This window comes from Stenotrophomonas sp. YJH_SMC_25 (assembly GCF_059369595.1).
The window spans coordinates 504,600-560,032 of record NZ_JCAFSV010000001.1 but is presented as its reverse complement, the minus strand read 5'-3'; the positions used below and the strand labels follow the sequence as shown (position 1 = coordinate 560,032).

53 protein-coding genes (2 of these 53 cut by a window edge) are annotated in these 55,433 nt (G+C 67.2%); 29 read left to right on the top strand and 24 right to left on the bottom strand.

The window, feature by feature from the left end:
- From AC5P7E_RS02660 to AC5P7E_RS02650, 3 genes are all read right to left on the bottom strand, one after another.
- On the bottom strand, positions 1-913 hold the 5' portion of the coding sequence (locus tag AC5P7E_RS02660) for a phosphoethanolamine transferase (protein ID WP_114619100.1). It extends 737 nt beyond the left edge of the window; only the first 913 of its 1,650 coding nucleotides appear in the window; it begins with the start codon at positions 911-913; the stop codon falls past the left edge of the window.
- Entirely contained in the window at positions 910-1,662 is a 753-nt protein-coding gene (locus AC5P7E_RS02655; RefSeq protein WP_062607895.1) for a phosphatase PAP2 family protein, read from the bottom strand. Before AC5P7E_RS02655 ends, AC5P7E_RS02660 begins: the two co-directional genes overlap by 4 nt.
- A gap of 111 nt (positions 1,663-1,773) precedes the next feature.
- On the bottom strand, positions 1,774-3,477 hold the full coding sequence (locus tag AC5P7E_RS02650; RefSeq protein ID WP_114619101.1) for an ArnT family glycosyltransferase: 1,704 nt from the start codon (positions 3,475-3,477) through the stop codon (positions 1,774-1,776).
- 131 nt (positions 3,478-3,608) lie between these two features.
- Between AC5P7E_RS02650 and AC5P7E_RS02645 the strand changes: the two genes are divergently transcribed.
- Positions 3,609-4,322 (top strand): response regulator transcription factor, encoded by a 714-nt coding sequence (locus AC5P7E_RS02645; RefSeq protein WP_005410617.1) that lies wholly within the window; start codon positions 3,609-3,611, stop codon positions 4,320-4,322.
- A complete protein-coding gene (locus tag AC5P7E_RS02640) occupies positions 4,309-5,595 on the top strand; it encodes a sensor histidine kinase (RefSeq protein ID WP_005410616.1) in 1,287 nt (428 codons plus the stop codon). Before AC5P7E_RS02645 ends, AC5P7E_RS02640 begins: the two co-directional genes overlap by 14 nt.
- 86 nt (positions 5,596-5,681) lie before the next feature.
- Here the strand turns inward: AC5P7E_RS02640 and AC5P7E_RS02635 are convergent, their stop codons facing one another.
- Complete coding sequence (locus tag AC5P7E_RS02635) at positions 5,682-6,071, bottom strand: VOC family protein (RefSeq protein ID WP_114619102.1); 390 nt, start codon at positions 6,069-6,071, stop codon at positions 5,682-5,684.
- 127 nt (positions 6,072-6,198) lie between these two features.
- Between AC5P7E_RS02635 and AC5P7E_RS02630 the strand changes: the two genes are divergently transcribed.
- Positions 6,199-7,449, top strand: a complete 1,251-nt coding sequence (locus AC5P7E_RS02630) for a DUF819 family protein (protein ID WP_005410614.1) — start codon at positions 6,199-6,201, stop codon at positions 7,447-7,449.
- Between the two features lie 351 nt (positions 7,450-7,800).
- Here AC5P7E_RS02630 and AC5P7E_RS02625 read toward each other — a convergent pair whose 3' ends face one another.
- Both AC5P7E_RS02625 and AC5P7E_RS02620 read right to left on the bottom strand, forming a co-directional pair.
- Positions 7,801-8,025 (bottom strand): YbdD/YjiX family protein, encoded by a 225-nt coding sequence (locus AC5P7E_RS02625; protein WP_005410613.1) that lies wholly within the window; start codon positions 8,023-8,025, stop codon positions 7,801-7,803.
- Complete coding sequence (locus AC5P7E_RS02620) at positions 8,025-10,106, bottom strand: carbon starvation CstA family protein (RefSeq protein WP_005410612.1); 2,082 nt, start codon at positions 10,104-10,106, stop codon at positions 8,025-8,027. The genes AC5P7E_RS02625 and AC5P7E_RS02620 overlap by 1 nt, the downstream gene beginning before the upstream one ends.
- A 215-nt stretch (positions 10,107-10,321) precedes the next feature.
- Here AC5P7E_RS02620 and AC5P7E_RS02615 point away from each other — a divergent pair, with 215 nt between their 5' ends.
- On the top strand, positions 10,322-11,173 hold the full coding sequence (locus AC5P7E_RS02615; protein WP_005410611.1) for a pirin family protein: 852 nt from the start codon (positions 10,322-10,324) through the stop codon (positions 11,171-11,173).
- Between the two features lie 128 nt (positions 11,174-11,301).
- Here AC5P7E_RS02615 and AC5P7E_RS02610 read toward each other — a convergent pair whose 3' ends face one another.
- From AC5P7E_RS02610 to AC5P7E_RS02595, 4 genes are all read right to left on the bottom strand, one after another.
- Positions 11,302-11,760 (bottom strand): hypothetical protein, encoded by a 459-nt coding sequence (locus tag AC5P7E_RS02610; protein WP_005410610.1) that lies wholly within the window; start codon positions 11,758-11,760, stop codon positions 11,302-11,304.
- Between the two features lie 195 nt (positions 11,761-11,955).
- On the bottom strand, positions 11,956-12,675 hold the full coding sequence (gene aqpZ, locus AC5P7E_RS02605; protein ID WP_005414195.1) for an aquaporin Z: 720 nt from the start codon (positions 12,673-12,675) through the stop codon (positions 11,956-11,958).
- Positions 12,676-12,796: 121 nt separating this feature from the next.
- Entirely contained in the window at positions 12,797-13,660 is an 864-nt protein-coding gene (locus AC5P7E_RS02600) for a pirin family protein (protein WP_114618708.1), read from the bottom strand.
- A gap of 497 nt (positions 13,661-14,157) precedes the next feature.
- On the bottom strand, positions 14,158-16,221 hold the full coding sequence (locus AC5P7E_RS02595; protein ID WP_012480976.1) for a 3-hydroxyacyl-CoA dehydrogenase NAD-binding domain-containing protein: 2,064 nt from the start codon (positions 16,219-16,221) through the stop codon (positions 14,158-14,160).
- A gap of 235 nt (positions 16,222-16,456) precedes the next feature.
- Between AC5P7E_RS02595 and rpoE the strand changes: the two genes are divergently transcribed.
- The 9 genes from rpoE to recO all read left to right on the top strand — a co-directional run bounded on the left by rpoE (position 16,457) and on the right by recO (position 25,125).
- On the top strand, positions 16,457-17,077 hold the full coding sequence (gene rpoE / locus AC5P7E_RS02590) for an RNA polymerase sigma factor RpoE (RefSeq protein WP_005414197.1): 621 nt from the start codon (positions 16,457-16,459) through the stop codon (positions 17,075-17,077).
- The gene (locus AC5P7E_RS02585) at positions 17,074-17,955 is read left to right on the top strand and encodes a sigma-E factor negative regulatory protein (RefSeq protein ID WP_065183431.1); all 882 of its coding nucleotides are present in this window, start codon (positions 17,074-17,076) and stop codon (positions 17,953-17,955) included. Before rpoE ends, AC5P7E_RS02585 begins: the two co-directional genes overlap by 4 nt.
- A 74-nt stretch (positions 17,956-18,029) precedes the next feature.
- A complete protein-coding gene (locus tag AC5P7E_RS02580; RefSeq protein WP_005410604.1) occupies positions 18,030-19,565 on the top strand; it encodes a DegQ family serine endoprotease in 1,536 nt (511 codons plus the stop codon).
- A gap of 180 nt (positions 19,566-19,745) precedes the next feature.
- On the top strand, positions 19,746-21,539 hold the full coding sequence (gene lepA / locus AC5P7E_RS02575; protein WP_005410603.1) for a translation elongation factor 4: 1,794 nt from the start codon (positions 19,746-19,748) through the stop codon (positions 21,537-21,539).
- 54 nt (positions 21,540-21,593) lie between these two features.
- The gene (gene lepB / locus AC5P7E_RS02570) at positions 21,594-22,388 is read left to right on the top strand and encodes a signal peptidase I (RefSeq protein WP_005410602.1); all 795 of its coding nucleotides are present in this window, start codon (positions 21,594-21,596) and stop codon (positions 22,386-22,388) included.
- A 52-nt stretch (positions 22,389-22,440) separates the two neighbouring features.
- The gene (locus AC5P7E_RS02565) at positions 22,441-22,824 is read left to right on the top strand and encodes a DUF4845 domain-containing protein (RefSeq protein ID WP_005410601.1); all 384 of its coding nucleotides are present in this window, start codon (positions 22,441-22,443) and stop codon (positions 22,822-22,824) included.
- Positions 22,814-23,494: a ribonuclease III gene (gene rnc / locus AC5P7E_RS02560; protein ID WP_005410600.1), complete on the top strand. Its 681-nt coding sequence runs from the start codon at positions 22,814-22,816 to the stop codon at positions 23,492-23,494. The genes AC5P7E_RS02565 and rnc overlap by 11 nt, the downstream gene beginning before the upstream one ends.
- Positions 23,491-24,387 carry a GTPase Era gene (gene era, locus AC5P7E_RS02555; protein WP_005410599.1) on the top strand — a complete coding sequence of 299 codons (897 nt, stop codon included), beginning with the start codon at positions 23,491-23,493 and terminating at the stop codon, positions 24,385-24,387. Before rnc ends, era begins: the two co-directional genes overlap by 4 nt.
- Before the next feature lie 18 nt (positions 24,388-24,405).
- Entirely contained in the window at positions 24,406-25,125 is a 720-nt protein-coding gene (recO, locus tag AC5P7E_RS02550) for a DNA repair protein RecO (RefSeq protein ID WP_005410598.1), read from the top strand.
- Positions 25,126-25,804: 679 nt separating this feature from the next.
- Here recO and AC5P7E_RS02545 read toward each other — a convergent pair.
- Positions 25,805-26,533, bottom strand: a complete 729-nt coding sequence (locus AC5P7E_RS02545; RefSeq protein WP_005410597.1) for a response regulator — start codon at positions 26,531-26,533, stop codon at positions 25,805-25,807.
- Positions 26,534-26,660: 127 nt separating this feature from the next.
- Between AC5P7E_RS02545 and rlmD the strand changes: the two genes are divergently transcribed.
- From rlmD to AC5P7E_RS02500, 9 genes are all read left to right on the top strand, one after another.
- A complete protein-coding gene (gene rlmD, locus AC5P7E_RS02540) occupies positions 26,661-27,995 on the top strand; it encodes a 23S rRNA (uracil(1939)-C(5))-methyltransferase RlmD (protein WP_111198234.1) in 1,335 nt (444 codons plus the stop codon).
- 34 nt (positions 27,996-28,029) lie between these two features.
- Positions 28,030-28,515: a CYTH domain-containing protein gene (locus AC5P7E_RS02535; protein ID WP_005414202.1), complete on the top strand. Its 486-nt coding sequence runs from the start codon at positions 28,030-28,032 to the stop codon at positions 28,513-28,515.
- Between the two features lie 113 nt (positions 28,516-28,628).
- Positions 28,629-29,324 (top strand): DsbA family oxidoreductase, encoded by a 696-nt coding sequence (locus AC5P7E_RS02530; RefSeq protein WP_005414203.1) that lies wholly within the window; start codon positions 28,629-28,631, stop codon positions 29,322-29,324.
- Positions 29,325-29,427: 103 nt separating this feature from the next.
- Complete coding sequence (gene nagZ, locus AC5P7E_RS02525) at positions 29,428-30,435, top strand: beta-N-acetylhexosaminidase (protein WP_005410593.1); 1,008 nt, start codon at positions 29,428-29,430, stop codon at positions 30,433-30,435.
- Positions 30,435-30,989: a hypoxanthine-guanine phosphoribosyltransferase gene (locus AC5P7E_RS02520; protein ID WP_005410592.1), complete on the top strand. Its 555-nt coding sequence runs from the start codon at positions 30,435-30,437 to the stop codon at positions 30,987-30,989. Before nagZ ends, AC5P7E_RS02520 begins: the two co-directional genes overlap by 1 nt.
- A gap of 82 nt (positions 30,990-31,071) precedes the next feature.
- Positions 31,072-31,818, top strand: coding sequence for an S-methyl-5'-thioinosine phosphorylase (locus tag AC5P7E_RS02515; RefSeq protein WP_005410591.1), 747 nt, complete (start codon positions 31,072-31,074; stop codon positions 31,816-31,818).
- Between the two features lie 88 nt (positions 31,819-31,906).
- Positions 31,907-32,113 (top strand): cold-shock protein, encoded by a 207-nt coding sequence (locus AC5P7E_RS02510; protein WP_005410590.1) that lies wholly within the window; start codon positions 31,907-31,909, stop codon positions 32,111-32,113.
- 103 nt (positions 32,114-32,216) lie between these two features.
- Positions 32,217-33,485, top strand: a complete 1,269-nt coding sequence (locus AC5P7E_RS02505; protein ID WP_114618709.1) for an FAD-dependent oxidoreductase — start codon at positions 32,217-32,219, stop codon at positions 33,483-33,485.
- A gap of 180 nt (positions 33,486-33,665) precedes the next feature.
- Entirely contained in the window at positions 33,666-33,935 is a 270-nt protein-coding gene (locus AC5P7E_RS02500; protein WP_024958257.1) for a hypothetical protein, read from the top strand.
- 1 nt (position 33,936) lies between these two features.
- Here AC5P7E_RS02500 and pdeM read toward each other — a convergent pair whose 3' ends face one another.
- From pdeM to AC5P7E_RS02480, 4 genes are read right to left on the bottom strand one after another with little or no spacing between them, the layout of a single operon-like run.
- A complete protein-coding gene (gene pdeM, locus AC5P7E_RS02495; protein ID WP_114618678.1) occupies positions 33,937-34,578 on the bottom strand; it encodes a ligase-associated DNA damage response endonuclease PdeM in 642 nt (213 codons plus the stop codon).
- A complete protein-coding gene (locus tag AC5P7E_RS02490; RefSeq protein ID WP_114618679.1) occupies positions 34,568-37,027 on the bottom strand; it encodes a ligase-associated DNA damage response DEXH box helicase in 2,460 nt (819 codons plus the stop codon). The genes pdeM and AC5P7E_RS02490 overlap by 11 nt, the downstream gene beginning before the upstream one ends.
- Complete coding sequence (locus tag AC5P7E_RS02485; protein WP_099484530.1) at positions 37,024-38,631, bottom strand: ATP-dependent DNA ligase; 1,608 nt, start codon at positions 38,629-38,631, stop codon at positions 37,024-37,026. Before AC5P7E_RS02485 ends, AC5P7E_RS02490 begins: the two co-directional genes overlap by 4 nt.
- Positions 38,628-39,626 carry a ligase-associated DNA damage response exonuclease gene (locus tag AC5P7E_RS02480; protein WP_005414211.1) on the bottom strand — a complete coding sequence of 333 codons (999 nt, stop codon included), beginning with the start codon at positions 39,624-39,626 and terminating at the stop codon, positions 38,628-38,630. Before AC5P7E_RS02480 ends, AC5P7E_RS02485 begins: the two co-directional genes overlap by 4 nt.
- A 113-nt stretch (positions 39,627-39,739) precedes the next feature.
- On the opposite strand from AC5P7E_RS02480, the gene AC5P7E_RS02475 reads away from it, so the two are divergent.
- Positions 39,740-41,377: an acyl-CoA dehydrogenase family protein gene (locus AC5P7E_RS02475; protein WP_329761724.1), complete on the top strand. Its 1,638-nt coding sequence runs from the start codon at positions 39,740-39,742 to the stop codon at positions 41,375-41,377.
- A 236-nt stretch (positions 41,378-41,613) separates the two neighbouring features.
- On the opposite strand, the gene AC5P7E_RS02470 is transcribed toward AC5P7E_RS02475, so the two are convergent.
- The 3 genes from AC5P7E_RS02470 to AC5P7E_RS02460 form a co-directional block, all read right to left on the bottom strand.
- Complete coding sequence (locus AC5P7E_RS02470; RefSeq protein ID WP_005410582.1) at positions 41,614-42,024, bottom strand: hypothetical protein; 411 nt, start codon at positions 42,022-42,024, stop codon at positions 41,614-41,616.
- Between the two features lie 157 nt (positions 42,025-42,181).
- Entirely contained in the window at positions 42,182-42,523 is a 342-nt protein-coding gene (locus AC5P7E_RS02465; RefSeq protein ID WP_005410581.1) for a hypothetical protein, read from the bottom strand.
- A 124-nt stretch (positions 42,524-42,647) separates the two neighbouring features.
- Positions 42,648-43,823, bottom strand: coding sequence for a thiolase family protein (locus AC5P7E_RS02460; protein ID WP_005410580.1), 1,176 nt, complete (start codon positions 43,821-43,823; stop codon positions 42,648-42,650).
- Positions 43,824-44,006: 183 nt separating this feature from the next.
- On the opposite strand from AC5P7E_RS02460, the gene AC5P7E_RS02455 reads away from it, so the two are divergent.
- The gene (locus AC5P7E_RS02455; RefSeq protein WP_111118438.1) at positions 44,007-46,853 is read left to right on the top strand and encodes an autotransporter serine protease; all 2,847 of its coding nucleotides are present in this window, start codon (positions 44,007-44,009) and stop codon (positions 46,851-46,853) included.
- A gap of 45 nt (positions 46,854-46,898) precedes the next feature.
- On the opposite strand, the gene AC5P7E_RS02450 is transcribed toward AC5P7E_RS02455, so the two are convergent.
- Entirely contained in the window at positions 46,899-47,996 is a 1,098-nt protein-coding gene (locus AC5P7E_RS02450; protein WP_005410578.1) for a Glu/Leu/Phe/Val dehydrogenase dimerization domain-containing protein, read from the bottom strand.
- A 279-nt stretch (positions 47,997-48,275) separates the two neighbouring features.
- On the opposite strand from AC5P7E_RS02450, the gene AC5P7E_RS02445 reads away from it, so the two are divergent.
- Positions 48,276-49,352 (top strand): HDOD domain-containing protein, encoded by a 1,077-nt coding sequence (locus AC5P7E_RS02445; protein ID WP_111118437.1) that lies wholly within the window; start codon positions 48,276-48,278, stop codon positions 49,350-49,352.
- 3 nt (positions 49,353-49,355) lie between these two features.
- Here the strand turns inward: AC5P7E_RS02445 and AC5P7E_RS02440 are convergent, their stop codons facing one another.
- The 3 genes from AC5P7E_RS02440 to AC5P7E_RS02430 all read right to left on the bottom strand — a co-directional run bounded on the left by AC5P7E_RS02440 (position 49,356) and on the right by AC5P7E_RS02430 (position 52,325).
- Positions 49,356-50,948 carry a phospholipase D family protein gene (locus AC5P7E_RS02440; RefSeq protein WP_111118436.1) on the bottom strand — a complete coding sequence of 531 codons (1,593 nt, stop codon included), beginning with the start codon at positions 50,946-50,948 and terminating at the stop codon, positions 49,356-49,358.
- 130 nt (positions 50,949-51,078) lie between these two features.
- Complete coding sequence (locus AC5P7E_RS02435; RefSeq protein WP_049396640.1) at positions 51,079-51,777, bottom strand: RNA pseudouridine synthase; 699 nt, start codon at positions 51,775-51,777, stop codon at positions 51,079-51,081.
- Between the two features lie 47 nt (positions 51,778-51,824).
- Positions 51,825-52,325: a M48 metallopeptidase family protein gene (locus AC5P7E_RS02430; protein WP_005414217.1), complete on the bottom strand. Its 501-nt coding sequence runs from the start codon at positions 52,323-52,325 to the stop codon at positions 51,825-51,827.
- Between the two features lie 62 nt (positions 52,326-52,387).
- Between AC5P7E_RS02430 and AC5P7E_RS02425 the strand changes: the two genes are divergently transcribed.
- Positions 52,388-52,945: a DUF2058 domain-containing protein gene (locus AC5P7E_RS02425; protein WP_005414218.1), complete on the top strand. Its 558-nt coding sequence runs from the start codon at positions 52,388-52,390 to the stop codon at positions 52,943-52,945.
- 170 nt (positions 52,946-53,115) lie between these two features.
- On the top strand, positions 53,116-53,382 hold the full coding sequence (locus tag AC5P7E_RS02420) for a DksA/TraR family C4-type zinc finger protein (protein WP_005414219.1): 267 nt from the start codon (positions 53,116-53,118) through the stop codon (positions 53,380-53,382).
- A 511-nt stretch (positions 53,383-53,893) separates the two neighbouring features.
- Here AC5P7E_RS02420 and AC5P7E_RS02415 read toward each other — a convergent pair.
- Together AC5P7E_RS02415 and AC5P7E_RS02410 are read right to left on the bottom strand one after the other, a co-directional pair.
- Complete coding sequence (locus AC5P7E_RS02415) at positions 53,894-54,487, bottom strand: mechanosensitive ion channel family protein (protein ID WP_005410571.1); 594 nt, start codon at positions 54,485-54,487, stop codon at positions 53,894-53,896.
- Positions 54,488-54,523: 36 nt separating this feature from the next.
- Entirely contained in the window at positions 54,524-54,703 is a 180-nt protein-coding gene (locus AC5P7E_RS02410; RefSeq protein WP_024958248.1) for a hypothetical protein, read from the bottom strand.
- A 126-nt stretch (positions 54,704-54,829) separates the two neighbouring features.
- Between AC5P7E_RS02410 and AC5P7E_RS02405 the strand changes: the two genes are divergently transcribed.
- Together AC5P7E_RS02405 and AC5P7E_RS02400 are read left to right on the top strand one after the other, a co-directional pair.
- Complete coding sequence (locus tag AC5P7E_RS02405; protein ID WP_005414221.1) at positions 54,830-55,408, top strand: RNA polymerase sigma factor; 579 nt, start codon at positions 54,830-54,832, stop codon at positions 55,406-55,408.
- Positions 55,405-55,433 carry the beginning of a hypothetical protein gene (locus AC5P7E_RS02400; protein WP_111117954.1) on the top strand. It continues 505 nt past the right edge of the window, so the window shows 29 of its 534 coding nt (coding positions 1-29); the start codon lies at positions 55,405-55,407; the stop codon falls past the right edge of the window. Before AC5P7E_RS02405 ends, AC5P7E_RS02400 begins: the two co-directional genes overlap by 4 nt.

The window sequence follows — 55,433 nt, the reverse complement described above, 5'->3', positions numbered from 1 at the left end:
AGTCGTGGCGTCCCCACGGCGAGAACAGGCACGGCAGCGATACTTCGGTGCTGGTGCCGCAGGAGTGCATGTCGGGGAAGTTGATCACCGGTGCCTGGGCCAACTCCGGGGTGGTGCTGCGGCCACCGTTGAGCCCCCAGTTCTGCGCGCGCACGGTTTCGCCCATGACGATCACCAGCAGGCGCGGCTTGCTGACCGGGGCGCGTGGCGTGGCCTTGGCGTCGGTGCCGATCGGCAGCTTCGGCGCGCGCTGCACCGGGTTGTCGCCACGCAGCGCGCGCGGCATACCGAGCAGCACGTTGGCCGGGGTGGCGAGATAGCGTACTTCGCGCTGGTTGCGCATCAGCGCCGAGACATCCTGGAACGAGATCAGCGCACCGCCAACTGCGGTCGTCGCCGCCACGACCAGGAAGCCGAGTCGCCACAGCAGGCTGCGGCCCCAACTGCGTCGGCGCAGCTGCACGCGCCACAGCACCACCATCGGCAGCACGGCCAGCAGCAGCAGCGGCCACAGCAGCGATACGGTCATCAGCTCGCGGCTCTCCTTGGGGTCGGTCGCCAGCACGTTGCGCAGCATGTCCGCATCCAGATAGATGTGGTACCGGCTCATGTAGTGCGCAGCGAACGCCGTCACCAGCAGCAACAGGCTGATTACCACTTTGGCATTCCAGCGCCAGACCAGGATGCCCAGCAGCACGCCGTGCGCACCCAGCAGCAACAGCAGCAGTGAAAGCGCGTAACGCAGGCTGCCTGGATGGCTGGCCATCGCGCTGTGCCAGAACAGGCCGTTGCCGGCCACCGCGAAGAACAGGCTGGTCAGCGCGATCAGTGCTTCCGTGGAGAGCTGCGGCCGCCAGTTGCGAAGACCCGCAAGGGCGGGGAGGCGGGCGGGGCGTTGGACCGATGCACTCATGCGTTTGCCTCCTGGCGGTGGGGACGGTCCAGCTGACGGTGGATCAGAACATACAGGCCCAACGAAAGCAGCCAACATATCAACGCGGTGGCAATGTCATGCGAAAGGAAATGGGCGCCCCGCAACTGCTGGCTGATCCCGAACACCAGGCCGGCGCCGAGGCCGATCCAGAGCCCGGTCCAGCGCCAGGACGGCCGCCACAGCAACGCGAAGAAGTACAGGCAGAGCCACGCATAGCCTGCGCTGGCGTGGCCTGCCGGAAAGCAGGCCTGTGCCGGCATGCCTTCCGGGCGCAGGGTGAACAGACCGATGAAAGGCTGGTGGCCACCGTAGCGCAGCAGGTCCCACGGGCATTCCATCGGCACCAGCGACTTCAGCAGGGAGATCACGCCGGTGCCCAGTGCCATGGCAATCACGACATAAAGCAGCGCCCATTGCAGGGTGCGATCGCGACCCCTACGCCAGTGGTGGAAGCACAGCAGGGTCACGACCAGCGCTGCCGCCGTGCTCAACCATTTGCCGGCCTTGTGCACGACGCTGCGGGTGATCCAGGCGTCCTGCAGCGCCCAGTGGCTGCCTTCAAGACGGAACAGGTGATCGGCCACCCATTGATCACCGCCGAAGTCCATCAGCAGCGTAAACAATGGCAGACCGATTGCGACAGGCAGCCAGAGGTGAGTTACGGCAAATCGAGACGCCAGTGGTGATGTCGCAAGCGGCGCTACCGAATCAAGGGGACGGACGGGCATGCTGGGAAGGGGCGGTTCGGGAATCCGCAGTCATGCTCGTCACCTGGATGTCGGAGAAGGGTCGGATGCTCGTTCGTGCCGGGTTAATGTTCGTCCGGCACGTGTCAACGTTCAGTCTTCTTCGGCGGTCGATCCTGTCCGCTCGGCGTGGCACTCCGGGTTCCATGCGGTACCGGGAAGCAGTTGCCAACGATTCCTGTTGGCAACACCGATGTCGATCACTTTGGCCGGATCCACGCAGGGGCTCATCGCATCGTCCAGCACCAGCAGCCAGCGCTTGTCCGGCGCCTCAGCGAGCCAAGGGCCGGCGTCATGCCATTGCTCTGCCCAGGGCCGCTTGAAGCCGAATTCGCGTACCGGGCGGTCGGCCTGCAGCAGGTTCTGCTCGCGCCAGGCCACCAGTGCCAGTTCGGCATCCGGTCCGATCCGCGCGCCGACCCGGCGCATCAGCGCTGACGCCGATGCATAGGGATCCAGCGCCGGGATCAGTACCAGGCCGTAGAGCATCCACAGCATGCCGTGGGTCAGCAGCACCAGCGTCGCCGCGCGGCGCACCCGCAGCCACACGATCAGCGTGGCCAGCGCGATGGCGAACGTCAGCAGGCCATCGCCCAGCACCGGCAGCAGGGTATCGGGCATGGCGCGGCGTTCCAGCTGGGCCACCGCCCAAGCGTGTTCGGTCAGCAGCATCACGCCCAGCGTGCCAGTGGCCAGCATCAGCACCGCGCTGTAGCCGAACAGGTAGCGGCGAACGCACAGGCGGCGCAGCAGGCCGGGCAGCAGCGGGGCTACGGCCAGCGCCATCGCCGGCAACATCGGCAGCAGGTATACCTCGCGCTTGCCCGGGCTGGCGCTGAAGAACACCAGCACCAGCACGGCCCAGCCCAGCAGCAGCCACTGGCGGCGGTCGCCACGGCGGATACGGCGCCACCAGGGCTTGAACAGCATCGGCAGCAGCAGGCTGCCCGGCAGCCACAGGGTAAGGATCACCTGCAGGTAATACCAGGCGGGCTGCCGGTGGTGCCACGCATTGGCATAACGGGTGCCGGTCTGCTTGAACAGCAGCTCGTGCGCATAAGCCTGCAGTTCGGCACTGGGCGTGTGCAGCAGGGCCCAGCCCAGCGGCGCCAGCCACACCCCGACACCCAGCAGGAAGGCCGGGATCAGCCACAGCAGGGTTGCCGGATGCGGACCCTCCACCGTGCGTCCGCGGCGGCGCTGGTACAGCCACCAGCCGAACCAGGGCAGCACCATCAGCAGCGGCAGGAAACCCACGCCCTTGGTCACCGTGCCGACGCCTGCGGCGAAGCCGGCCAGCCACAGGGCAGGCAGGTTGCGGCGTTCACACAGATGACGCATCAGGCCCCAGAGGGCCACGGTGGTCATGCCCACCAGCACCATGTCGATCTGCGCGCGCTTGGCCATCAGCCCGAACTGCAGGGTGCAGAACAGCGCAGCGAGGGCGTAGATGGAATGTCGTGGCGACCACAGCCGCCGCGCCAGGTCCGACACCAGCCACAGGCTGAGCAGGGCGCCCAGCAACGACGGCAGCAGGAAGGACCACTGCCAGCTGCCGACGATCTCGTAGGCGGCGGCCTGCAGCCACATGAAGACGGGTGGCTTCTCCGCATACAGTTCCACGCCACGGTGCGGCAGCAGCCATTGCCCGCTCTCGACCATGGTCCGGGCCGCCAGCACGAAGCGCGGCTCGTCCGGCGGCTGCGGCTGCCGAAGGCCGATCCCCGCTGCCAGCGCAGCAATGATCAGCAGCCACAACAGGGGCAGGCGCCAACGGCGGGGCAGGGCTACGGGCACGGCAGGCTCCGGGAGCAAAACGGCCATTCTGAGGTGGCGGGGGTGGAAAAAGCGTCAGAGCGGCGCCGGGGCGACCGCATTCCGACATGTGCGGCGCTACCATGGTACGAACTTCCGTGGGTGTTTCGTGCATGCGTCTGTTGGTGATCGAGGACAACCGCCAGCTGGTGGCCAACCTGTTCGACTATTTCGAGTCGCGCGGGCACGTGCTCGACGTGGCGCCGGATGGCATCACCGGACTGCACCTGGCCGGGAGCCATCCGTATGACGCCGTCATCCTGGACTGGATGCTGCCGCGCATGGAGGGCCCGGAGGTGCTGCGCCGGCTGCGCGCCGAGCATGCATCGGAAGTGCCGGTGATCATGCTGACCGCGCGTGACGAGCTGCCGGACAAGATTGCCGGCTTCCGCGCCGGTGCCGACGACTACCTGACCAAGCCGTTCGCACTCCCGGAGCTGGAGGTGCGGCTGGAAGCGCTGCTGCTGCGTGCGCAGGGCCGCAACCCGCGCAAGCGCCTGCAGGTGGGCGATCTGGTGCTGGATCTGGCCACCCTGGAAGCCCAGCGCGGCACCCAGGTGCTGCACCTGTACCCGGCCTGCCGCAAGCTGCTGGAAGTGCTCATGCGCGCCAGCCCCGGCGCGGTGACCCGCCAGCAGCTGGAATTCGCTCTGTGGGGCGACGAACCGCCGGATGGCGACCTGCTGCGTTCGCATGTCTACGAGCTGCGCCGCAGTGTGGACGGACCGTTCGCCGAGAAACTGATCCATACCCTGCCGCGGGTGGGTTACCGCTTGGCCGTGACCACGCCCAGCGATGCCGGCAAGGATGATGATGAAGGCGAGTAAGCCGGGGCCGTTGTACCGGCGCGTGGTGTGGTGGTTGCTGGGCTATCTGGCGCTGCTGTCGATCGCGGTGTTCAGCGTCGGCAATTACGTGCATGAACATGCGGAGCACGCTGCCTGGCGCGCGCTGCTCAATTCCGAACTGGACAGCATCGTCGAGCACACCGAGCACGAGCCGCACTATCGCTGGCAGGACTCGGACACGCTCAGCCTGTTCCGCTTCGATGAAGGCAACATGCCGGAAAGCGTGCGCATGCTGCACCCGGGGCTGCATGACGGGGTGCCGATCAACGGGCGGCAGACTGCGGTGATGGTGCGTGACACCGGCTCGATGGGGCGGGTGGCGCTGGCGCTGGACATTTCCGACTTCCATGACCTGGAACAGTTCGCCACGCGCTGGGTGATGCTGGCCGGGGTGATCATGATCTTCGTCACCGTGCTGATGGCGTCGTTCGGCATGGAACGCATGGTGCGCCCGTTGAGCCTGCTGGCGCAGCACATCGCCGCGCTGCGGCCGGGTGTCCAGGGCCAGCGCATCGAGGTCGACCCGCGCGGCAGCTCCGAGCTGCACACCATTGCCGATGCACTGAACGACTATCTGGACCGCAACGAGCAGTTTGTCGAACGCGAGCGGGTGTTCATCAGCACCGCCAGCCACGAGCTGCGTACGCCGATTGCGGTGATGACCGGTGCCGCAGAGCTGGCACTGGAACAGCCGGGCCTGCCCGAGCGCGCGCGCCAGCAGATGCAACGCGTGCTGCGCACCGCGCAGAGCGTGGAGCAGCTGATCGAACTGCTGCTGGTGCTGGCGCGTGACCCGGCGCGCCTGGCCGCGCGCGCCGAGCGCATCGCCCTGGACCAGCTGCTGCCGGAAATCGTCGACGACCATCGCCACCTGCTCGGTGACAAGGACCTGAGCATCGGCATCCAGGCGGCCCCGGTGGATATTGTCGCGCCGCTGGCCGTCGTGCAGGCCGCGATCGGCAACCTGCTGCGCAATGCCATCGAGAACAGTGGGCGTGGCCACATTGAGTTGCGCCTGAGCTCGTCGGCGGTGCTGACCCTGCAGGACCCGGGACATGGCATGAGCCCGGAGGAGATTGCGGCGATCCACGCGCGGATGGCCCGCGGCGAGCGCGCCGACCGTGGCGGCGGCATCGGCCTGGACCTGATCGCCCGGCTCTGCGAGCACCTTGGCTGGACCCTGCAGCTGCAGCCCTGCGAGCCGCGTGGCACGCGCGCCACGCTCGATTTCAGCGCTTCACGTCCGGCCTGAACCGGCCGTCCTGGTAGATGCCAACCTTGGTTGGCATGCTGCCCGTCGACCAAGGTCGACGCCTGCCCACGCAATGTCCGTTCGCATTATCGGCCGTTCGGCCGCGCCACATGCTGGTCGATCAGGATCACATTGCCGTCGGGATCGGCCAACTGCAGGTAGCCGGTGCCCCGCCCATGAGGGTCGGTACGCACCGCCAGTTCAATGCCCTTCGCATCCAGTTCCGCCTGCAGTTCACGTACATCCTGGAAGTGGGGCAGTTCCTGCTTGTGCTGGTCCCAGCCCGGGTTGAAGGTGAGCAGGTTGCCCTCGAACATGCCCTGGAACAGGCCGATGATGACGCCGTTGTTGCGCATCACCAGCCAGTTCTGCGCCGGCTCGCCACCGGTCACCGAGAAGCCCAGTGCTTCGTAGAAGCTGCGGGAGGCCGCCAGGTCCCTGACCGAGAGGCTGACGGAGAAGGCGCCGAGCTGCATGGAAGTGGCTCCGGGAAAGGGCAGCCGGCACTGCAGCATGACCCGGCGTGAAGACAATGTTAATCTCGGGGGGCGCCGCTTCATGCGGCGCTTTTTTTTCCCGCTCTTTCGATCGACAGAGGATCCCATGCCGACCGAACCCGCTACTGCCCTGATCAGCAACGACATCGTTGGCCTGGGCCTGATTGCCGCCACCCTGGCCCTGATCTTCTGGGCTGCCAGTGGCCCGACCCCGTTGTTGAAGAAGATCTTCGCCTGGGTGCCGGCGCTGCTGCTGTGCTACTTCGTCCCCGCCATCTACAACACCGCCGGTGTCATCGACGGCCACAACACCTCGCTGTACAACCCGGTCGCGCGTGACGTGCTGCTGCCGGCCGCGCTGGTCCTGCTGACCCTGTCGATCGACCTCAAGGGTATTGCCAAGCTCGGCCCGAAACTGCTGATCGTGTTCTGCGCCGGTACCGCCGGCATCATGCTCGGCGCCATCGTCTCGTTCCAGCTGATGAAGCTGATCCACCCCGAAACCGTGGCCGGTGATACCTGGGCCGGCATGGCGGCGCTGGCCGGCAGCTGGATCGGCGGCGGCGCCAACATGGTGGCCATGCGCGAAGTGTTCGGCACCGATGCCACCACCTTCGGCCAGTTCGCGGTGGTCGACGTGGCCTGCGCCAGCCTGTGGATGGCCATCCTGCTGTTCCTGGCCAACCGCGCGCAGCAGATCGATACCCGCAACGGTGCCGATACCCGTGCCATCGACGAGATGAAGGCGCGCATCAGTGCCTACGAGGCGCAGAACGCGCGCATTCCCAGCATGACCGACCTGATGGTGATCGTCGGCGTGGCACTGGGCGGCGTCGGCCTGGCCCATGCCATCGCCGCGCCGCTGGCGGGCTGGTTCAAGGCCAATGTCAGCTGGGCCAGCCAGTTCAGCCTGGACAGCCAGTTCGTGTGGGTGATCCTGCTGTCCACAGCGATGGGCCTGGGCCTGAGCTTCACCCGTGCGCGCCGGCTGGAAGCTGCGGGCGCTTCGCGGCTGGGCACGGTGTTCCTGTACTTCCTGATCGCCTGCATCGGCATGCAGATGAACCTGCTGTCGCTGCTGGACCGGCCGTGGCTGTTCCTGCTCGGCGCGATCTGGATGGCCACGCATGTGCTGGTGCTGTGGGTGGTGGCCAAGCTGCTGCGCGCGCCGCTGTTCTTCTTCGCGATCGGTTCGCAGGGCAACATCGGCGCAGCCGCTTCGGCCCCCGTGGTGGCTGCGGCGTTCCATCCGACGCTGGCTCCGGTGGGCGTGCTGCTGGGCACGGTGGGCTACGCCACCGGCACCGGGCTGGCGTATGTCACTGGCCTGATCCTGAAGTGGATGGCCAACGGCTGAGTCCGGGCCGCCCCGGCGTCATGCCTGCGTAGATCCACGCCATGCGTGGATGCATTTCATGGGCCTCCATGAACATGGAAGGGGTCAGATCCGTTTCCCGGAGGAAACGGATCTGACCCCTGATGCATCTCGCCGTCACCGGAAATCTGTCGAAGGTGGGGTGGTGTCGGATGGCGGGGTGTCCGCGGCATGGATGCCGCGGCCAAGCCCCCAGGGATGGGTTTACGGCGTCCCCGCCATCCGACACCACCCCGCCAAGCACACAGAAACCCAGAGCCGACGCCTCAGCTGTTGCCGTTGCTCCGGCCTCTGCGGGCGCCGGGCTGCAAGCCCGGCACCCACCCTGGAACCTCAACAGCAGCGACCACCGTTGCGTCCGCCGTAGCGCGCTTCCTGGCGCTCGCGGAAGAACGTCTTGTAATCCATCGGCTCCTGGTCCGGATGTTTTTCCAGCATGTGCCGGACGTAGTTGTCGTAATCAGGAATGCCACAGCACAGTCGGGCGGTCTGCACCAGGCGCCGCCAGATGCGGCGGTGTGCCTGGTACTGGCCGGCGGGAACCAGTTGCGTGCTCATCACAGATCCACCATTTCATGTGGCTTCAGCGCCACGTACGGGGTCTCGCGGTCGCTGCGCTGCGGATTGCGGCGGGCCGCCAGGATGGTCTTGATCGAATACACCAGCACTGCGCCCACCACCAGCAGGAACAGCGCGGTCAGGCCGGTGTTGACGTAGGCGTTGACCACGATCTGCTTCATCTGCGCCACCGATTTGGCCGGTGCCGTGATGGTGTCGCTGGCGAGGGCGGCCTGGAACTTGTGTGCCTGGGCCAGGAAGCCCTGCGCCGGATTGCTGTCGAAGATCTTGATGAAGCCGGCGTAGGTGGTGCAGATCAGCAGCCAGATGGCCGGCACGGCCGTCACCCACGCATAGCGGTCACGCTTCATCTTGAACAGCACCACCGTGCCCAGCATCAGTGCGATACCCGCCAGCATCTGGTTGGAGATGCCGAACAGCGGCCACAGCGTCTGGATGCCACCGAACGGATCGACCACGCCGGTGTAGAGCAGGTAGCCCCACAGCGCCACGCAACCGGCGGTACCGATGATGTTGGCGGTCCACGATTCGGTCTTCTTCAGGGCCGGCACGAAATTGCCCAGCAGGTCCTGCAGCATGAAGCGACCGGCACGGGTGCCAGCGTCGACTGCCGTGAGGATGAACAACGCTTCGAACAGGATCGCGAAGTGGTACCAGAACGCCATCATCGCGTCGCTGCCACTGGGAATCGCTTCGTGCAGGATCTGCGCGATGCCCACCGCCAGTGTCGGTGCGCCACCTGCGCGATGCAGGATGGTCGGTTCACCAATGGCCGCTGCGGTCGCGGTCAGCTGCTCGGGCGTGATGGTGAAGCCCCAGGTGTTGGTGATGTAGTGCGCCGCCGACGCAGCATCGGCGCCGATCACCGCCGCCGGGCTGTTCATCGCGAAGTAGATGCCCGGATCGATGATCGAGGCTGCGACCAGCGCCATCACCGCCACGAACGATTCCATCAGCATGCCGCCGTAGCCGATGTAGCGCATGTGCGCCTCATTGGCCAGCAGCTTCGGCGTGGTGCCGGAGGAAATCAACGCGTGGAAGCCGGAGACCGCACCGCAGGCGATGGTGATGAACAGGAACGGGAACATGCCGCCCTTCCATACCGGGCCATCACCACTGGCAGCGAACTGGGTCAGCGCCGGCATCTTCAGTTCCGGCATCACAATCAGGATGCCGACGGCCAGTGCGATGATGGTGCCGATCTTGAGGAAGGTCGACAGGTAATCGCGGGGGGCCAGCAGCAGCCACACCGGCAGCACCGAGGCGACGAAGCCGTAACCGATCAGCATCCAGGTGATCTGGGTGCCGGTGAAGGTGAAGGCCGGGCCCCAGACCGGATCGGCGGCGACCTTGCCGCCGTACCAGATCGCGGCCAGCAGCAGGATCAGGCCGACCACCGAAATCTCGCCGATCCTGCCGGGGCGGATGTAGCGCATGTACACGCCCATCAGGATCGCGATGGGCATCGTCGCGATCACCGTGAACATGCCCCACGGGCTTTCGGCCAGCGCCTTGACCACCACCATCGCCAGCACCGCCAGGATGATGATCATGATCAGGAACGCACCGAACAGCGCGATGGTGCCGGGCACCTGGCCCATCTCTTCCCGCACAAGATCGCCCAGGGAGCGGCCGTTGCGGCGGCTGGACAGGAACAGGACCATGAAGTCCTGCACCGCGCCGGCCAGCACCACGCCCACCACCAGCCACAGCAGGCCGGGCAGGTAGCCCATCTGTGCGGCCAGCACCGGTCCCACCAGCGGGCCGGCACCGGCAATGGCGGCGAAATGGTGACCGAACAGCACGTGCTTGTTGGTCGGCACGTAGTCCAGGCCATCGTTGTTGATCACCGCCGGGGTGGCCCGGGTCGGATCCAGCTGCATCACCTTGTTGGCGATGAACAGGCTGTAGAAGCGGTAGGCCACCAGGTACAGCGAAACGGCGGCGACGACGATCCACAGGGCATTGATGTGTTCGCCGCGGCGCAAGGCCACGGTGCCCAGACAGAAGGCGCCGAGCAGGGCGAGTACCGCCCAGCCTATTTTGGAAAACCCTTTCATGAGGTGCTCTCTCCCGGAAAGACAGTCAAAGAGTCCCGCGTGCCCTCGGCAGGGTCAATTGGCACAGGACGAATCGGCGGTAGTACTTTGGTCGTACGCTTGTTGTGCTGACATGCAGCGAACATCAGGGATGGAACAATCGGTTGCGGCGCCGTCCATTGGCGTGCGGCCATGTGGCGTCCATCTTCAGTGGCATCCATCCAACAGGAGTCGCCATGAGCTTTCCCGAACCGGTCCGCGTACTGCGGACCATCCGTGGCATGCCCACCTCCGACGGTGCCGGCGTGCGCCTGACCCGCGTCATCGGCGGCCCGACGCTGCCTGACCTGGACCCGTTCCTGCTGCTCGATGAATTCGGCACCGACCGTGCCGAGGACTACATCGCCGGCTTCCCGGAGCATCCGCATCGCGGTTTCGAGACCGTCACCTACATGCTCGACGGGCGCATGCGGCATCGCGACAACCACGGCAACGAGGGCCTGCTTACCCCGGGCAGCGTGCAGTGGATGACCGCAGGCCGTGGCCTGGTGCATTCGGAAATGCCCGAGCAGGAAAGCGGTCAGATGCGCGGCTTCCAGCTGTGGGTGAACCTGCCGGCGAAAGAGAAGATGACCGAGCCGAAGTACCAGGAGTTCGCGCCCGAGCGCATTCCCGTGGTGCAGCCGGACGCCGGCGTGGAAGTGAAGGTGATCGCCGGCAACGTGGATGGCACGCAGGGCCCGATCGTGCAGCCGGCCACCGATCCGCTGTACCTGGACATCACGCTGGCCCCGGATCGCGCCTGGACCTATGCCTTGCCGGAAGGGCACAACGCCTTCGCGTATGTGTTCGAAGGTGCGGTGACGGTGGGTGAGCAGGACGCGGCGCGCGACGTCGCCCGCCAGGAACTGGCGGTGCTGGGCGGTGGCGAGCAGCTGCATCTGTCGGCCGGCAGCGAGGGTGCGCGGCTGATCCTGGTGGCTGGTCGTCCGTTGCGGGAACCGGTGATGCGCCATGGCCCGTTCGTGATGAACACGCGGCAGGAACTGATGCAGGCCTTCGTCGATTTCCAGGAAGGCAAGTTCTGAGGCGGTGCCGGCCGCTGGCTGGCAACTGCCAGCGGTCACGGCGGATCGAGGTGCCGGCCAGCGGCCGGCACTACCGTCAGGTCGGCTCGCATTGCGGGGATGCTGCAAGGCAGTCATCCCCGCCATCGTCAGTTCCCGGCAGCCACGGCCGACGGGGTCAGGCTCATCCCCTGCGCCAGCTGTTGCAGCGAACCCAGTTCCTGCGCGCTGTCCGGATACAGCGAAATCTGCGCGTAACGCCCTTTGTCGAGCTTGACCACGCTGATGCGGCGCTCGGCATAACCGGGCGGCTGCTGGCCTCCCAGATCGGGCTGGTACCAGTACAGTGATTCACCGCCGAAGCTGCCCTTTTCGTGGCGCAGCGAGCGGTTCAATGGAAGGTTGGGATCGCGTGCACTGAGCATCAGGCTCAGTACCTCGCGGCCATCGCTGGTGCTGGCACGGCAGACCAGGAAATCGGCCTGTGCCTGCTGTTGCCACTGCAGGCCGCTGTTGGCCGGCAATGAAGGACATTCGGTGGGAGCCTGCGCGGCGGCCTGGGCCGCAGCGAAAAGCAGGCTCGACAACACTACAGGCGCGAACTTCATGCATCCCCCAAGGTGGTGTGTCGTGGCTCCGTCGGATGGACCGGCGGCCTTGGCATCCCATCCCCGGATGCCCCGCCGGCCGGCATGTGCACGGACGGTCAACTCAACCTTAACGGAACGTGAGCGATCGCACAAATTGCGGTTACAAGCGTAACCATTGCGGCCGAAGGTCGGCCGCAATGGTCCGCACAGGCCTCAGCGGTCGTTGCCGAGCCACTTGTAGATAATGCCGCCGATCGCACCGCCCAGCAGCGGGGCGACCCAGAACAGCCACAGCTGGCTGACCGCCCCGCTGCCGGCGAAGAAGGCCACGGCGGTGGAGCGGGCCGGGTTCACCGAGGTGTTGGTGACCGGGATGCTGATCAGATGGATCAGGGTCAGCGACAGGCCGATCGCCAGCGGCGCGAAGCCAGCCGGTGCCTTGCCGTGGGTGGCGCCCATGATCACGATCAGGAACACGGCGGTCAGCACCACTTCGCACAGGAAGGCCGCCGCCACGCTGTAACCGCCGGGCGACAGCGCACCATAGCCATTGCTGGCGAACGCACCGGCCTGGCTGCCGTCGATGGCGAAGCCGCTGGCCCCCGAGGCGATCTGCAGCAGGATGAAGCCGGCCAACAGGCCACCAGCCACCTGGGCGATGATGTACGGCACCAGGTCCTTGGTCGGGAAGCGGCCACCGGCCCACAGGCCGACGCTGACCGCCGGATTGAAGTGCGCGCCGGAGATATGGCCGAACGCATAGGCGCCGGTCACCACGGTCAGGCCGAAGGCGAGCGCCACGCCGAGGAACCCGATACCCAGCGGATTGCTGTCACCGCCGAACTTGGCGGCCAGCACCGCACTGCCGCAGCCACCCAGAACCAGCCAGAACGTGCCGAGGAATTCGGCGGACAAGCGTTTACCCATGCTCATGTGTTGCACTCCTTTGACGGTCGAAAGTGTGATTTATGTCACATTTCAATGATCAGCGGGTGACTGTAGCGTCAACGCCGGGTGCAGGCATACACCTTCGGATGTGTGCAACACGCGATGTTCAGTACTGCGGCAGCGGGATGAATTCCTTGTCGTCGCCCGGAATGGTGCCGAAGCGGCCGGCCTCCCAATCGTGCTTGGCCTGCTCGATGCGTTCCTTCGAGCTGGACACGAAGTTCCACCACAGGTGACGCGGGCCATCCAGCGGCTCGCCACCGAACAGCATCGCCTTCACCAGCGTCTTCGCGCGCAGGCGGCCACGTGCGCCGGCTTCGGGAATCACCAGATGCTGTGCAGGGATGTCCACGCCATCCAGCTGTGCGTCGCCTTCGAGGATGTACAGCGCGCGCTCGCGGTGGCCGTCGTCGATATCGATTTCCGCATCCGGGTCGAGATCGATTGCCACGTTGAGGGTGTCGGCGAACACCTTCACCGGCGATTCCTCGCCATAGGCGCGGCCGGCGATGACGCGCAGCCAGGCACCGTTGCGGCGCTGCTCGGGCAGGGTGGCCGCGGCGTGGTGGTAGAACGCCGGCTCGATCTCTTCATGTGACTTCGGCAGCGCCACCCAGGTCTGCATGCCGTGGATCGGGTTGTCGTGATCGCGGTCCGGCTGCGGCGTGCGCTCGGAATGGGCGATGCCGCGGCCAGCGGTCATCCAGTTGACGTCTCCGGGTCGGATCACCTGGTCCGAACCGAGTGTGTCGCGATGGCCGATGGCGCCCGACCACAGGTAGGTGACCGTGGCCAGGCCGATATGCGGATGCGGGCGCACGTCGATGGCGGTGCCGGGGTGCATGAGCGCCGGGCCCATCTGGTCGACGAACACGAACGAGCCGATGCTGCGCGCCTGCAGGGTGGGGACGGCGCGACGGACTTCGAGTCCGCCGATGTCGTGCACGCGCGGGGCGATGATGGTGGTCATGCGGGCGTTCTCGCTGGCAGGGATCAGGTGATCAGCATCGCATGCGGCTGTGACGGGCACATGCCCCGTATGGGTAACAGGGTGTTCCAGCCAACGGCGCAGCCCCTCGTGGCTGTGGGGGGGCGCTGAAGGCGGAAGCAAGATCAAAAGCCGCGCTTGGCCGGGCGGGTGGGTTGCGCAGGGGACGCTGCAAGTACGTCCATGTAAGCTCGATCGCCGCATCCATGCGGCTCACGCCCCTGCGCCACCCACCCGCCCGACCTCTGACAGTTTCCGTGTGCTGTCCAGCCACGGAGAAAAAAAAGAAAATCAAAGTCAAAATCAAACGCCGGTCGCTTCGCTCCTGGTGTCGACCAAGGTCGACACCCACCAGTTCGTAATGATCCGCCCCGCCCAACAAACAGAAAAGCCAGAGCCGCTTTGGCTCTGGCTTCTGAGGTTGCCGGCCAGCGGCCGGCACTACCGCGGGTGCCGGGCCGCAGGCCCGGCCGATAAACTCAAACCACTGGTTCGCGCAGGGTGGGGTTGTCCCAGCCCGGGCGCGGGGCGAAACGGTCGCCGTGACGCTGCTGCAGTGCCTTCAGCCGCTCGACGATCGCATCGGCACCGACCGCACGGATGTGCTGGATCGGACCACCGCGGAACGGGGCAAAGCCGGTACCGAAGATCACGCCGGCATCCAGCAGGTCCGCATCGGCCACAACGCCTTCGTGCAGGCACGCCACCGCCTCGTTCAACAGCGGCAGGATCAGGCGGTCCTCAAGATCGGCCGGGGCCTGGTAATCGCTGGCCACGTCCGGCTTCTTCGGCTTGCCGTTTTCCCAGGTGTAGATGCCCTGGCCGTCCTTCTTGCCGCGCTTGTCCGGCTCCACCGTCTGCAAGGCCGCTGGAATCTGCAGGCCCAGGAACGGCGCCAGTTCGCGGCCGACGCCGGCGGCCACGTCCAGGCCGACGGTGTCGATCAGTTCGATCGGGCCCATCGGCATGCCGAACTTCACCGCGGCCCTGTCGATCACCGGGCCCGGAATGCCTTCGGCATACGCGGTGGCGGCTTCCAGCATGTACGGGAACAGCACGCGGTTGACCAGGAAGCCCGGGCTGCCGGCCACCGGTACCGGGAACTTGCCCAGCGCCTTGCAGAACGCGGCCAGGCGGCGCTCGGTCTCCGGCGCCATGCCGTCGTGGTGGATGATCTCCACCAGTGGCATCTGCGCCACCGGGTTGAAGTAGTGCAGGCCAGCGAACTGCGCCGGGCGCTGGATGTGGTCGCGCAGTTCCACCAGCGGAATCGACGAGGTGTTGGTGGTCAGCAGCGCGTCCAGCTTCATCTTCGGTTCCAGCGTCTGGTACAGCGCACGCTTGGCTTCCGGGTTCTCGATGATCGCTTCGATCACCAGGTCGGCCTCGGCCACGCCGTTGCCTTCCAGGTCGGCACGCAGGCGCGCGGCCACGGCGGGGCGCTTGCTCTCGTCGCGCACCTTCTTGGCGAACAGCGCCTGCGCGCGCTCCATGGCGGGGTCGATGAAGCGCTGCTCGCGGTCCTGGAGAGTCACTTCAAAGCCCTTGTAGGCGGCCCAGGCGGCGATGTCACCGCCCATCACGCCGGCGCCGACCACGTGCACGTGGCGGATGCCGGAATCACCACCACCGAGGCCCTTCAGGCGTTCGGTCAGGAAGAAAATGCGGATCAGGTTGCGCGCGGTCGGGGTGCTGGCCAGCTTCACCACCGCGCGGCGCTCGGCGTCCAGACGCGCCTGGATCGGCTTGCCGCCACTGCGCTGCCAGGTGCTGATCAGCGTGTAGGGCGCCGGATACTGGTCCTTCTTGGCCTTGCGTGCGACCTGCTTGACCATCTGCGGTGCCAGCAGCGTGCGTGCCAGCCAGGTGTTGGTGGCCCAGGCCGTTGCGCGCTGCTTGAATGGGCGCGTGGTGCCGGACAGCGCCAGCGCCACGGCGGTGTCGAGCACCACGGCCGGTGCCACCACCTTGTCGACCAGCCCGATGCCACGCGCGGCCGAGGCCGACAGCGTACGGCCGGTCAGCATCATGTCCATTGCCGCGGGTGCGCCGACCAGCTGCGGCAGGCGCGCGCTGCCGCCCCAGCCCGGGAAGATGCCCAGCTGGGTTTCCGGCAGGCCGATGCGGGTGCTGCTGTCATTGGAGGCCACGCGATAGCGGCAGGCCAGCGCCAGCTCGGTGCCGCCGCCCAGGCAATGGCCGTGGATGGCCGCCACGGTGGGGCAGGGCAGCTCGGCCAGCTTCTGGTAGGTAGCCTGGCCGCGGCGGATGGCATCGTTGACGGTGCCGCGACGGTCGAACTCCTGGAACTCCTTCAGGTCCGCCCCGGCAATGAAGCCGGCTTTCTTCAGCGACTGGATCACCACGCCCTTGGGCGGGTCCAATGCAATGCGCTCAAGCAGGTCACCCAGCTCCAGCAGCACATCCTGCGACATGGCATTGACGCTGCTGTCCTGGCGATCCAGGGAGAGGACCACCACGCCGTCGTCGCGGATCTCGGGGTGCCAGTGGCTGAAGCGGAGACCATCGAAGCCTGAGAGCATGGACGTTCCATCCGGTTGTGTATGGAGAAGCGGCTATGATCCAGAGGTTGTTTCCCCCGCGTCAAATCCCAATAGCAGGGGAGTGGCGACCCCGGATCCATGGCCGTGGACCGGAACGCTAACGGAACGGTGGTTAAAAGCTGGTGCGGCGCCGGGTGATCGGCGACTGAACTTTTCCCGGGATTGGCAGTCTCATTGCCCGACGTCGGTTGGGCTGACAGGAGTGCGGCCCCTCATGGCCGAGGTTGATACACCACAGGAGCTGGATCTGGAACTGGTCCGGCGCGTGCAGCACGGCGAGAGCGCCGCGTTCGATGTCCTGGTGCGCAAGTACCAGCATCGCGTGGTGGCCCTTGTCGGCCGCTACATCGCCGACTGGAGCGAATGTCAGGACGTCGCCCAGGACACTTTCATCCGCGCCTATCGCGCGATCGGAAGTTTCCGTGGCGACGCCCAGTTCTCAACCTGGTTGCATCGAATCGCCGTGAATACCGCCAAAAACTACCTGGCTTCACACAATCGACGGCCACCGACCGATGACATCGACATCGGCGATGCCGAACAGTTCGACAGTGGTACGCGCCTGCGCGACACCGACACGCCCGAACGCGAGTTGATGCGCCAGGAGCTGGAACAGACGGTGATGAAGGCCGTCAACGCGCTGCCGGAAGAGCTCCGGTCGGCGATCACCCTGCGCGAGGTGGAAGGCCTGAGCTACGAGGAAATCGCGCAGAAAATGGGGTGCCCGATCGGCACCGTGCGTTCACGGATCTTCCGGGCGCGCGAGGCGATCGACACCGAACTCCGGCCGCTGTTGGACATCGGCAGCGCCACCCGTGAGAAGAGCCGCGTATGACCAGTAACCCGTTCAACGAATCGCAGAACCATCAATCGCCCGCCGGGCAGCGCCTGGACCAGCGCCATCGCGAGCAGCTGTCGGCCCTGGTCGATGGCGAGCTGGGCGCCGATGAAGCGCGCTTCCTGCTGCGGCGGATGGAGCATGACCCCGAACTGGCCGGCTGCCAGGAGCGCTGGCAGCTGCTGGGCGACGTGATGCGTGGGCAGGCGTCGGCACTGGCCCCGGCCGGGTTCAGTTCCGCCGTGGCTGCTGCCATCGCCGCCGAGCCTGCGCCGCAGGCCGAGCCGCGCCGTCAGGTGCGTCGCAGTGGCTGGCGGGCCTGGGGCGGTGGTGCCGCACTGGCCGCTTCAGTGGCAGCGGTGGCGCTGTTCATGGGCGGTGAGAAGCTGAAGGAAGCCACCCCGGGCGAGCCGTTGGCACCTCAGGTGATCGCCAGCCAGGCGGAGCTGCCGACCGTGCCGACCGATCCTGCCCCGGTTACCGAAGCCTCTGCAGACACGGCCGCGATGGCTGTGACGGCGGCTCCCGCCCTGGCGATGGCCACTGCCGGTCGCCGCCAGGACACCCGCCGCGCCAGTGCCACCCGCAGCCAGCAGGCCGCGCGTGCCGCCCAGCGTGAGGACGTGCCGCAACGCGCGGTGGCTGCTGCGCAGGCGCCGCTGACCCCGACCGTACCCGCCAATGGCAGCCGCAACATGCCGTTTGGCGAGGTCGGTGGGCTGCAGGCGCGGCCGTGGCCGCGTTCCAGCCTGGCGCCTGCCGCCGGCGGCGCGCTCAATGCCAGCTTCCCGGCCCATACCGGTGGCGCCGCCTTCTACCCGTTCGAGCCGCGCCTGCAGGACGACCTGCCGGTGCCGCCGCGCCCGCGCGACTGAGCCGGGCGCTTTCACGCCCCGCCGTCAGCGGGGCCCGTATTCCTCTTTCCATCCGATCCGGAGGTTGCCGTCCGATGACTCCCCGACTCCGCACGCAGGCCATGGGCCTGTTGGCCCTGACCCTGCCGCTGGTGGCCTGCGCGCAGGCACCGGCTCCGGCCGCCCCGACCCAGGCTGCTCCAGCCACCGCGCCAAGGGCACCGGCACAGCCGCTGGTTACCGGCCTGCCCGATTTCACCAACCTTGTTGAACAGGTCGGGCCGGGTGTGGTCAACGTCGACACCACCATCGTCCGCACCAACCGCCAGGCTTCGCGGGGCCCGATGGGCGGTGACGACGACATGCCGGAATTCTTCCGTCGCTTCTTCGGCCCGGACTTCCCGATGCCGGGGCAGGGCCCGGGCGGCCCGGACGGTGGCCCCAGCATCAAGGGCCGCGGCATGGGCTCGGGCTTCATCATTTCGCCCGATGGCTATGTGCTGACCAACTACCACGTGGTGGCCGATGCCAGCGACGTGAAGGTCAAGCTGGGCGACAGCCGTGAGTTCAACGCCAAGGTGGTGGGCAGCGACCAGCAGTACGACGTGGCGCTGCTGAAGATCGATGGCAAGAACCTGCCGACCGTGCGCGTGGGTGATTCCAATACGCTGAAGCCCGGCCAGTGGGTTGTCGCGATCGGCTCGCCGTTCGGGCTCGACCATTCGGTCACCGCCGGTATCGTCAGTGCACTGGGGCGTAGCACGGGTGGCGCCGACCAGCGCTACGTGCCGTTCATCCAGACCGACGTGGCGATCAACCAGGGCAACTCCGGCGGTCCGTTGCTGAACACCCGCGGCGAAGTGGTCGGCATCAACTCGCAGATCTTCTCCGCCTCCGGCGGCTACATGGGCATCAGCTTCGCGATCCCGATCGACCTGGCGATGAGCGCGGTCGAGCAGATCAAGAAGAGTGGCAAGGTCACCCGTGGCCAGCTGGGTGCGGTGGTCGAGCCGATCGATGCGCTGAAGGCGCAGGGCCTGGGCCTGCCCGACAGCCGTGGCGCGCTGGTCAACCAGATCGTCGCCGGCAGTGCCGCAGAGAAGGCCGGTGTGCAGATCGGCGATGTGGTGCGTTCGGTCAACGGCAGCCCGGTCAACAGCTGGTCCGACCTGCCGCCGCTGATCGGTGCGATGGCACCGGGCAGCCGGGTCACGCTGGGGGTGATCCGCGACGGCAAGCCGCGCGACCTCAGCGCCACGCTCACGGCGCTGAGCGAAGACGGTCAGGGCAATGCCCGTGCGGCGTCTGCCGCCAGGCCCGATGCGGCACCGCAGGCCGGCGCCAATGCCCTGCTGGGCCTGGACGTGAGCGACCTGACCGCACCGCAGCGCAAGCAGTTCGGCCTGGATGGCAACGAAGGCGTGCGTATCACCGGAGTCAAGGGCCAGGCGGCGCGTGATGCCGGCCTGTCCCCGGGCATGGTGATCCTGCAGGTCGGCCGTACCCCGGTCGGCAGCGTGGAGAGCCTGAACCGGGCGCTGTCCAGCTACAAGAAGGACGACGTGGTGATGCTGCTGGTGCGCACCGGCAACGGCAACAGCGCCTTCGTGGCGGTCAAGGCCGGCCAGTAAGGCCTGCCGGGGCCGCTTCGGCGGCCCCTGTGTCTCCCCTGAAGCCCCGCCCTGGCGGGGCTTCGGCCTTTCCGGGCGGGCCCCGAGCAGTCCGCTTTCGCGGTGGGGCGCCGGGCATGCGATAATCGACCGTTACCCTGACGACGCCGCGCGCCGCCGCCACCTATGTCTTCTGATTCGATGCGGAACATCCGCAACTTCTCCATCATCGCCCATGTCGACCACGGCAAGTCCACGCTGGCCGACCGCATCATCCAGCTCTGTGGTGGCCTGCAGGCCCGCGAGATGGAAGCGCAGGTGCTCGACTCCAACCCGATCGAGCGCGAGCGCGGCATCACGATCAAGGCGCAGTCGGTGTCGTTGCCGTACCTGGCCAAGGACGGGCAGACCTACCATCTGAACTTCATCGACACGCCCGGCCACGTCGACTTCTCCTATGAAGTCAGTCGCTCGCTGGCCGCCTGCGAAGGCGCGCTGCTGGTGGTCGATGCGGCCCAGGGCGTGGAAGCGCAGTCGGTGGCCAACTGCTACACCGCGGTGGAGCAGGGCCTGGAAGTGGTGCCGGTGATCAACAAGATCGACCTGCCGACTGCCGACATCGAGCGCGCCAAGGCCGAGATCGAGGCCGTGATCGGCATCGACGCCTCCGACGCCGTGCCGGTCAGTGCCAAGACCGGCCTGAACGTGCAGGACGTGCTGGAAGCGATCGTGCATCGCATCCCGCCGCCGACACCGCGCGACACCGAGAAGCTGCAGGCGCTGATCATCGACTCCTGGTTCGACAACTACCTGGGCGTGGTCTCGCTGGTACGCGTGATGCAGGGCGAGATCAAGGCCGGTGACAAGCTGCAGGTGATGTCCACCGGCCGCAACCACCAGGTCGACAACGTCGGCGTGTTCACGCCGAAGCGGAAAGTGCTGCCTGCGCTGCGTGCCGGTGAAGTGGGCTGGGTCACCGCCAGCATCAAGGACGTGCACGGTGCGCCGGTCGGCGACACCCTGACCCTGGCCGGCGACCCGGCACCGAAGCCGCTGCCGGGCTTCCAGGAAATGCAGCCGCGCGTGTTCGCCGGTCTGTTCCCGGTCGATGCCGAAGATTACCCGGACCTGCGCGAAGCGCTGGACAAGCTGCGCCTGAACGATGCCGCGCTGCGTTTCGAGCCGGAAAGCTCCGAGGCGATGGGCTTCGGCTTCCGCTGCGGCTTCCTGGGCATGCTGCACATGGAAATCGTGCAGGAACGCCTGGAGCGCGAGTACAACCTGGACCTGATCAGCACCGCGCCGACGGTGGTGTATGAAGTCCTGAAGACCGATGGCTCGATCATCAACATGGACAACCCGGCCAAGCTGCCGCCGGTGAACCAGGTCGAGGAGATCCGCGAGCCGATCATCCGTGCCAACGTGCTCACTCCCGAGGAGTACATCGGCAACATCATCAAGCTGTGCGAAGAAAAGCGCGGCAGCCAGATCGGCATCAACTACCTGGGCAGCCAGGTGCAGATCAGCTATGAGCTGCCGATGGCCGAGGTGGTGCTGGACTTCTTCGACAAGCTGAAGTCGGTCAGCCGTGGCTACGCCTCGCTGGACTACCACTTCGTCCGCTTCGACGCCGGCCCCTTCGTGCGCGTGGACGTGCTGATCAACGGCGACAAGGTCGACGCACTGTCGCTGATCGTGCACCGCAGCCATGCCGACCGTCGTGGCCGTGAGCTGTGCGAGAAGATGAAGGACCTGATTCCGCGCCAGATGTTCGACGTCGCCATCCAGGCTGCGGTCGGCTCGCAGATCATCGCCCGTACCACGGTCAAGGCCATGCGCAAGAACGTGCTGGCCAAGTGCTATGGTGGCGACGTTTCGCGCAAGAAGAAGCTTCTGGAAAAGCAGAAGGAAGGCAAGAAGCGCATGAAGCAGGTCGGCCGCGTGGAGATCCCGCAGGAAGCGTTCCTGGCCGTGCTGCAGATGGACAACAAGTAATCCCGCACCGGCCCTGCGGGGCCGGTCGTCCGGTGACGTTGCAAAGGACCCTGAATGAAACTGTTTGAGATCCTCCTGGTCGTGCTGACCCTGGCCTCGGGCCTGATCCTGCTTGCGGACAAGCTGTACCTCGCCAAGCGTCGCGCCCAGCGCGCCGGCCTGCTCGATTCCGAGCCGGTGCTGGTGGATTACTCGCGTGCGTTCTTCCCGGTGCTGGCGATCGTGCTGATCGTGCGCAGCTTCATTGCCGAACCGTACAAGATCCCGTCCAGCTCGATGATGCCGAACCTGCTGATCGGCGATTTCATCCTGGTCAACAAGTTCTCCTACGGCCTGCGCCTGCCGATCAGCAACACCAGGATCGTGCCGTTCGGCGAGCCCTCGCGTGGCGACGTGGTGGTATTCCACTTCCCCGGCCACAGCGACAACGACCCGGCCAAGGGCGAGAACTTCATCAAGCGCGTGATCGGCGTGCCGGGTGACACCGTGGTCTTCGAAGGCGACGGCGTGATCCTCAATGGCGAGCCGCTGAAGTACGACAACAAGGGCATCTACGCCGGCCACAAGGGTCAGGGCGAAGGCGCCAACCTGCTGGTCGAGCACCTGCCGGGCCGCACCCACACCGTGCTGGAGACCGACTACCCGCGCGGCCAGGGCCAGTGGACGGTGCCGGCCGGCAAGTACCTGGTGATGGGCGACAACCGCGACAACAGCGACGACGGCCGTTTCTGGGGCCTGCTGCCGGAGGAGAACCTGCGCGGCAAGGCCTTCCTGATCTGGCTGAACTGCCAGGGCTGGTTCTGCAAGGATGGCTTCGAGCCGTCGCGGATCGGCTCGAGCATCAACTGATCGGGCATCAACTGAGTACCTTCACATCCAACGCGTATCTGGGGAGAACGCAATGAAGACGATGAACACGCAGCGCGGCATGACCCTGACCTCGTTCCTGACGGTCCTGATCGTGGTCGGTTTCTTCCTCTACATCGGCATGAAGCTGTTCCCGATGTACCAGGAGTACTACGCCGTGCGCTCGGCGATGAAGAGCCTGGCCAACGAGCCGGGCGTGGGCAGCATGGAGCCGTCGCGGATCCAGGACCTGTTCTTCAAGCGCCTGTACATCAACTACTCGGACAATGTGAAGCCGGCCAACGTGAAGTTCGACCGTCGCGACAATGGCTGGACCCTCAAGGTCAACTACGAAGTGCGTCGCCAGCTGATCGGCAACCTCGATGTGGTTGGCAAATTCGATTCTTCCCAGGACCTGACACGAAGCGGTGCCCAGTAAATTCATCCAACGTGGCGACCTGATCGGTCATGCCTTCAGCGACCCGGCCCTGCTCAAGCAGGCGCTGACACATCGCAGTGCCGGTGCGCCGCACAACGAGCGCCTGGAGTTCCTCGGCGACAGCATCGTCAACATGATGGCGGCCGAGGCGTTGTACCGACGCTGGCCCAAGGCTGACGAAGGGGCGATGACCCGTGCCCGTGCCGAGCTGGTGCGCGAAGGTGCGTTGGCGGTGATCGCGCGCACCCTGCAGTTGGGCGAGCGGCTGACCCTGGGCCCGGGCGAAATGAAGTCCGGCGGTCATCGCCGCGACTCGATCCTGGCCGACGCAGTGGAAGCCGTGGTGGCTGCGATCTACCTGGATGCCGGCTTCGAGGCCTGCCGGGCGGTGGTACTGCCCTGGTTCAGCGCTTCGATCGAGGCGCTGCCGGCCTCCGGCCGTCCCGAGAAGGACCCCAAGACCCGCCTGCAGGAATGGCTGCAGGCCCGACAGAAGGCGTTGCCGCAGTATGAACTGGTGTCAGAATCCGGTGACGACCATGCCAAGCACTTCCGGGTACGCTGCAATGTAGCCGACCCGGCCGCCAGCACCGAGGGCGAAGGCGCCTCGCGGCGGCTTGCCGAACAACAGGCGGCTGCGGCCGTCCTAGAACAACTGGATTCCAAGTGAGCGAACAAACTCCTCATCATTGCGGCAGCGTGGCCGTCATCGGCCGCCCGAACGTGGGCAAGTCGACCCTGACCAATGCCCTGGTCGGTGCGAAGGTCAGCATCGTTTCCAACCGTCCGCAGACCACGCGCCATCGCCTGCTGGGCATCGCCACCTACCCGGAAGGCCAGCTGGTGCTGGTTGATACCCCCGGCCTGCACAAGGTGCAGAAGCGGGCGATGAACCGGGTGATGAACCGTGCCGCGCGCGGCTCGCTGGAGGGCGTCGATGCCGGCCTGCTGGTGATCGAGGCCGGTCGCTGGGATGAAGAAGACAGCCTGGCCTTCAATGTGCTGCGCGATGCCGGCATTCCGGTGGTGCTGGTGGTCAACAAGATCGATCGCCTGAAGGAAAAGGGCGCGCTGCTGCCGTTCCTGCAGCAGGTGACCGAAGGCCGTGATTTCGCTGCCGTGCATCCGATCTCGGCGCAGAAGCGCAATGGCCTGGAAGCGTTGGTGCGCGACGTGCTGAAGCTGCTTCCGGAAGCGCCGCCGATGTTCGGCGAGGACGAGATCACCGACCGCAGCCAGCGTTTCCTGGCCGGCGAGCTGGTACGCGAGCAGCTGATGCGCCAGCTCGGCGAAGAGCTGCCGTACGCCACCACCGTTGAGATCGAGCGCTTCACCGAGGACGGCAACCTGCTGCGCATCGGCGCGGTGATCTGGGTCGAGCGCGAAGGCCAGAAGGCCATCGTGATCGGCAAGGGCGGCGCCCGCCTCAAGGAGATCGGCGCCAAGTCCCGCCTGCAGATGGAGCGTCTGTTCGGGGCCAAGGTGTTCCTTGAGACTTGGGTGCGCGTGCGTGAAGGCTGGTCCGATGACGAGGCCGCGCTGAAGGCCTTCGGTTACGAGTAAGCCGTTGCGGTCGCTTCGATGATGATCGAGGACGACACCGGCTTCGTGCTGCATGCGCGGGCCTACCGCGAGACCAGCCTGCTGGTCGAGGTGTTGAGCGCGCAGCATGGCCGCGTTGGCCTGCTCGCGCGTGGTGTGTCAACCGCGAAGGGCCAGGTGCTGCGCGCTGCCCTGCAGCCATTGCAGTGGATCCGCTTCAGCGCCCAGCAGCGCGGTGAACTGGCCCAGTTGCGCGGCGCTGAAGCGCTGGATGCGGCCCCGCGCCTGGTCGGCCAGGCGATGCTGGCCGGCTTCTATCTGAGTGAACTGACCCTGCGCCTGGCACCTCGCCAGGATCCGTTGCCTGAGTTGTATCTGGCCTATGGCGAAGCGCGCGCACGGCTGGCGGTCGGTGCCGGCCTGGCCTGGACGCTGCGTCGTTTCGAGCGCGAGCTGCTGACCGCGCTGGGCCTGGGTTTCGAACTGGACAGTGCCAGCGACGGCCAGCCGATCGACCCGGCCGCGCGCTACGAGCTGGACCCACAGGAAGGCGCGCAGCGCCTGCTCAGTGAGCGCGGTGGGGAACGCCGGGCGGCGGCCACTGGCTCGGCGCTGCTGGCGTTGGCGGCCGACGAAGAGCCCGCTGCCGCCGACCTGGCCAGCCTGCGCCTGCCGATGCGGCGGGTGCTGGCCCATCACCTCGGGCCACGCGGCCTGAAGTCCTGGGAAATGCTCGAGCAGCTCGCGCCCCGCAGGTAGGGGGTGTTCGGCAGGGCTTGCAGCCCTGCACCTGCCGAGGCCAAAGCGACAGCAACAGCAACAGCATGCATTCCGTGGGATGGCGGGATGGGTCCGGTTGAGGGGGGCGCTGCAAGTCCCCCTCCGGGGTCCGGCCCAGCCGCTGGCGGCTGTGCGTTCGGGCGCTTGCGAAGCAGTGCTTCGCAAGCAAAGCGCCCTCACCCATGTAAGCTCAGTCGCCGCTTGCTCGTGTGCGCTGTCCTGCGCACACGGCAAGACCGGGGTTGGGCGTCCTGCCCAACCCGCCCGAGGCATGCCTCGGGCCCATGCGGCTCACGCCTCCGCAACCGGACTCACCCCGCCTTCGACAGATTCTTGCGAGCTGTCGGAATGGCATGGGGTCGGATCCGTTTTCCACAGGAAAACGGATCCGACCCCAGATTGATTTGGATATCTGACAGAAATTCATCCACGCATGGCGTGGATCTACCCGATCGCGGAAAACTGTCAGAGGTGGGGCGGAGTCGGAGGGCGGGGTGTCAGCCGCATGGATGCGGCTGCCAAGCCCCCATGGACGGGTTTACGGCGTCCCCGCACTCCGATACCGCCCCGCCAACCTACGGAATGCCAGCTTTTGCTTTTGCTGTTGCCTTGGCCTGAAGCCTCTGCGGGTGCAGGGCGCAGCCCTGCCGACCAACCCTCAATGCAGCAGGGCCGCTACCGCGTCGCGGAACCCCGCCTGGGCCTGCCCGGACTCGGGCGCATGATGCAGCTGCCGCACCGCCCGTCCCAGCCGTGCCGCGCCGACAAACCCACAGCTCGCCTGCAACCGGTGCAGCTGGCTGCGCAGCTGGCGCTCGTCGTGCTGGTCCACCGCCTGCTCGACCGCGTCGCGTACGCCCGGCAACTCGGCCAGGAACAGCTCGCGCAGCGCGATCAAGTGGTTGCGCTGGCCATTGAGCGCGGCCAGTGCCGCGGTCTCGTCCCAGTCCTGCACCTGCAGCTCGACCGCTGCCGGAGCCGGGGCAACGGAGATCCCCGCCGGGCTGTTCACCAGTGCCCGGCGCACGGCCTTCAGCAACTGGTCGCGGCCCAGCGGCTTGACCAGCGTGTCGCTGAAGCCAGCTTCGCGCAGGCGGGCATGGATGGAGGTGTCGCCATCGGCGGTATGCGCCAACGCCGGGGTATCGGGGTGCGAACGGCGCAGTTCACGCAGCAGCTGCGCGCCGTTGCCGTCCGGCAGGTTGACGTCGATCAGCCACAGGTCATGCGCGCCGGGCTCGGCGCTGGCCAGCGCACTGGCCAATGAATCTGCGGTGTCCACGTCCGCCGGTAACGTTTCCAACGCCGCTTTGAAAAAACCGCGGCTGATGATGTCGTCCTCGACAAGCAGGAAGCGGGGCCGGCTGGCCCGCGGGGTCATCTGCATCAGGGCTGCCTCCATGTCAGCTGCTGCAATCATCAAGCACGGCGGCGGCGGGCGCAAGCGGGTCCGGACCCTGCCAGTCAGGATCTGCGACAATGTGCCCCCATTTTTGCCCGCAGCCTGTTGCCACGTGGCCCGATCCCGCTCCCGCATCGACCGTACCCCGTTCCAGACCGAGATCCTCGACCTCAGCCATGATGGTCGCGGCGTCGCCCGCCGTGAAGGCGAGGGCGGCAAGGTCACCTTCGTCAGCGGCGCCCTGCCGGGCGAGGTGGTCATGGCCGAACAGACCGCCCGCAGCCGCCATTTCGACGAGGCACGCACGGTGGAAGTGCTGCAGGCCTCGCCCCAGCGCGTGACCCCGAAGTGCCCGCATTTCGGTACCTGCGCCGGATGCGTGCTGCAGCACCTGGGCGAAGACCAGCAGATCGTCGCCAAGCAGCGCGTGCTGATGGACAACCTGGAGCGGATCGGCCATGTGAAGCCGGGCAAGGTGCTGGCGCCGCTGGTCGGCGAGAGCTGGGGTTATCGCCGCAAGGGCCGCTTCTCGGTGCGCCGGGTCGAGAAGAAGGACAAGACCCTGGTCGGTTTCCGTGAACAGGACCCGCGTTTCGTCGCCGACCTCAGCCAGTGCCTGACCGTGATCCCCGAGATCGGTACCAAGGTCGAGGCGCTGTCGACCTTCATCGAATCGCTCGATGGCAAGCGCGACATCCCGCAGATCGAGTTCATCGCCGGCGATCAGGCGGTGGTGCTGACCGTACGTCACCTGCAGCCGCTCAGCGATGCCGACCGCGCCGCCTGGGCCGCCTTTGGCCAGCAGCATGGTTTCGTGATCTACCTGCAGTCCGGCGGCGTGGACACCGTGCAGCCGCTGGACGGGCAGGGCGTGCCGCTGTCGTTCCGGTTGGCGCCTTGGGACGTGGAACTGGCGTTCCGCCCGCTGGACTTCATCCAGGTCAACGCCAAGCTCAACGAAAAGATGATCGCCCACGCCCTGGACCTGCTTGAGCCGGGCGAGGACGAACGCGTGCTTGACCTGTTCTGCGGCCTGGGCAACTTCACCCTGCCGCTGGCCCGCCGCGTGCGCGAAGTGGTGGGTGTGGAAGGCGATGCCGGCCTGGTCGCGCGTGCCCGTGAGAATGCCGTGCGCAACGGGCTGGCCAACGCCCAGTTCTTCAGCGCCGACCTGACCCAGGACCAGCGCAGCACGCCGTGGATGCGCCAGGGCTTCGACAAGCTGCTGCTGGACCCGCCGCGTTCGGGCGCCATCGAAGTGCTGCAGCAGCTGCCGCTGAAGCAGTTCAAGCGCATCGTCTACGTCAGCTGCCACCCGGGCTCGCTGGCGCGCGATGCCGGCTATCTGGTCAACGAACAGGGCTTCACCCTGGTCAGCGCCGGTGCCATGGACATGTTCCCGCACACCGCGCACGTGGAGAGCATCGCGGTGTTCGAGAAGCGCTGAGCGGCTGTCATCACCCATGGCGCATAATCGCGCCATGGGCATTGAAATCGAACGCAAATTCCTGGTCATCAACGATGGCTGGCGATCCGCTGCGCACCGGGTGATCCCGATGGCGCAGGGCTACATCAACGACATGGGCGCGCTGGATCGCGGTACCCAGAACGCCTCGGTGCGCGTGCGTATCGAGGGCGACCATGCTGCGCTAAACCTGAAGTCGCGCACCATCGGCCACACCCGGCAGGAATTCGATTACCCGATTCCGGTGGAGGACGCGCGCGCGCTGCTGGCGCTGTGCGTGGGTGGCCTGATCGACAAGCGCCGCCATCTGGTCGAGCACGCCGGCCTGACCTGGGAAGTGGACGAGTTCCTCGGCGACAACGCCGGCCTGGTGGTGGCCGAGGTGGAACTGGACAGCGCCGACCAGGCCATCCAGCTGCCGGACTGGGCCGGCGCGGAAGTCACCGACGACGCCCGCTACTACAACGTCGCGCTCGCCAGTCATCCCTATTCACAGTGGTGAAACCCTGAAAAGAGGACGGAGGGGATTAAGTCGTCCTTACCCCGCCTGTGCGGAAAGCGACTTAATCCCCTCCGTCCCCTTTTTTCGGCGGGGGCGGGCCCCATGTCGGGGGGATGAGAATCGACATCTACTCCGACGTGGTCTGTCCCTGGTGCTGGATCGGCAAGCATCGTTTCCAGCAGGGCGTGCAGTTGCTGGGCGCCGATGCGCCTGAACTCGATATCCACTGGCAGCCGTTCCAGCTGGACCCGGACGCGGACGACACCCCGGTGCCGCTGCGCGAGGCTTATGTACGCAAGTTCGGTGGCGTCGAGCGCACCGAGCAGATCCTCGGCCAGACCCAGACCACGGCGCGTGCGGAAGGCCTGCCGATGGACTTCAGCCGGGGCCAGGTGCGGGTGACCACGCTGCCGGCACATCGGGTGCTGTGGCTGGCCGGCCAGCACGGCGTGCAGGACGCGGTCGGGGAGGCGCTGTTCCGCGCCCACTTCGAGCTTGGCCAGAACCTGGCGGACAGCGCGGTGCTGATCAAGGCCGGTGTGGCGGGCGGCCTGGACGGCGGCGAAATCGCGCAGATGCTGGCCTCCGACCGCGGCCTGGCCGAGGTCGAGGCCAAGCTGGCGGAGGCGCATGCGCTGGGCATCTCCTCGGTGCCGACCTTCGTCATCGATGGAAAGTGGGCCATTTCCGGGGCGCAGCCCCCCGAGGCCTTCGCCAACGCCCTGCGCCAGATTGCCGCCGAACAGGGCGCCCCGGCCACCCCGGCTGGCGACGACGAGGCCTGCGGCCCGGACGGCTGCAAGGTCTGAGCAGATCGGGGTCAGAGCCCCTTTTTCTGACCACTGCGCCTGTCGGCCGGTTCTGCGACAATGCGGCACTGCGCCATGCGGGCGCGCGTTGTGGAGATCGACCATGCTGCTGATCGGCGTTGCCGGCACCGAACTGACCGCCCAGGAACGTGACTGGCTGCAGCACGATGCCGTGGCCGGGGTGGTGCTGTTCAAGCGCAACTTCGCCTCCCGCCAGCAGGTGACCGATCTGAGCGCGGCGATCCGCGCCGCCGCGCCGCGCCCGCAGCTGATCTGCGTGGACCAGGAAGGCGGTCGCGTACAGCGTTTCCGCGAGGGTTACAGCGATCTGCCGCCACTGCAGGACATTGGTGCCCTGTATGCCACCGACCCGCAGCAGGCCTTGGCATTGGCCGAACGGCACGCCTGGCTGATGGCCAGCGAAGTACGCGCCAGCGGCCTGGACCTGAGCTTCGCGCCGGTGGTCGACCTTGGCCGTGGCAACCGTGCCATCGGCAACCGCGCCTTCAGTGAAGACCCGCAGGTGGTGGCCGCGTTCACCGCCGCCTACGTGCGTGGCATGCACTCGGTCGGCATGGCCGCCACGCTCAAGCATTTCCCCGGCCACGGCACCGTGCTGGAAGACACCCACGTCGATACCGCGATCGATCCGCGCGCGCTGGACGAGCTGCGTGCGCAGGACCTGGTGCCGTTCCAGGCCGGCATCGCCGCCGGTGCCGATGCGGTGATGATGGCGCACGTGATCTACCCGCAGATTGCGCCTGAACCGGCAGGTTACTCGCCGCGCTGGATCCAGGACATCCTGCGCGGCGAGCTCGGCTTCCGTGGCGTGGTGTTCTCCGACGACATCGGCATGGCCGCCTCGCACAGCGCCGGCGGCGTGCCGGCGCGCGTGCACGCCCATCTGGACGCCGGCTGCGACGTGGTGCTGGTCTGCCACCCGGAGCTGGTCGATGAAGCCCTGCACGCGGTGCAGGGGCGCTCCCTCAATACCGCTGCGCTGCTGGGCCTGATCGGCCGCGGCGCGCTCGGCTGGGACGGCCTGCTGGCCGATGCCCGCCATGGCGACACCCAATCCCGTCTGCTTGAAACCCTTGGAAGAACCGTCTGATGCCCAACCTCACCATTTCCCAGGCCCTGGCCCAGGCTGACCTGCTGGTCGACCGCCCCACCATCGACAAGGCCATCGCTGGTATCGCCGACGCCATCGCGCGCGATTACAAGGGCGAGGTGCCGCTGTTCCTGTCCATCATGCACGGTGCGCTGCCGTTCGCCGGCCAGCTGGCGCTGGAACTGGGCGCGCGCGGCCAGGACGTGCAGTTTGATTACCTGCACGCCACCCGTTACCGCGGTGAAACCACCGGCGGCGACCTGGTCTGGAAGCACAAGCCGGCCACCTCGCTGTTCGGCCGCCGCGTGCTGCTGGTCGACGACATCCTTGACGAAGGCTACACCCTGCAGGGCGTGCGCACCTGGTGCCTGGAACAGGGCGCAACCGACGTGCGCATCGCCGCGATGACGGTGAAGAAGCACGACCGCGCGCTGCCGGACGTGACCGCCGACTACGCCGGCATCGAACTGCCGGACCGCTACGTGTTCGGCTTCGGCATGGACGTCAACGAAACCCTGCGCTGCGTGCCGGCCATCTACGCGATGAAGGAATAACGGCGCAGCCGCCCGCGGCGCGTCTTCTTCTGCCGCCGGCATCCTCGGGTGCCGGCGTTCGTCTTTTCATGGAGTGCTTCGAATGCAACAGATCGCCCTGGCCGTGATCGGCGGTACCGGTGTCTACAACCTGGCCAAGCTTGACGACGTGCAGACCCACGAGGTCGACACCCGCTTCGGCCGTCCGTCGGGCCCGGTGCGCGTGGGCACGCTGCTCGGCCATCGCGTGGCGTTCCTGGCGCGCCATGGTGAAGGCCACTCGCTGCCGCCGCACAAGATCAACTACCGCGCCAACCTGGCCGCGCTGCAGCAGCTGGGCGCGCAGCGCGTGTTGGCGTTGAACACGGTCGGTGGCATCACCGAGAACTTCGGCCCGCGCGTGCTGGCCTGCCCGGACCAGATCATCGACTACACCTGGGGCCGCATCAGCACCATCTGTGAAGAAGAGGGCACCGATGTGGTCCACGTCGATTTCGGCCACCCGTACACGCCGATGCTGCGCAGCAAGATCCTGGCGGCGGCCAAAGTGACCGGCGTCACGGTCCATGACGGTGGCTGCTACGGCGCAACGCAGGGCCCGCGCCTGGAGACCATCGCTGAAATCGCCCGCATGCGCCGCGACGGCTGCGACCTGGTGGGCATGACCGGCATGCCGGAAGCCGCGCTGGCACGCGAACTGGGGCTGGATTACGCCTGCCTGGCGATCATCGCCAACTGGGCTGCCGGCTGTGGTGATGGCGAGGAGATTACGATGGCCGAAGTGCTGGCCAACGTACAGGCGGCCAGCAACGGACTTCCGGAACTGGTGGGCGAATTGGCGCGGGGGTGATTGTCTTCCCCGAGCAAGCTTTGCATACTCAGCTTGTGCGCGGGTTCAGCGTACACCACCCATTCATTGCATAAGGTCTCGCATCACCATGCCGAACGGTACCGTCAAGTGGTTCAACGACGCCAAGGGATTTGGCTTCATCTCGCCGGAGGATGGCAGCGCCGACGTGTTCGCGCACTTCTCCGCCATCAACTCCAAGGGCTTCCGCAGCCTGCAGGAAGGCCAGCGCGTCACCTATGACGTGACCCAGGGCCCGAAGGGTGCCCAGGCTTCGAACATCACGCCGGCCGAGTGATCCACTCGACAGTGCGTTGAAAACCCCGCTTCGGCGGGGTTTTTTTTTGCGCGGCGTGCCCGCGGCCGGTTCGCGGTCCACCCGCCTCGGGCACAATGTGGCCATGACGGAACGACTGCGTATCGCCGTGATCGGCTACGGCACCGCTGGACAGGCAGTGTCCATCCTCCTCACCCGTGACGGCCACGAGGTAGAGATATTCGAGCGCGTGCCGACGCCGGGACCGGTGGGTGCCGGTTTCCTGCTGCAGCCCAGCGGCCTGCAGGTGCTGTGGCAGATGGGCCTGCTGGATGCGGTGCGCGCGCATGCCGCGCCGGTGCACCGCCTGTATGGCGACACGCCATGCGAGCGCGCGGTGATGGACATGCGCTACGACGGTCTGGATGCGCGCCTGCATGGCCTGGGCATGCAGCGTGGGGCGTTGTTCTCGCTGTTGGACCAGGCGCGCGCGGGGGCAGGCAATCTGCATGCGGGCGTCACCATCGCCGCCGTGGATGCCGAGCAGGGCCGCCTGCGCGACAGCGAAGGGCGCCTGCATGGCCCGTTCGACCTGGTGGTGGCCGCCGATGGCGCGGCCTCTACGCTGCGCAGCACCATTGCCGGCGGTGCCGGGCTGGACCGCGTGTATCCGTGGGGAGCGCTGTGGTGCCTGTTGCCGGCCGAAGACTGGCCGCATGTGCAGGAGCTGCGGCAGCGCTACGTGGCCGCGCGCAAGATGATCGGCCTGTTGCCGGTCGGCACGCGCCCCGGCGATGACACGCCGCGCCTGAGTTTCTTCTGGAGCCTGCCACGCACCGACTTCGAGCGCTGGCAGGCCGATGGCATGACGCCCTGGCTGGACGAGCTGCATGCGCTGTGGCCGCAGGCCAGTGCGCGCTTCGCCCACCTGCGCGATGCCGGCCAGCTGGCGCGCGCGGTCTATCGCGATGCAGTGATGACGCGCTGGCACCAGGGCCGCATGGTGCTGGCAGGTGATGCGGCGCACGCGATGAGCCCGCAGCTGGGGCAGGGGGTGAACATGGCGCTGCTCGATGCGCTGGCGCTGCGCGATGCGGTGCGCACGCATGGCGGTGGTGCCGAAGCGTTGCAGGCCTACCAGGCGCAACGCAGGGCCCACGTGGCGGTCTACCAGCGCTGGAGTCGCTGGCTGACGCCGCTGTTCCAGTCCGATCGCGATGCCTGGGCGAAGACGCGCGACGTGCTGCTGGGCCCGATGGGGCGCCTGCCCGGAGGCCGTGGCCACATGCTGCGCGTGCTCAGCGGCACGCAGCAGGGGTGGTTCGGTTCGCTCACGCTGGATCCGGCCTTCATCGACGCATTGGCGACGACGATGGAGATACCTCGCAGCAACGCGATCACGGCCGGCGCGTGAAGCGTGCCGTCACGTGAATTAACGGTTGCCTCACCGCGGATGTGCGAGAAGTAGCTTGCACGCGACTGCGCGTCGCCCGTTTTCCTTTCCGTGATCAACATCGCGCGTGGCCCGGGCAGCGCTGCTGTTGCGGCCTGTTGCGGCCCGGACGTGCCGCTTGATGTTGAAGAGGAGGACGCCATGTTGTTCGCGGTCGAAGAGCTGGAATCGGAAATCTGCAAGCTGCGTGGACTGCTGCAGATGCTGCACGAGGACCAGCCCGACGTACTGGAGGATGTATTCGAGTTCCATGTCGGCAGCCTGGTCAGCCATGCATCGCCGGAACACCACGCACGCATCCGGACCTGCGCGCAGGAGATGCTGGCGGCAATCCAGGCCTTGCCGCGGCGGCGTGAGAATGACACCCCTGATTTCCAGTTGATGCCGCAGCTGGGCATTGGCCCGGCCTGAGTCAGGCGACCGGCAGTTCCACCAGGCCGCTTTCCACGCAGGCGATCATCTGTTCGCCGCGGGCGGGGGCAGGCACGATGCCTGCAGTGAATGCGGAGAAGGCCGGCAGGACCGTCATCCGGTCACGCAGCCAGAACGCGGGGAAGCGCCGTCGCAGTGGCTTCAAGGCAACCTGCGGGTGCAGATGCCCGGCGATCACATGCAGCGCCGCATCGGGCATCGGCTCATGCCGAAGCAGGAACGGCCGCAGTCGTACTTCATCGTGGATCTGGACCTGCAACTGCGCATGCGGCAGCTGGCGGTCGTGATTACCGCGCAGGACATGCACGTCCAGCGAAGCATTGCGTTCACGCCATCCCAGCCATTGCCGGTACCACGCAGCGCGATGCGCCGGCCCATGCAGGATGTCGCCCAGGATCCACAGCTCGCGGCAGGCATGCAGGTCCAGAAGCCGCTGCAAGCGTTGCAGGTCTTCGCCGGTGCCGCCGCTGGGCAACGCGATGCCGGCGCGACGGAACACATCGGCCTTGCCCAGGTGGAGGTCTGCGATCAGCAGTGCCTGCCGCGCGGGCCAGTACAGCGCACGCGCGCCCACCAGGACCACGGACTCACCGGCAAGCAGCAGCGGCAATTCATCGGTCATGGCGGCGCTCCAGTTGCTGGGCCGCGCGCTGCACGCGCACACGCCAGTCTTCATTGCTGAACTGACCGCGCAGGCGTTCAGCCCACAATGGAAAGCCCAGCGGCGTGAGTGATGACGGTCGCTGCAGCGACAGCTGCTGCGTGCCGATCCGCTCCAGTACCTGCTGCACCCCCGGCAGGTCGAGGCTGTCGTACAGCACTTCATGTTCCGCCAGCGCCAGCAGCAGGTGTTCCGGATCGTGCTCGCGCAGCACGTCGTACAGCAGGCCCGCGGACGCCTGCAGCTGGCGCAGCGACCGTGGCATGCCACCGGGCAGGCTGGGCACCAGCAGGCCCGCTACGCGTGCGATGCCCCGGAACTGACGTCGCGCCAGCTCGCCCAGGTTCACTGCCTCGCGCAGATCGGCCAGCAACCGGTCATTGCCGAACAACGCACGCCATTGCGCCTCATCCAGATCGATCGGCCGCGCCGGCGCCAGCACCAGGCCATGATCGTTCACCGCATAGCCAATGCTGTTGCGTTGCTGGCGGGTGCAGCGCAGCGCCAACAGCGCGGCCAGTGCCTCGTGTACGTGGCGGCCGGCAAAGGGGTAGACGAACATGAACTGGCCTTCGCGGCGCCGCACCTCTTCCACCAGCAGGTGCTCTGGGCCGGGAAGCGCCGACAGCTGTTGCTGCAGTGCCAGCAACGGTGACAACCAGCGGGATTCGGCACTGTCGTCGGCGCCGGACAGCACCCACTCCAGCTCACGGCCGAGTGGCATCGACAGCGGCAACTGGCCTCCCTGCCAGCGCGGCACCACACCATCACCGCGCCCTCGTGCCCGCCGCACGAAAGCGGTCATGTCGCGCAGCTGCACCAGTTCCAGCAGGCGCCCGGCGAACTGGAAACGGTCGCCGCGACGCAGGCGGCTGGCGAACTGCTCCTCCACTGCACCAAGCCCGCCACCGCGCAGGAACTGCACGCGCACGCTGCCATCGCTGCTGATGGTGCCGATCGACAGGCGGTGCCGCAGCGCCTGGCGGCGATCGTGCATGCGGTAGCTGCCATCGGCATCGCGCACGACCTTGTGGAAATCGGGGTACTGCGCCAGCGCCTGCCCACCCTGCACGATGAAGTCCAGGACGGCCCGCCATTGTTCATCGCCCAGCGTGGCGAAGGCATGGGTGCGACGCACCTGCGCCAGCAGCGCATCACTGTCAAAGCCGCCAGCGAGGGCGCGGCTGACCGCATGCTGTGCCAGCACGTCCAGTGACAACGTCGGCGGTCGACGCGCTTCGACCACGCCTTCGTGCAGTGCGCGGCGCACCGCTGCATATTCGGCCAGTTCCAGTGCGTGGCTGGGTATGCAGACGATGGCCCCCCCGGCGCCGGGACGATGGCGTGCGCGCCCGGCGCGCTGGCGCAGCCGCGCCACGCCCTTGGGACTGCCCAGCTGCAGTACCTGTTCAACCTCCGGGAAATCCACGCCGAGATCGAGGCTGGAGGTCGCCACCACGCAGCGCAACGCGCCTGCGCGCAGGCCGTCTTCCACCTGCTGGCGCAGTGCTGGATCCAGCGAGCCATGATGCAGTGCCAGCGTGTCCGCGTCTTCCGGCCATACCGCCGCCAGCGCCTGGTGCCACAGCTCGGCCTGCGCGCGGGTGTTGGTGAACAGCAGGCTGCTGCGTACGGCCATCAATGCGTCCAGCACGCGCGGCAGCTGCGCCAGGCCGAGATGCCCCGCCCAAGGGAAACGTTCACCCGGCTCCGGCAGCAGGCTGCGCACGCTGATCGCGCGCGGACGAACGCCCTGTACGATCGGTGCATCCTGTTGGCCAGGCAGCAGCACGTCGCGGGCCTGCGGCAGGTTGCCCAGCGTGGCCGACAGTCCCCAAAGCTGCAGGGAAGGAGCGGCGTCGCGCAGCACCGCCAGGTTCAGCTGCAGCAGGACGCCGCGCTTGTTGCCCAGCAGTTCATGCCATTCGTCCACCACCACGCAGCGCAGCTGGCGCATGCGTGGCAGTGTGTCGGGATAGCTCAGCAGCAGTGCCAGCGATTCCGGCGTGGTCACCAGTACGTCGACGCGGCCTTCGCGGGCCTGCCGGCGCTCGCGGTTGCTGGCATCGCCGCTGCGAAGGCCGACCCGCCAGCCCAAGCCCAGCCCGTCGACCACTGCCTGCAGTGCACGTGCGGTATCACTGGCCAATGCCCGCAGCGGCGTCACCCACAGCACCTGCAGCGGCCGCACCGCGCTGGCCCGGCGCGGTGCCGACGGTGGATCGAGCATCGCCTGCAGCAGCGGGCCGCCGAACATGGCCAGCGTCTTGCCGCTGCCGGTGGGGGTGTGCAGCAGCCCGGAGTCGCCTGCCAGATAGTGCCGCCACATCGCGCGCTGGAACGGCAGTGAGCGCCAGCCGCGCGCAGCGAACCAGTCTTCCAGCCGGCGCAACGCCTGGCGGCGGTTCATCGCGCCAGCGCCTGCAGCGTGGCCAGCTGATCGGCTTCGGCGGCGGGCTTGTCGTGGCGCCAGCGCAGGATGCGGGGAAAGCGCACGGCGATGCCGGATTTGTGCCGGCTGCTGCGGTTGACTGCCTCGAAGCCCAGTTCAAACACCTGTTCGGCACGCACGCTGCGCACCGGGCCAAACCGTTCACGGGTGTTGGCGCGGATCCAGCGATCGAGGGCCAGGATTTCCTTGTCATCCAGGCCCGAATAGGCCTTGGCCACCGGCACCAGCGTATCGCCGTCCCAGACGCCGAAGGTGTAATCGGTGTACAGCGTGCTGCGCCGTCCATGGCCGGCCTGCGCGTACAGCAGCACGGCATCAATGGTCAGGGGGTCGACCTTCCATTTCCACCAGTCGCCGCGCCGTCGCCCTGACTGGTAGGCGGACGTCCGGCGTTTCAGCATCAACCCTTCGACGCCCCGCTCACGGGCGGCCTCCCGCAACGTGGCCGCCTGCAGCCAGTCTCCAGCGGGTACGTCGGGCGACAGCTGGATGCGTGTGTCGCCCAGGGCACCGATGACCTCGGCCAACTGTGCACGCCGTTGCTGCAGTGGCAGCCCGCGCAGATCCTCGCCATCGCGTTCAAGCAGGTCGTAGGCAAGCACGCGTACCGGGGTGTTGCGCAAGGTCGCTGCACCGGGCTTGCGACGCTGGATGCGGGTCTGCAGCGCGGTGAAGGCGCGCGGCAGGTCGTCGCTCTCGTCCCAGGCCAGCAGTTCTCCGTCCAGCACGCAGCCGTCGGGCAGCGCCATCGCGGCCTGTTCAATTTCCGGGAAGCGGCCATCCAGCCGTTCCTCGCCACGTGACCACAGCGCCACTTCACCGCGTCGGCGCAGCAGCTGCAGACGGATTCCATCCCATTTCCACTCCAGCAGCCAGTCTTCGACCGGACCCAGCCGTTCGCCCGGTTCGCCCTCCAGCGGTGAGGCCAGGAAGAACGGGTACGGCTGCTGCCGGTCCAGTGGCAGTTCATCCGGCGACAGCAGCTGCCCCAGCAACCCGGGAGAGGGCACCCACTCGCCGAGCATGCGCTGGGCGATGCGCGCGATGTCCAGGCCGGACCATTCTGCCAGCGCCTGCTGCACCAGCCGTTGCGAGACACCCACGCGCAGCGCGCCGGTGAGCAGCTTGTTGAACACCAGGCGCTCGCCGCTCCGCAGCTGCCGCCAGCCGGCGACGACCGCCGCACGGCGCACCACTTCGGGCTGGTTGGCCACCGCCAGCAGATGCTGTTCGATCCAGTCCGACAACGGCCGGTCGGCGGCGGGATGCAAGGGGTCATCCAGCAGCAGTGTCAGTGTTTCGGCCAGATCGCCGACCTGAGCGTAGCTGTCTTCCACCAGCCAGGCGGGAAGTCCGGATTCCTCGGCAATCCAGCTGCGCAGCTCACCACTGGCGGCGATCCTGCGGCGTGCGCCGCCGACCTTGCCGCCGCTGAGCAGGTACAGCGCCCACGCCGCATCGTGCGCCGCTGCGTGGCGGAAGTAGTCGACCAGTGCGGCGCGCTTGTCCAGCGTCGCAGTACTGCGGTCCAGGCGCTGGTAGAGCGCGGCGAACGCCTTCATTCCTCGCTCCCGAAGTCGGTGCGAAAGGCTTCAGCCGCCACGCCGCGCTCGCGCAGGAACGGAATCAATGCATCGGTATTGCCATGGGTGGCGATGACCCGCTGCGCGCCGGTCTGTTCGATGGTCTGCAGCAGCGCGGGCCAATCAGCGTGATCGGAAATGACGAAGCCCCGGTCGACGTTGCGGCGCCGCCGGTTGCCGCGCAGTTGCATCCACCCCGAGGCGAACCCCAGTTGATGCGGTCCGAAGCGGCGCATCCACGGCGTGCCTGCGGCCGAGGGTGGGGCCAGGATCAACTGGCCGGCGGCATCGGGTTGACGCCCCTGTTCGGCGACGGTGAGCGTCTCCAGCATCGGGATGTTGGCCTGCCGGTAGACCGACACGCCATTGGCGATGGCGCCGTGCAGCCACGCGGGGCGGTCGTCCAGTGGCAACAACTCGGCCAGCACCCGCTGCGCCTTGCCGAGTGCATAGCACAGCAGGATCGCCGCTTCGCCACGTTGTTCGCATTCGCGGCGCCACGCCACGATCTCTGCGGCGACCGCCGGGGTGTCCGGCCAGCGATAGATCGGCAGCGCGAACGTCGCTTCGGTGATGAACGTATCGCAGGGCACCACTTCGAAGGGCGTGCAGGTCGGGTCGGGTTGGCGCTTGTAGTCGCCGGACGCCACCCACACCCGTTCACCATCGTCGATGCGCACCTGGGACGAACCGAGCACATGACCGGCCGGATGCAGCGATACCTGCACCCGGCCCAAGCGGAACGGCACCCCCTCGGCGTGCGCCTGCACGCCAACATCGCCCAGCCGCCAGCGCAGGATCGGCAGGCTTCCTTCGCTGCAGTGGTATTCGCCCATGCCCGGGCGCGCGTGGTCGCCGTGGCCATGGGTGATGACCGCGCGCGGCACCGGGCGCCAGGGATCGATGTGGAAATCTCCCGCAGCGCAGTACAGCCCCTCCGGACGCAGCACCACCAGATCGTCATTGCCTTCCATGCGGCCACTGTGGCCTGCGCTTCGTGCAGGCGGTGAGAACCGGCCTGAACACGGGCTTGGCGGGGCATGCGGCACAATCGGACCGCATACCTCTTGCCGCCAGGATGGACCGGATGAGTGGACCCAGCTTCAGCAGCAACGCGCCGTTTGAAACCCATGTGGTGCTGAACCAGCCGCCACCGTTCGCGGGACGCCAGCTGTGGACCGACGATGTGGCGTTGGCGGAGGCGGTGCATCGCGAGGGTGCCGGTGCCTTAGCGCCACGCCTGGCCGTGTACGGAGCCTTGGCCGGCGACGAGCTGTACCGGCTCGGCTTCGATGCCAACCGTGATCGCCCGCAGCTGCGTACGCACGATGCGCAGGGCCACCGCATTGATACGGTCGAGTTCCACCCTGCGTACCACCAGCTGATGTCCGCAGCGAAGCAGCATGGCGTGGCGGGTTTGTCCTGGCACGAGCCGCAGCCCGGCGCACACGTCGCGCGTGCGGCGCTGAGCTACCTGCACCACCAGGCCGAAGCCGGCACCAGTTGCCCCTTGACCATGACCCATGCGGCGGTGGCAGTGCTGCAGTCGCAGCCGCACCTGGCCGAATGGGCGCGCAAGGCCGCCGCGCCGGTCTATGACCCGCGCGACGTGCCGGTGGCGGACAAAAACGGCATCACGCTGGGCATGGGCATGACCGAGAAGCAGGGCGGCTCGGATGTACGTGCGAACAGCACGCGCGCCGAGCCGATCGATGGCGAACGTTACCGCCTGGTCGGCCACAAGTGGTTCTTTTCCGCGCCGATGTGCGATGGCTTCCTGGTGCTGGCGCAGGCGCCGGGCGGGCTGACCTGCCTGCTGATGCCGCGCCGGCTGGCCGATGGCGACCGCAATGCATTCAGGCTGATGCGGCTGAAGGACAAGCTGGGTGACTGGTCCAATGCGTCCAGCGAGGTCGAGTTCTGTGGCGCGCAGGCATGGCGCGTGGGCGAAGAAGGGCGTGGCGTGGCGACCATCATCGGGATGGTGATGATGACCCGCCTGGACTGCATGCTGGGTGCGGCCGCGGAGATGCGCATGGCGCTGGCGCAGGCGCTGCATCATGCACGCCATCGGCGCACCTTCGGCAAGCTGCTGGTGGAGCACTCGCTGATGACCAACGTGCTGGCTGATCTGGCGCTGGAGTCGGAAGCGGCCACGGTGTTGGCGATGCGCATCGCACGCGCGGTGGATCGTGCCGGTGTGGATGCCAATGAAGCGGCGATGGCGCGGTTGGGGACGGCGCTGGGCAAGTCCTGGCTGTGCAAGCGTGCGCCGGCCTTCGTCAATGAAGCGCAGGAATGCCTGGGCGGTGCCGGCTACGTGGAGGAGTCGATGCTGCCCCGACTGTACCGGCAGGCACCGTTGAATTCGATCTGGGAGGGCAGCGGCAACATCCAGTGCCTGGATGTGCTGCGTGCGCTGGCGCGTGAACCGGAGGCGATGGCGGCGTTGCGCGGTGAGCTGGCGTCGGTGGCTGACCGTGATGCGCGCTATGCAGCAGCATTGCAGCGTTGGGCAGCGGCGCCGCCACCGGAGGAAGCGCAGGCGCGGCTGTTCTGCGAGCGCACTGCGCTGCTGCTGCAGGCGGCGCTGCTGCTGCGTGCGCGCAGTCCGATGGCGGAGGCGTTCGTGCGTAGCCGGCTGGAAGGGGAGCATGGGTTGGCGTTCGGGACGCTGCCGGCGGGGCTGGAGCTGACGGCGATGCTGGCGCGCGCGCTGCCGTAGGGGCGGCCCACGCCGGCTCTCGACACCTACGCTGACAGATTTTCATCAGATAAGGCTCGGGCGCGCCATCCATGGCGCTTACGCCCCTGCGCAACCTACCCGCGCGTCCTTGGACACTTTCCGTGGGCGCACACCACGGAATCAACAGAAGAAGCAGGGAGCGAAAAGCAGAAAAGCCGCGGCAGTGCCGCGGCTTTTCCTGTAGCGCCGAGCCGGTGCTCGGCTGCCGGTAGGGCTTAGTGCTTGGCTTCTTCCTTGGCGGCGTTGGCCTTGGCGTCATTGGCGACATCGCGGGCCTTGTCGGCGACCTTCTGCGCGGCGTCGGCGGTGGCGTCGCTGGCGTGCGCGGCGGCGTCGGTTGCGGCGTCCTTGGCCTTGTCGGCGGCGTTGGCAGTGGCGTCTGCGGCCTTGTCCAGCGCCTGCTGGGTATCGGCGGCGGCCTGCTCGGAAGCGGCGGCGGTCTTGTCGGCGGCTTCGCGGGTGGCGGCAGCAGCCTTGTCGACGGCGTCGCGGGCGGCAGCGCCGGCGCTGTCGGCCGCCTGCTGTGCGTCCTGCTTGGCCTGTTCGGCTTCCGGGCCCTTGCAGGCGGCCAGGGCCAGCAGCAGGGAGGCGGCCAGCAGGGTGGTGGTGATCGGACGAATCTTCATGGCGGTCTCCGGCACTGCAATGGATGGGGACGCCAGCCTATTCATGCCGTTGTGAAGACCGGGTCGCGATGCAGGGGCTTGATCGCCGGCATCCACGCAAAGAAAAAGCCGCTGGCGAACCAGCGGCCTTTCCGGAACAGCGTGAAGAAAGAAGTTATTACTTCTTGGCTTCTTCAGCAGCGTCCTTGGCCTTCTCAGCGGTGCCTTCAGCAGCCTTGGCAGCGTCAGCAGCAGCGCCGGCAGCAGCGTCGGTGGCAGCACCGGCGGTCTGGGCAGCGGCGTCGGTGGCGGCGTCAGCAGCGGTGGCGGCGGTGTCAGCGGCCTGCTGGGCAGCGTCGGCGGTCTGGGCGCCAGCAGCGGCGGCCTGGTCGGCAGCAGCCTGGGCTTCGGTGGCGGCTTCGTTGGCCGAAGCGGCGGCGTCCTGGGCAGCTTCCTGCTTCGAGCAGGCGGCCAGGGCCAGAGCCAGGGACATCGCGACCAGCAGCTTGTTGATGCTCATTGTGTAAATCCTCGTCGTTAGAATTAGGCAACGCGCATGCTGCGCGCCGACAACATGATGACAAGCCAAGATTGGGTGTCAAGCGATCCCGCATTCATTTTTGCGAAATCATCGTTAAATCTTTTTAAATCAATTCGATGGCGATTGCCGTTGCTTCGCCGCCGCCGATGCAGAGGGTGGCAATGCCGCGCTTGCCACCACGCGTGCGCAGAGCGTTGACCAGGGTCACCACAAGACGTGCGCCGGAGGCACCGATGGGGTGACCCAGTGCGCAGGCGCCGCCATTCACGTTGAGCTTGTCGTGAGGGATGCCCAGTTCGCGCATCGGGGCCATCGCCACCACGGCAAAGGCTTCGTTGATTTCGAACAGATCGACCTGGTCCAGCGACCAGCCGGTCTTGCCCAGCAGCTTGTGCAGCGCACCGATCGGCGCGGTGGTGAACCACTCCGGCTCCTGCGAGTGGGTGGCGTGGCCGACGATACGGGCCAGTGGCGTGATGCCTCGCGCGGCGGCGTCCTCTTCGGTCAGCAGCACCACCGCGGCGGCACCGTCGGAGATGCTGGAGGAACTGGCGGCGGTCACGCTGCCGTCCTTCTTGAAGGCCGGACGCAGGGTCGGGATCTTGGCGATGTCGGAGCGCCCCGGCTGCTCGTCGATGGCGACCTCGACCTCACCCTTGCGGGTGGCGACCTTCACCGCGACGATCTCGTCGGCGAACGCACCATTGGCCTGGGCAGCCTGCGCGCGCTTGACCGACTCGATCGCATAGGCGTCCTGCTCTTCGCGGCTGAACTGGTACTTGTCCACCGCGCACTCGGCGAATTCGCCCATGGCCTTGCCGTCATAGGCGTTGACCAGGCCATCGTGGGCCATGTGGTCGACCGCCTGGAAGTTGCCGAAACGGTTGCCGGTACGGGAGTTCGGCAGCATGTGCGGGGCGTTGGACATCGATTCCATGCCGCCGGCGACCACGATGCTGGCCGAGCCGGCCTTGATCAGGTCATGGCCGAGCATGATGGTCTTCATGCCCGAGCCGCACACCTTGTTCAGCGTGGTGGCACCGGCCGACAGCGGGATGCCGGCGGCGATCGCCGCCTGGCGGGCGGGCGCCTGGCCGAGGTTGGCCGGCAGCACGCAGCCCATCAGGACTTCGGAAACGTCGCTGGCCGGGACACCCGATTGTTCCAGCGCGGCGGCGATGGCTGCGGCGCCGAGGGTCGGGGTCGGCACACCGTTGAACTGGCCGAGGAAGGAGCCGATGGCGGTGCGCTTGGCGGCGGCGATGACGATGTTGGACATGGCAATCTCGTTGATGCGTAGGCAATGTTCGGAAAGGAGACCGGAGGCCGTTGGATGCGCCCCGGTTTCCCGGCAGACTGCGTGGGGGTCGGCCCAAGTATAGAGGGTCGGGGAGGGCTGCCGCTGTGCGGCGCCGAACGCCTGCCGGGATGAAGGCAGGCCAACGTTCACGGGAAGGAATCGATGGAGCGAACGATGATGGTGAGGTCTGTGCTGGCAACCGCGCTGGCGATGGCGCTGACGGCCTGTGGTGGAGGCGGCGGAGGCGGCAGCAACGTGCGCGTCGACCCGCCCCCGACCACGCCGACGCCTCCAACCACGCCTCCGCCGACGACACCACCGCCGGCCAAGCCGCAGGAGCCGGCCTTTGATGCGCATCTTTCAGTCACCAACGCGCGTGCCGCACAGGCCGCCGGCCTGACCGGGCAGGGCGTGCGCATCGGCATCGTCGATTCGGGCGTGCAGCGCAACGCGGTGGCCTTGAATGGTCGCGTGCTGGCCAACTTCAATTACATCGATCCCGCCAGGAACAACCTGGCGGTTGATGACGTGGTCGGGCATGGCACCGCCGTGGCCAGCCTCGCCGCCGGCGCAGCAGTGGGGACCTGGCCGGGCGGTATCGCGCCAGGCGCCCAGATCGTCTCGGCAAGGATCATTTCCGACAAGCCGCCGACCGATGACGGCAGTGGCCAGGGCAATGCCTTCAGTGGGCCGCTGGGCGTGGCCCAGGTCCACCAGGACCTGATCAGCTACAACGTGAAGGTGATGAACAACTCGTGGGGCGGCCTGTACTGGACCGACCTGCCGACCACCGCGCAGGTAGCCGCCGAATACCGGCCGTTCGTGATCAACCACGGTGGCCTGGTGGTGTTCGCCGCCGGCAATGACGGCCGCAGCGAGCCGAGCAGCCTGGCCGCGCTGCCCAGCCAGAAGGGCGTGGCAGGCACGCTTCCGGCGGCCGATCTGGAGCGCGGCTGGCTGGTGGCCACGGCGGTGGACCCGTTTACGCCGGGCGCGCTGGCCAGCTATTCGAATGCCTGCGGCCAGGCGGCCCGCTACTGCCTGGCGGCGCCGGGCAGCGCGGTCTACCCGGATGCCAACGGTGGCAGCTACTACTGGAACTACGGCACCTCGTTCGCCGCGCCGCTGGTCTCCGGTGCGGCGGCGCTGGTCTGGCAGCGCTTCCCCTACTTCAACAACGATCTGGTGAGGCAGACCCTGCTGGGCACTGCCAAGGACATCGGTGCGCCCGGCGTGGATCCAGTGTTCGGCTATGGCCTGCTCGACATCGGTCGCGCGATCAACGGTCCCGGCCGCTTCGACTGGGGCGATGTGGTTGCCAACGTTGATGCCGGCTCGACCAACTCGATGTGGAGCAACGACATCACCGGCAGCGGTGGCCTGGTCAAGCAGGGCGGAGGCAAGCTGGTACTGGCCGGCAACAACAGCTATTCCGGCGCCACCCGCATCGAGCGCGGCATCCTGACGCTGCAGAACGGTGGCGTGATCCGTTCAAATGTGACGATCCTCGCCCAGCCCGACCCGGACTCCACCGGTCTGCAGTTCAACGGTGGCACGCCGCGGGTGATCGGCAATGTGGTCAACGGCGGCAGCGTGTTCCTCACCACCGGCAACACCACCGGCACCATCGAGGGCAACTACACCCAGCAGCCCGGCGCGCAGCTGATGATCGCGCTCGGTGCCAACGCACTTCAGGTCACCGGCAACGCAACGATCAATGGCGGTGTGCGTGTGCACGGCTTCGTCTCCGGCTATGTGCCGCAGAACGGAGCGCGCCAGGACCTCATCCACGCCGCGGGTGGCCTGAACGGCACCTTCAGTACCCAAGCCACTTCCACCGGCCTGCAGGGGCTGACCCTGGTGGCACCCACGTATGGCTACGACAGCAACAACGCCTGGTTGAACGTGAACCAGGTCAGCGTCACCGCCGCAGCCAGTGGCCTGAGCGCCTCCGCACAGGCCGCAGCGCAGCGCCTGGAAGGCGCATTCGCAGTGCTCGACGGCAACACCGGCCTGCAGGGATCGCCCTTCGGTGCGGCAGCCGGTGCGCTGCAGTGGGCCGGAGGCGGCCAGCAGGGCCTGGCCGACAGCCTGCAGAGCCTGTCCGGCCAGGCGCATGCCCGCGCCGAGGCCGCCACCTTCGACAGCATCGACATGTCGCGGCGTGCGATTGCCGAGCGCTTCGATCGTGTACAGGCCACCCCGCGCCTGCGCGGGAGCTGGCAGAGCGCGCTGGGTGAGGCGGGGCAGGGCAGCTTCGCCGGCAACGCCGCCGACAGCCGGGGCTGGATGGCCGGCCAGGATCTGCCGCTGGGCGGCAACGGCCTGATGGGCGTCGCCTTCGGTGAGACCCGCAGCAATGGTGGCAGCAGTTTCGGCGGCGATCGCGGGCGTGATCGCCAGGCGCAGGCACAGTTGTACGCTGGCTGGAACCTGGGGCGTGGCTATGCGCTGGCCCAGTTCGGCAGTGGCCAGTTCACCCGCGCGCTGGATCGCCAGCTGCTGCTGGGTGCGGGCGCCTATGGTGTCTCGGCGCGTTACGGCGGGCGTTTCAGCAGCGCCAGCGTGGAAGGCGGATATCGCCTGGGCCGCGCAGGGGCTTCGGTGACGCCCTACCTCGGTGCCAGCACCACGCGTGTCGATACCGATGCGTTCAATGAGCTGGGCGGTTTCGGCTTCGGCCTGCGGGGTGATGCCACCCGCGCGCAGCGCAGCCAGATGCTGGCCGGCATCCGTGGCGAGCGGGGCTGGGGGCGTTGGAACCTGCGCGGACACGCCGAGTGGCAGCAGCGGCTGGACGGCGGTGACGCCGATTGGCAGGCCAGTTTTGTCGGCGTGGATGCCTGGGCGCCGCTGGCAGGCTGGAATGCGCCGCGCGGCAGTGCGCTGATCGGCGTCGCGCTGGAATCGTGGTGGGGCCGCAATGGCCGCTTGAGCCTGGGTTTCGACCAGCGTATCGGTGGCGAGGGCGCGCGGCAGGCTGCGTTGCGCTACAGCACCGGGTTCTGAGCAATCGGTCGCGCCGGGAAGGCTCCCGGCGCGACGTCTGCAGCCTCAGCCGCCGCGCAGGTTGCCCAGGCGCGGAGTGCTGCGGCCCAGCGGCATCTTCAGCTTGCCGATCGACAGGATGCGGCTTTCCGCAATGCGATCGGCGGCCCGCTGCGGCGCGATGTTCTCGCGCTGCGACAGTTCGAAGATGCGGGTGAGGTTGTGGTAGATGCTGCGGATCAGGCGCATCGCGCGTTCGCGGTTGTAGCCGTCGATCTCCAGCGACACGTTCATCACACCGCCGGCGTTGACAGCGTAGTCCGGGGCGTAGAGGATGCCGCGCGCATGCAGTTCGTCGCCGATCTCCAGGCTCGACAGCTGGTTGTTGGCAGTGCCGCAGATGATCTTGGCCTTGATCCGCGGCAGCGTATCGGCGTTGATCGCGCCTTCCAGCGCACACGGTGCGAACACATCGGCGTTCACTTCGTGGATCTCGTCCGGCTTGACCGCCTCGGCGCCGAAATCGCTGACTGCACGATCAACCAGGGCACTGTCCAGGTCGGTGACATACAGTTTGGCACCGCGGTCACGCAGCAGTTTCACCAGTTCCATGCCGATGTGGCCCAGGCCCTGCACCGCGATGCTGGTCTTGCCTACTTCCTCATGGCCGAACTTGAAGCGCATCGACGCCATCAGTGCCTGCAGTGCGCCGTAGGCCGTGAAAGGCGCCGGATCGCCGGAGCCACCATGGACCTGGTGCACGCCGGTCACGAACTGGCTCTCCAGGTAGATGTTCTCCATGTCGTTGACGTCGGTGCCAACGTCCTCGGCGGTGATGTAGCGGCCGCCCAGCGAATCGACGTAGCGGCCGAAGGCGCGGAACAGTACCTCGGTCTTGTCCGTCTTCGGGTCGCCGATGATCACCGCCTTGCCGCCGCCCACGTTGAGCCCGGCCAGCGCATTCTTGTAGGTCATCGTCCGGCTCAGCCGCAGCACATCGGCCAGCGCCTCGTCGGTGCTGGCGTAAGGGCGCATGCGCACGCCGCCCAGGGCGGGGCCCAGGGTGGTGTTGTGGATGGCGATGATCGCCTTCAGGCCGGCATCGTGGTTGTGGCAGAACACCACTTGTTCGTGGCCGGTGGTGGCGAGGGTTTCGAATAGCATGGCGTCTCCGATGGCGCGAACCGCGGCGAACTGCAGCGAACGGCCAGTGAACGGTAGGGTCCCAAAAACAAAAAAAGCGACGTCGTCAGTGCAGGGGGACGGGTCGCGCGGCGCCATTCTAGTCCATTCCCCCGGTCGCTGCCGTCGACATCGGCGCCCTTCCGGTTAAAGAAGATGAAAGTGCGGCCGATGCTGCGACGACGGCGGGTGGCCGGATTCGCGTGAAGAGGCAGGGCGGTCAGTGACGGCAAGGGCACCACAACGACAGGGCAGGCGGCGATGACGCCGGCCTGGTGGCGATCGCTGCGCGGCTGGCTGGCGCGTTCGACCGGGGCGGCTCCGTTGCGCCTGGCGGCCGTATCGCGACAGGCGGTCGCTGCTGCCGCAGCCAGCCTTCAGGGCGAGGCGCTGCAGGCCGGTGAGATCGCCGCCCACCTGCAGCGCGGCCTGCATGCACTTGCCCTGTACCCACGGCTGGCCGGCGAGCCTGCCCCCGTGCAGGATCCGGCACTGGGCGAAGCGGTGGCGCGCGCGCTGCAGGACCGTGACTGGGCCGCCCGGCACCTGCCGCGGCGCCCGCAACTGCTGCCGCAGCTGATCCAGACCGTCAACGACGATGCCGCCTCGGCACGGGTGATGGCGGCCATCATCGGCCAGGACCCGGTGCTGACCGGAAATCTGCTGCGCATCGCCAACAGCCCGGCCTACAAGGTGCATGAGCGGCCGGTGGAAAGCCTGCAGCGTGCGGTGACCCTGGTCGGTACCGAGGGCGTGCGCCAGATCATCAGCGCGGTGCTGGTGCAGCCGGTGATGCAGGTGCAGTGCGGCATGTTTCCGCAGTTCAGCACGATCATCTGGGAGCACGCACTGCTGGCTTCGCGTGCGGCCGCCGATCATGCGCGCACGGTCACCTTCGGTGATGCCTTCGCTGCGCAGTGGCTGGGCCTGGTGCAGGGGCTGGGGTCAGCGCTGGTGATGCGCCAGCTGCTGCAGGAAGCGCAGGCACGCGACGAAACCGTGGAGCCGGCGCTGGCCCTGCAACTGCTCCAACAATGGTCGTTGCCGCTGGCACAACGCGTGGCTGCAGCCTGGGAGCTGCCCGAGCCCGTGCACCAGGCACTGGCGCCGGAGGCCGATGGCCCACTCGCCGACAGCCTGCGTCTGGCCAGCGCTGCGGCGGCAGCCAGCCTGCTGTGCCGGCATGGACATGCCGGCCAGAGCCGCATGCTGGCCCTGCTCGAACAGTTGCCTTCAGCGCCGCCGCATGCCCTGCGTTGGATCTGGCGGCGCCTGCATGGACGCAGCGTGGAAACACGTGATGAGGCCGGACAGGAAGAGGCGGGTCCAACGCCCTGAGCGCTACAGCTGCGATTCGACCGGCAGCCAGCTGATCACCCGCGACAACCAGCGTTTGCGCGCCGTTGCCCCCGGCTCCTCCTCCACCCAGTGCGGTGGCGGTTCGCGCTCCAGCCAGCGCAACCGGCGACGGTCATCCAGCGCCAGCCACCAGCTGTGCCTGGGATCAGCCAGGCGCAGGTACTCGTCCCGCAGCTGCGCGCCCAGCACCGGATCGTCAAACAGCACGCCCATCTCGGTGTTCAGATAGGCCGAGCGCGGGTCGAGGTTGAACGAACCGACAAAACCGCGGCGGTCATCGACCAGGAACGCCTTGGTATGCAGGCTGGCGCCGCTGCTGCCGAACACGCCGGCATCGCCGGACTGCCCTTGTGCCTTCAATTCGTAAAGGTGGACGCCGGCTTCGAGCAACGGCACGCGGTAGCCCATGTAGCCACCATGCACGGCGGCGACGTCATTGGCGGCCAGTGAGTTGGTGACCACGCCGACCTGCACGCCCCGCCCGGACATGGCCGAAAAGCCATCCAGGCCCTCGTTGCCGGGAACGAAGTAGGGCGAGATCAACAGGGCCTTGTGCCTGGCGGCCTGCAGCTCGCTGATCAGGGTCGACACCAGCCAGGCAGCGCGATCGTCCTTGCGGTGCTTCATCGGCGGGTCGGACACGATGCGCACTGCACCGCTCCAGCGCAGCGGCTCGGGGCTCGGGCGCTGCCGCTTGCGTGATTCGGCTACGCGCGCCAGGTACGGCCGGGCCACGTCCCGCTGCGCCTCATGGTCCGATTCGCGCACCAGCAGGCGCAGCTGTGCGTCGGTATGGAAGGCAAGCGCGGATACCGGAATGGCGGTTTCGCTGTTCCAGTAGTCGTCGAAGATGCGGTTGGCCTGCTCCACGGCGGGGCCGGCGACCAGCAGGTCCAGATCCTGGAAGTTCACATCGGTGCGCGCGCTGAAATACTCCTCGCCGATGTTGCGGCCACCGACGATCGCGACGCGGCCATCGGCGATCCAGCTCTTGTTGTGCATGCGGTGGTTCACGCTGAAGAAGCGCTGCACCATCTCCACCATGCGCAGGATGCCGGTCCGGTTGCGGAACGGGTTGTACAGGCGGATCTCGATGTTCGGATGCGCATCGAGCGCCATCATCAGCGCGTCCTTGTCCTTGGCATTCATGTCATCAAGCAGGATGCGCACGCGCACGCCGCGCTCGGCGGCGTCATACAGCGCCTTGGCCATCAGGTGGCCGATCAGGTCGTCGTGCCAGATGTAGTACTGCAGGTCCAGGCTGCGGCCTGCGTGCGTGGTGATCATCGCGCGTGCGGCGAAGGCATCCATGCCATCACTGAGGAAGGCCACGCCGGACTGGCCGGGATGGGCCTCCTGCAATGGCACGATCTGCTGGTCGATGCGGGTCTGCGCCGGCTGCAGTGGCAGCACATGCGAAGGCGTGCCCCGTGCCTGCGGCGTGAGGTGGTCGGCCAGCAGCAGGCCGGACAGCACCAGCAGCACCAGCACGGCGAGGATGATCGCAGCAACACGCAGCAGGCGTCGCCACAGCGGCTTGGGCAGGCTCATGCCCCGATGGTAGAGCCACGCCATGCGTGAAGGAATGCCTGCAGGATCGACAGGGGGTCAGAGCCCTTGCCTTCGGCACGGAATCCCACCCCGAGGGGGCGTCACCGATGGGGTCGGATCCCTTTCCACAGGAAAGGGCTCTGACCCGCACACCTCAGAACCGCTCGTCGCTGCCCAGGTACCGCCACTGCCCCGGCGGCAGCGGCCCCAGCGCCACGCGTCCGATACGCAGGCGGCGCACCCCGGTCACCTGCAGCCCGGCGGCTGTCACCGCTGCACGCAGGCCCTTGGCGGTAAGCCCCTTGCCGGCAAAGCGCAGGCGTTGTTCGCTCTGCCAGCTGACCTTGCCGCCGCCGGCCTCCTGCTGCAGACGCGCCATCAGCCATGGCCCACGCTCCGGGCCGCCTTCGGCCACTTCGATCAGGTATTCCTGTTCGGTGCGGCCAAGATTGCGCTGCAGATGGGCCAGCGTGGCCGGATCCTGGCTGACCACCACCAGGCCGCTGTCGCTGGCCGGAAGCGAGGCGGCCAGCTGCAGGCCATGGAAGTGACGCTGCAGCGGACGGATGTCGCTGGCATCGAGTTCGCTGCGGCTGTCACTGCTGACCAGCGCGCACAGGGTCTCAGCGGCAACGCCGGCCGGCTTGTTCAACAGCATGCTGACCCGCTCGGCCTTTTCATCGCTGGCCTGCTCGGCCACAACGATCACCGCGCTGTCATCGACCAGGCGCTGCGGCTGCTCCACCACGTCGCCGTTGACCGTGACCCAGCCGCCTTCGATGTAGCGTCGCGCTTCGCCGCGCGGGATGCCGAGCAGGGCGGACAGGCGTTTGTCGAGACGGATCGGTTCCATGGCGGAAAGGTCGGGCAGGGGGCGCGCAGTGTAGCTGCTGCGGCCGGTCAGCGCTGGCCGCGGTTGGCCAGCTCCGTCAGGTACAGACGGGTATCGAACTCCAGCTGCAGGTACTCCGGCTCCATGTGCTGGCACAGCTGGTAGAAGGCCTTGTTGTGGTCGGCTTCCTTCAGGTGGGCCAGCTCATGCACCACGATCATGCGCAGGAACGCTGCTGGTGCCTGGCGGAACACGGTGGCGATGCGGATCTCGCGGCTGGCCTTGAGGCGGCCGCCGTGCACGCGGGAAATGGCGGTATGAGTGCCCAGCGCGTGCTTGATCACTTCCAGCGTGTTGTCGTAGCAGACCTTGTTGAGCGGCACCGACTTGCGCAGGTAGCGGTCCTTCAGCTCCTGGGTGTAGTCGTACAGCTGGCGGTCGCTGCGCACTTCATGCGGGTCGGGGTAGCGCTGCTGCAGCCAGGGGCCGAGCTTGCCCTGCGCCAGCAGTTCGCTGACCTGGGCGACCAGGGGTTCGGGATAGCCGGTGAGGTACTTCAGGACTGCCATGCAGGGGCGGCGGGGCGTCGGTAGAATGGGGCATCCAAGATTACACGCGGTACGCACCGACCATGGCAAAGCCCAACGCGCTGCAGGAACAATTGCTCAAGGCCGGCCTGGCCAAGAAGTCGCAGGCCAGCGCCGCCGCGCGCGAGCAGGCCAAGGCCCGCCAGGGCAAGGCCGAATCGACCTCGGCCGAGGTCCAGCGCGAGGCTGAACGCGTCCGCGCCGAGAAGATCGAGCGCGACCGCGCGCTGGCCGCCGAGCGCAATGCGCAGGCCAGGCAGGCTGAACAGAAGGCGCAGGCGAAGCAGATCATCGCGGCCCATGCCGTGCCCCACAAGGGCGATGACGAGTACCGCTTCAGCGATGGCACGGCGATCCGCACCCTGCTGATCGACCCCAAGCTGCGCAAGGCGCTGTCGGTTGGCGTACTGGTTATCGTTGCCCACGGCGACGGTTACGCGCTGCTGCCACGTGCTGCTGCCGAGAAGGTGCGTGAGCGCGCCCCGGAAGCAATCATCGTCGACCACGGCCAGCCGGGCTCGACCGCCGAGATCTCCACCGGCAACGCCGAGGACGACGCCTACTACGCCCAATTCCAGGTGCCCGACGACCTGGTCTGGTAAGCAAAAAGGGGACGGAGGGGATTAAGTCGCGATCGACCTGATTGAAGCCCTCCACGTTCTGCTCAGATTGCTGAAGATCAGCCGGGCATGGCTCGGCTCAACACAGGTCTGCTCCTTTGTGCGCGGGTGTATCGTCCCCATATCAGGCGACACACCTGCGGAGGATGGCCATGGCCACCGGTTGGGCGGGAGACGGCGCGGTCCAGGACCAGATCGACGCCACCGTCGACGATGCGATTGCCCGCGCGCGGCGCCAGCTGCGGCAGGGCCCTGGTCTGGAACACTGTGAGGAATGCGACGCACCGATTCCGTTGGCGCGGCGCCAGGCCGTGCCCGGGGTACGGCTGTGCGTGGCGTGCCAGCAGGCGCACGACGACGAAGAGCAGGCGCATGCCGGCTACAACCGGCGTGGCAGCAAGGACAGCCAGCTGAGGTAAGGGGTGTTTTATTGCAGGGCTGCGCCCTGCACCTGCAGAAGCAACGTCAACATCAAAGGCTGGCATTCCGTGGGTTGGCAGGGCGATGTCGGAGTGCGGGGACGCCGTGAACCCGTCCATGGGGGCTTGGCCGCGGCATCCATGCCGCGGACACCCCGCACTCCGACACCGCCCCGCCTCTGACAGATTTCCGCGATCTGTTGGAACCCGCTGCTGATGCCGACCGTTGGTCGGCACGGGGTCGGATTCAATTTTGACTATCGATATCTGACAGATGTGCCGACCAACGGTCGGCACCCACCAACAGCGCGCGGAATCTGTCAGAGGTGGGGCGGTGTGGGTGGGCAGGACCGTTGGCGCCATGGATGGCGCCATCGAGCCCCCATGGACGGGTTTACGGCGTGTCCTGACCACCCACACCGCCCCGCCATCCCACGGAATGCCGCTCTTGATCTTGCTTCGGCTTCGGCCTCTGCAGGTGCAGGGCGCAGCCCTGCAAAGGAAGACCCCCTCAGCCGTCGCCCTGGATGCCGCCGGGGGCCTGTGCCGGGTCGCGCCAGCGCCGCACCGTGCGCTGGAAGAACAGGTTGTTCGGCAGCTGCAGCACCGTGCCCTCGTGGCCGTCGCCGGTCTCCTGCAGCGTGGTGTAGATCAGGTTCACGTCGATCACCCGCCCCTTCAGGCCCGGTTTCTCGCCGTTCTCCAGCACCTCGATGTAGTCATGCAGGCGGAACGGGCGCGTGGTGAAGATCAGCAGCGTGCAGAAGATGTTGGAGAGCACGCTCCAGGCCGCGAAGAAGGCCACCGCACCCACCGCCGCGAAGCCGGTGAACGCGGTCCACAGTACCGACGGCGATGCGCCGAGCAGGCTGAGGATGTACAGCACTGCGCTGAAATAGACCACGAAACTGGTGATCCGGCGCGCGCCCATCACCATTTCCGGTGGCAGCGTGTAGTGCTCGGCGAAGCGGCGGATCAAGCGCCGTGCCAGCACCCGCAGCAGCCACGCGGCCAGCAGGGTGAGCAGGATCTTCACGGCGATACCCGCGTCGTGGAGCCAAGGGTAGGTCCAGGCCGGCAGGTGATCCTTCAGCGACAACATCATGGGGGCGACGACGGGTGGCAATAACGGCCCTCGATGTTACCCGGCGCGTGCGGGGGATTCGACCGCCGGGGTCCAGGCCAGGCAGACCAGCTCCTGGCGGTGCTGATGCAGGCAGGCGCGGCCGTTGTCGGGGCGCAGCTGCAGTGACAGGCCCAGCGCCTGCAGCAGGACGCAGGCAGCGATCACCAGCAGGGCGGCGCAGGAAGGGCTGGACATGGCAGGACTCCCGGACGGCAGATTCGCGAAGGACCTTCCATGGATGCAGCAGCCGTCGAAAAGGTTGCATGGCATCGGCCGTCGATCGGCTCTAAACCTTTTCCCGGGTCGCCGCATCCAAGCGATATGCTCGACACCACCATGCCCGCGCTGCCTGCCGCCAACGACGCCGTCGACGAACCCGCCCTGGTGCGGGCGGCGGCCGCCGGCGACACCGCTGCCTACGAACTGCTGTACCGGCGTCACGCGCCGCGTGTATTCGCTGTCCTGTGGCGGTTGTGTGGCGGCCAGCAGGCACGTGCCGAGGATGCGCTGCAGGAGGCCTTCCTGCAGGCCTGGAAAGCCCTGCCAGGGTTCCGTTTCGAGAGCAGCCTGTCCACCTGGCTGCATCGGCTGGGGGTCAACGCCGCACTGATGGAACTGCGCGGTCGCGCCGCAGGGCAGGATCACGACAGTCTGGAGGATGTCGATGGCGGCCTGCAGGAACTGGCGGTGCATGACCGTTGCGCGGGTACCGAGCGTGACCTGGAGCGCGCATTGTCGACACTGCCACCACGGGCGCGTGCGGTACTGGTGCTGCACGATATCGAAGGCTGGAAACACCAGGAAATCGCCGAGCAGCTGCAGATGGCTGTCGGCAGTTCCAAGGCACAGCTGCATCGTGCGCGCGGCCTGTTGCGCGCACGGCTGGGAGACATGACATGAGTACACACGAACACGATTCCGATCA

Bases quoted from the DNA above. Each gene is read 5' to 3' on its own strand.
- AC5P7E_RS02580 (WP_005410604.1), top strand. From the start codon at position 18,030: ATGACTCCCCGACTCCGCACGCAGGCCATGGGCCTGTTGGCCCTGACC.
- AC5P7E_RS02420 (WP_005414219.1), top strand. From the start codon at position 53,116: ATGGCCACCGGTTGGGCGGGAGACGGCGCGGTCCAGGACCAGATCGAC.
- AC5P7E_RS02460 (WP_005410580.1), bottom strand. From the start codon at position 43,823: ATGTCCAACATCGTCATCGCCGCCGCCAAGCGCACCGCCATCGGCTCC.
- nagZ (WP_005410593.1), top strand. From the start codon at position 29,428: ATGCTGCTGATCGGCGTTGCCGGCACCGAACTGACCGCCCAGGAACGT.
- AC5P7E_RS02465 (WP_005410581.1), bottom strand. From the start codon at position 42,523: ATGAGCATCAACAAGCTGCTGGTCGCGATGTCCCTGGCTCTGGCCCTG.
- AC5P7E_RS02405 (WP_005414221.1), top strand. From the start codon at position 54,830: ATGCTCGACACCACCATGCCCGCGCTGCCTGCCGCCAACGACGCCGTC.
- AC5P7E_RS02530 (WP_005414203.1), top strand. From the start codon at position 28,629: ATGAGAATCGACATCTACTCCGACGTGGTCTGTCCCTGGTGCTGGATC.
- AC5P7E_RS02635 (WP_114619102.1), bottom strand. From the start codon at position 6,071: ATGCAGCTCGGCGCCTTCTCCGTCAGCCTCTCGGTCAGGGACCTGGCG.
- AC5P7E_RS02435 (WP_049396640.1), bottom strand. From the start codon at position 51,777: ATGGAACCGATCCGTCTCGACAAACGCCTGTCCGCCCTGCTCGGCATC.
- lepB (WP_005410602.1), top strand. From the start codon at position 21,594: ATGAAACTGTTTGAGATCCTCCTGGTCGTGCTGACCCTGGCCTCGGGC.
- AC5P7E_RS02455 (WP_111118438.1), top strand. From the start codon at position 44,007: ATGGAGCGAACGATGATGGTGAGGTCTGTGCTGGCAACCGCGCTGGCG.
- AC5P7E_RS02620 (WP_005410612.1), bottom strand. From the start codon at position 10,106: ATGAAAGGGTTTTCCAAAATAGGCTGGGCGGTACTCGCCCTGCTCGGC.
- AC5P7E_RS02445 (WP_111118437.1), top strand. From the start codon at position 48,276: ATGACGCCGGCCTGGTGGCGATCGCTGCGCGGCTGGCTGGCGCGTTCG.
- aqpZ (WP_005414195.1), bottom strand. From the start codon at position 12,675: ATGAGCATGGGTAAACGCTTGTCCGCCGAATTCCTCGGCACGTTCTGG.
- AC5P7E_RS02610 (WP_005410610.1), bottom strand. From the start codon at position 11,760: ATGAAGTTCGCGCCTGTAGTGTTGTCGAGCCTGCTTTTCGCTGCGGCC.
- AC5P7E_RS02655 (WP_062607895.1), bottom strand. From the start codon at position 1,662: ATGCCCGTCCGTCCCCTTGATTCGGTAGCGCCGCTTGCGACATCACCA.
- AC5P7E_RS02535 (WP_005414202.1), top strand. From the start codon at position 28,030: ATGGGCATTGAAATCGAACGCAAATTCCTGGTCATCAACGATGGCTGG.
- AC5P7E_RS02500 (WP_024958257.1), top strand. From the start codon at position 33,666: ATGTTGTTCGCGGTCGAAGAGCTGGAATCGGAAATCTGCAAGCTGCGT.
- recO (WP_005410598.1), top strand. From the start codon at position 24,406: ATGATGATCGAGGACGACACCGGCTTCGTGCTGCATGCGCGGGCCTAC.
- AC5P7E_RS02625 (WP_005410613.1), bottom strand. From the start codon at position 8,025: ATGAGCACGCAACTGGTTCCCGCCGGCCAGTACCAGGCACACCGCCGC.
- AC5P7E_RS02415 (WP_005410571.1), bottom strand. From the start codon at position 54,487: ATGATGTTGTCGCTGAAGGATCACCTGCCGGCCTGGACCTACCCTTGG.
- AC5P7E_RS02425 (WP_005414218.1), top strand. From the start codon at position 52,388: ATGGCAAAGCCCAACGCGCTGCAGGAACAATTGCTCAAGGCCGGCCTG.
- AC5P7E_RS02510 (WP_005410590.1), top strand. From the start codon at position 31,907: ATGCCGAACGGTACCGTCAAGTGGTTCAACGACGCCAAGGGATTTGGC.
- AC5P7E_RS02410 (WP_024958248.1), bottom strand. From the start codon at position 54,703: ATGTCCAGCCCTTCCTGCGCCGCCCTGCTGGTGATCGCTGCCTGCGTC.
- AC5P7E_RS02450 (WP_005410578.1), bottom strand. From the start codon at position 47,996: ATGCTATTCGAAACCCTCGCCACCACCGGCCACGAACAAGTGGTGTTC.
- AC5P7E_RS02490 (WP_114618679.1), bottom strand. From the start codon at position 37,027: ATGAACCGCCGCCAGGCGTTGCGCCGGCTGGAAGACTGGTTCGCTGCG.
- AC5P7E_RS02630 (WP_005410614.1), top strand. From the start codon at position 6,199: ATGCCGACCGAACCCGCTACTGCCCTGATCAGCAACGACATCGTTGGC.
- AC5P7E_RS02440 (WP_111118436.1), bottom strand. From the start codon at position 50,948: ATGGCGTGGCTCTACCATCGGGGCATGAGCCTGCCCAAGCCGCTGTGG.
- AC5P7E_RS02545 (WP_005410597.1), bottom strand. From the start codon at position 26,533: ATGCAGATGACCCCGCGGGCCAGCCGGCCCCGCTTCCTGCTTGTCGAG.
- lepA (WP_005410603.1), top strand. From the start codon at position 19,746: ATGCGGAACATCCGCAACTTCTCCATCATCGCCCATGTCGACCACGGC.
- AC5P7E_RS02640 (WP_005410616.1), top strand. From the start codon at position 4,309: ATGAAGGCGAGTAAGCCGGGGCCGTTGTACCGGCGCGTGGTGTGGTGG.
- AC5P7E_RS02475 (WP_329761724.1), top strand. From the start codon at position 39,740: ATGAGTGGACCCAGCTTCAGCAGCAACGCGCCGTTTGAAACCCATGTG.
- AC5P7E_RS02645 (WP_005410617.1), top strand. From the start codon at position 3,609: ATGCGTCTGTTGGTGATCGAGGACAACCGCCAGCTGGTGGCCAACCTG.
- pdeM (WP_114618678.1), bottom strand. From the start codon at position 34,578: ATGACCGATGAATTGCCGCTGCTGCTTGCCGGTGAGTCCGTGGTCCTG.
- AC5P7E_RS02600 (WP_114618708.1), bottom strand. From the start codon at position 13,660: ATGACCACCATCATCGCCCCGCGCGTGCACGACATCGGCGGACTCGAA.
- AC5P7E_RS02595 (WP_012480976.1), bottom strand. From the start codon at position 16,221: ATGCTCTCAGGCTTCGATGGTCTCCGCTTCAGCCACTGGCACCCCGAG.
- AC5P7E_RS02615 (WP_005410611.1), top strand. From the start codon at position 10,322: ATGAGCTTTCCCGAACCGGTCCGCGTACTGCGGACCATCCGTGGCATG.
- AC5P7E_RS02515 (WP_005410591.1), top strand. From the start codon at position 31,072: ATGCAACAGATCGCCCTGGCCGTGATCGGCGGTACCGGTGTCTACAAC.
- AC5P7E_RS02505 (WP_114618709.1), top strand. From the start codon at position 32,217: ATGACGGAACGACTGCGTATCGCCGTGATCGGCTACGGCACCGCTGGA.
- AC5P7E_RS02520 (WP_005410592.1), top strand. From the start codon at position 30,435: ATGCCCAACCTCACCATTTCCCAGGCCCTGGCCCAGGCTGACCTGCTG.
- AC5P7E_RS02585 (WP_065183431.1), top strand. From the start codon at position 17,074: ATGACCAGTAACCCGTTCAACGAATCGCAGAACCATCAATCGCCCGCC.
- AC5P7E_RS02485 (WP_099484530.1), bottom strand. From the start codon at position 38,631: ATGAAGGCGTTCGCCGCGCTCTACCAGCGCCTGGACCGCAGTACTGCG.
- AC5P7E_RS02480 (WP_005414211.1), bottom strand. From the start codon at position 39,626: ATGGAAGGCAATGACGATCTGGTGGTGCTGCGTCCGGAGGGGCTGTAC.
- AC5P7E_RS02430 (WP_005414217.1), bottom strand. From the start codon at position 52,325: ATGGCAGTCCTGAAGTACCTCACCGGCTATCCCGAACCCCTGGTCGCC.
- AC5P7E_RS02470 (WP_005410582.1), bottom strand. From the start codon at position 42,024: ATGAAGATTCGTCCGATCACCACCACCCTGCTGGCCGCCTCCCTGCTG.
- AC5P7E_RS02565 (WP_005410601.1), top strand. From the start codon at position 22,441: ATGAAGACGATGAACACGCAGCGCGGCATGACCCTGACCTCGTTCCTG.
- rpoE (WP_005414197.1), top strand. From the start codon at position 16,457: ATGGCCGAGGTTGATACACCACAGGAGCTGGATCTGGAACTGGTCCGG.